This window comes from Methylobacterium persicinum (assembly GCF_022179525.1).
GTDB lineage: Bacteria > Pseudomonadota > Alphaproteobacteria > Rhizobiales > Beijerinckiaceae > Methylobacterium > Methylobacterium persicinum.
On the sequence record NZ_BPQX01000015.1, the window covers coordinates 1 to 57671 of the forward strand.

Sequence of the window (57671 nt, forward strand, 5' to 3'; positions counted from 1 at the left end):
TCCCACCTCCGTGCTCATCCTGAGGTGCCGTCGTGAAACGACGGCCTCGAAGGAGAGCTGCAGTTCGCCCACGTCATCTGGAGCCCTCCTTCGAGGCGGCTTCGCCGCGCCTCAGGATGAGGGAGTGGGTGGGAAAAGTTCGAACTCTTTGCCAAGCTTAAGCCGGGTGAAAACGCGCCGCGTCATGGCGTGCGCGATGGCCGGGTTGCGTGGGGTGCCCTCGCCTCGCACGACGGAAGGGTCTAGAGCGCGAGGCTCACGACAAAATCCGTGGCCATGACCGACTATATCAAGAAGATCCTCACCGCCCGCGTCTACGACGTGGCGATCGTGAGCCCGCTCGATCCGATGCCGCGCCTTTCGAGCCGGCTGGAGCGACCCGTGCTCCTGAAGCGCGAGGACCTGCAACCGGTCTTCTCGTTCAAGCTTCGCGGCGCCTACAACAAGATGTCCGGCCTCGCCCCCGAGCAGATCGCCAAGGGCGTCGTCTGCGCCTCGGCGGGCAACCATGCCCAGGGCGTCGCCCTGGCGGCGGCAAAGCTCGGCGCCCGGGCGGTGATCGTGATGCCGCGCACCACCCCTTCCATCAAGGTCGATGCCTGTCGGGCGCGGGGGGCGGAGGTCGTCCTGCACGGCGACGCCTTCGACGAGGCCCTGGCCGAAGCCCGCCGTCGGGAGCACGAAGACGGGCTCACCTTCCTGCATCCCTTCGACGACCCGGAGGTGATCGCCGGCCAGGGGACGATCGGCAAGGAGATCCTGCAGCAGCATACCGGGCTCATCGAGGCGATCTTCGTCCCCGTCGGCGGCGGTGGCCTCGCGGCGGGGATCGCGACCTTCGTGAAATACCTGCGGCCCGAAACAAAGGTGATCGGCGTCGAGCCCGAGGACGCGGCCTGTATGAAGGCCGCCCTCGACATGGGGGCGCTGGTCGATCTCCCCTCCGTCGGCCTGTTCGCGGACGGCGTCGCGGTGCGCCGCGCGGGCGAGGAGACCTTCCGCCTGTGCCGCGAGCACCTCGACGGCGTCATCACCGTCGACACCGACGCGATGTGCGCGGCGGTGAAGGACATCTTCGACGACACCCGGGCCGTCTCCGAGCCATCCGGTGCCCTCAGCCTCGCGGGTGCGAAGATCTATGCCGAGCGGGAGGGCGGCACCGGCACGCTTGTGGCCGTATCTTCGGGCGCGAACCTAAATTTCGACCGCCTTCGGCACATCGCCGAGCGGGCTGAGATCGGCGAGCAACGGGAAGTCCTGCTGGGGGTAACGATCCCCGAGCGGCCGGGGGCCTACCGCGCCTTCATCAACGCGCTCGGGCCCCGCGCCATCACCGAGTTCAACTACAGGCAGGCGCTGGCTTCGGATGCGCAGATCTTCGTCGGCATCAACCTGAGCGGGGGCAAGCGCGAGAAGCAGGAGCTGATCGGCTCCCTGCGCGAGGCGGGCTATCGTGTCTTGGACATGAGCGACAACGAGATGGCCAAGGTCCATGTGCGCTACATGGTTGGCGGCCGCAGCCCGGGCCTGGGGCACGAGCGGCTGTTCCGCTTCCAGTTCCCGGAACGGCCGGGCGCGCTGATGAAGTTCCTCGACGCCCTCGGGCCGGATTTCGACATCACCCTGTTCCACTATCGGAACCACGGTGCCGATTACGGTCGCGTGCTTGCCGGCATCGACGTGCCGCCCGGCGAGACGGCCCGGTTCGATGCGGCCATCGAGTCCCTCGGCTATCCTGCCACGGACGAGACCGACAACCCGGCCTACCGCCTTTTCCTCGACGGCGCGGTGTAAGGGCGGGCCAAGGACGACCACCCTTGTGCGCGCGTCAGGCGGGGCCGAGGGCGGCCTTCTCGATCTCGTAGGCGGCGCGGACCGCTGGAGCGCCATAGCGCCGCTCCAGGCGGCGGATGGTGAAATGCGCCCGGGCCGTCGTCTGGAAGTGGCTCATGAACACGGTGTTGACCGCCGCTCCGCCGACGGCTCCGAGAATCGGCACCGCCTGAGCCGCCACCTTTTCCGACACGACGATGCCGAACCGGGCCGCGACCTGTGCCGCAAAACGCATGAGGGCCGGGCCCGACTGGTCCGCCAGGGCGATGGTGCCGGCGTATTTGGCCGCCTCGGCCATCGTCTTGGCGAGGGCGGCCCTGACGGCGAAGTAGCCGCTCTCGGTCAGGGTCGAGCCGGTATCCGCCGAGGTCGCGAGCTTGCCGCCGCCCAGGGCGAAGACCTGGATGCAGGCCAGCGCTCCTTCGGGGGTGCCGATCTCCTCACCTTCCTCGCGGGCGATCTCGGCGATGGAACGGAGCATCAGCGTCGTCGAGACGGGGAGTTCGACCGCGATGGTCGCGAGGCCGAACGCCCCCCCCAGCGCACCGGAGACGGCGGCCATCGCCCGGTGCTTGCCGTCTCCGGAGCCGATCAGACGCATGAACCGGTTCTCGCCCTTCGGCTGGGTGACCGGCAGCACGCTGGGGTCACCCTCGGCGGCGCTTTCCTTCGGAAGGGTCGCGAGTGCCACGCGGATCGCCGCCCGCAGGGCGGATTCCGTGCTCTTGGCCACCACGTCCATCACCGGGGCCGGGAGGGACCGTCCGATCAATTCGATGGGCGTGCCGGCCGCCGCCGACAGGCGCGCGGCGAGGCCAGGGCGTTCGAGGGCCTGCACCGCCCTGCGAAGGGCGGCGAGATCCTCCTCGCTCAGGGTGGGAGTCGCTTGGTCAGACGCCGGAAGGATCTCGCCTGAGAGGATCACATCACTGCCGCTCATCGCACCTTCGCTCCGGATCATGTCCCTCAGGCCAGACTTTTCGCCGCCCCGGTCTCACCGGCAGGCGCCCTCGCGGGGGAAGGAAGCGGGGAGATGCTCGGGGAGTTCCCATCCGTGGCCGCCTCTTTCCGTGCGGCCGCCGCAGAGCTACGCCGCCCCACCGCGAGGCAGAGGGCCAGCACGGGCAGGCCGATGAGGGAGGTTAGCACGAAGAAGGCCGGGTAGCCGATCGCCGCCACGATGAATCCCGCCGAGCCGGCAATGAGCTTGCCCGGCAGGGCGTAGAGCGACGAGAACAGGGCATATTGCGTCGCCGCATAGGCCGGGCTCGTCAGGCTCGACATGTAGGCGATGAGCACGATGCCGGCGAAGGAGCCGCAAAAGTTCTCGATGGAGATGGCGATGGTAAGCCGCCAGAGCTCAGGCGCGCCCGCCGACAGCCACGCGAAGGCGAGGTGGGACGACGCGGCCAGGAAGGCTCCAAGCAGGAGCGTCGGGAAGAGCCCGAGCCGGGCCAGCGCCCAGCCTCCCGCGAAACCGCCCGCGATGCCGACCCAGACACCGTAGAGCTTCGTGACTGTGGCGATCTCCTTCAGGTCGAAGCCCAGGGTCCGGTAGAGGGGGCTCGCCATCACGCCCGAGAGAAAATCCGGCAGCCGGTACAACGCCACGAGCAGGAGGATGGCATAGAGGGCCGGGCCGAAGCGGGCGTGCAACTCGGTGAGGGGCTCCGCCAGGGCCCGGCGGGCCGACCAGAAGCGCGAGGCGCGGGCCGCCTCCGGCACTGCATCCCGCCGACGGTCGTAGGCCGGGGCGAAGAGCGCTGCGACGAGGCCGACGAGCATGAGCCCGCCCATGCACAGGTAGGCCACCTTCCATCCGCCAGATGCCGCGATGAACAAGGCCCCCGCGCCGGCCGTGATGAGGCCGAGGCGGTAACCAAGGTTCGACGTGGCGGCGAGGATGCCCTGCATGTCGCTTCCGGCGGCGTCGATGCGCCACCCGTCGATCACCACGTCCTGGCTCGCCGCACAGAACGCCACGAGGAAGGCGCCGAGCCCGAGGAGGGCGAGGTCCGACTTCGGGTCCGCGAAGGCCATCAGGACAAGGCAGGCCGCCGTGGCCGTTTGGGTCGCCACCATCCATGAGCGACGCCGGCCGAGGGCCCGGGAGAGCAGTGGCAGATCGAGCCGGTCGATTATCGGCGCCCAGAGGAACTTCAGCGAGTAGGGAAGCGCCACGTAGCTGAAAAGGCCGATCGTCCGGACGTCGATATCGGAAAAGGCGAGGCGCAGGGTAAAGGTCCCCAGCACCAGAAGAAGCGGAAGCCCCGAAGAAAAACCGAGGGCGAGCATCAAGACGATGCGCTTATCCTCGACGATGTCCCGAAGCCGAAACCGGCGCGGTTGCTCCTGGGCGGCGACGGCCATCGGCGGAACTCCTTGAACGGCCCGCTCTTGTCAGGCAGAAACATGGCGACCTTGCGCCGCACATGTCTCGCCGCGCGGGCCAGCCCTTCCATCATGGTCAATGCCTGCTTAATGGCCCTTTACGCCGGGCCGAAGCAAATGGTCGGCGGGGTAGATTGGATAGGGCGTTGAGTATCGGGTCCGAAGGCGGTCCTCCAGCCATAACCCTTGCGAGCGCTTTCGCGGCGACACCATCCCCGATGCTCGTCACGGACGCCCGTGCGCCCGATCACCCGATTGTCTGGGTCAACGAGGCGTTCACCCGGCAGACGGGCTACACCGCCGACGAGATGCGCGGCCGCAATTGCAGGCTGTTGCAGGGCCCGGCGACCGACCACGCGCAGGTGGCCCGCATGCGCGACGCGATCGCAGCGGGCAAGGCGACGTCGGTGGAACTGCTCAACTACCGCAAGGACGGCACATCGTACTGGAACGCGATGACGCTCACGCCCGTCCACGACGAGAATGGGCTGGCCTACTTTTTCGCAACGCAGACGGACACGACGCATATTCACCGGGCGGAGCTGACCCGGCAGATGAAGGAGGAGGTGGAGAAGCAGGTCGAGGCTCGCACCGCCACCCTGAACACCGCCCTCGACCAGAAGACGGCGCTGCTCCGGGAGATCGACCATCGGGTCAAGAATAACCTTCAGGTGATCTCTTCGCTCATGCTGCTGAAGGCCCGGCGCATGCCGGAGGTGGAGACCCGCCTCGCCCTCGAAGGCATGGCCGAGCGCATCGGGGCGATCTCCATCGCCCATAGGCTCCTCTATGCCGAGGAAGAAGGCACTCATTTCGGACTGACCGAGTTCGTGAGCGAGTTGCTGTCCGATCTCGACGCCGGCATGGCCGACGACCGGATCTGCATCGATACGGAGGTCGAGGCCATCAGGCTGCCCGCCTCCATGGCGGCGCCGCTGGCGCTGATGATTCACGAACTCGCGTCCAACGCCCTCCGCCACGCCTTCCCGGGCGGTCGAGCGGGACGGGTGGCGATCACGGCCCGGCGGACTGAGGCCGGGATGCGGATCGAGGTGAGCGACGACGGGATCGGACTTGCGAATGACACGCCGAACGAGGCGGGTTTCGGCCGCAGCCTCGTGGAGATGGTCGCCCGACAGCTCCGCGGGTCCGTCCGCTGGATCGCCGACGGGGATGGCACCCGGATCGAGATTGCGATTCCCATCCGGCCTGGGTCTTAGCGCAGTGTCGTGGATACTCGGATCAAATTGCGTCTGTCGTCTTTGCGAGCGAAGCGAAGCAATCCAGGGATTCTCCGCATCCGGTCAGGTTCCGCTGCCCTGGATTGCTTCGCTGTCGCTCGCAAAGACGGTCGAAGGGGCCATCCAGACCAAACCGAGACCGGACTAGCGGGCTGCCGACGGCCTCAGCCGGGGCCCCGTAACGCCTCCCGCTCCCGCTTCAGGCGGTAGAGGGTGTCGAGGGCCTCGCGGGGGGTCAGTGCGTCGGGATCGACGGCATCGAGGAGCGGGCCGAGGGGATCCTCCGGGGGCTCGCTCGCCGGTTCCGGCGGGGGCGGCGGGTCGAGGGTGGCGAACAGGGGCAGGTCGTCGATCCGGGCCCGGGCCGAGCGACCGCCCTGGGACTTCTCCAGGCTCTTGAGGATCGCGCCGGCCCGGGCGACCACCGGCGCCGGCAGCCCGGCGAGGCGGGCGACCTGCAGACCGTAGCTCCGTTCGGCGATGCCGGGCACGACCTCGTGCAGGAACACCACCCCGCCGCGATGTTCCGCGACCTTCAGGGTGGCGTTGTCGATCCGCGCCAGCCGATCGCCCAGGGCGGTCAGTTCGTGGAAGTGGGTGGCGAACAGGGCCCGGCAGGCATTGGACTCGTGGAGATGTTCGAGGCAGGCCCAGGCGATGGACAGTCCATCGAAGGTGGCCGTGCCGCGGCCGATCTCGTCGAGGATCACCAGGGAACGCCGGGTCGCCTGATTCAGGATCGCCGCGGTCTCGACCATCTCGACCATGAAGGTCGACTGGCCGCGGGCGAGGTCGTCCGCGGCGCCGACCCGCGAGAACAGCCGGTCCACCCGCCCGATCCGAGCCGACGCCGCCGGGACGAAGGCGCCCATCTGCGCAAGCACGACGATCAGCGCGTTCTGGCGCAGGAAGGTCGACTTGCCGCCCATGTTTGGGCCAGTGATCAGGCGGATGCGGCCCCGCCCCTCCCCCGACAGGTCGCAATCGTTGGCAATGAACGGCTCCCCCGTCCGCCGCAGGGCGGCCTCCACCACCGGGTGCCGGCCGCCGACGATCGCGAAGGCCAGGGACTCGTCCACGATGGGCCGGCGCCAATCGCATTCCACGGCCAGCGCCGCGTGGCTCGTCGCCACGTCGAGGGAGGCCAGGGCATCCGCGACGGCACCGAGGCTCGCAGATGCCGCGACGATGGCGGCGGCCAGATCATCGAACACCTCGCTCTCGAGGGCGAGGGCGCGGTCCGACGCACCGGAGATCTTCCGCTCCAGTTCGCCCAGTTCCACGCTGGTGAAGCGCATGGCATCGACCATGGTCTGCCGGTGGACGAATTCCTTCTGGAGGCCCTTCAGGCACGCTTCGCCGATCGATTGCGGCACCTCGATAAAATAGCCGAGAAGGTTGTTGTGTTTGATCCGAAGGGTCCGGCAGCCTGTCTCCTCGGCGTACCGGGCCTGGAGGGCGGCCACGACTTTCCGCGAATCCTGACCGAGCAACCGGGCTTCGTCGATCTCCGCCAGGAAGCCCGGCCGGACGAAGCCGCCGTCGCGGCGGGTCAGCGGCAGATCGTCGGCGAGGGCCGCGGTCAGGGTCGCCGCGAGGTCGGGATCGACGCCTGCCAGCGCACGGCCGATCTCCGCCAGCGCGGCCGGCAGTTCGGGCGCCGCAACCAGCGTGTCGGCGATCCGTTGCGCCGCCGCGAGGCTGTCCCGGATCGCGGCGAGGTCCCTGGGGCCGGCCCGGCCGAGACCGATCCGCGAGAGGGCGCGGGGCAGGTCCGGCGCGGAGGCAAGGGCCTCGCGGCAGCCCTCGCGGAGGGGGCCGTCCTCGGCGAGGCGCGCCACGGCGTCCTGCCGCCGGGCGATGCGCGTGAGATCGGTGAGGGGCCCGGCGAGGTGCTCCGCGAGCAGGCGGGCGCCGTTGGCCGTCACCGTTCGGTCGATGGTGGCGAGGAGGCTCCCGGTGCGTTCGCCCGCGAGAGTCCGCGTCAGTTCCAGGTTGGCGCGGGTGGCCGCGTCGATAGCCAGCGTCGCCCCGGTCTCTTCGCGGCTCGGCACGGCCAGGGGCGCCCGCGCCGCGAGTTGCGTCCGCGCGATGTAGAGGAGGCCCGTGCCGGCCGCCGCGATTTCGGCGCGGGTGAACCGGCCGAACCCGTCGAGCGTAGACACGCCATATTGCTCGCGGATCCGCCGCTCGGCGGCGGCGGGCTCGAGTTCCGCCTGAGCTAGGGGGACGACGGCCGCCCGCGTGTTGTCCTGCCACAGGCGGGCAAGGCCGGGATCGGCGTGGATCACCTCCGAGAGCACGATCTCACGGGGATCGTGCCGGGCGATGGCGCCCGACAGCTCGCCGGCCGGAACCTCGCTGAGGGAAAAGCGACCGGTGGAGATATCGATGGCCGCGAGGCCGTAGACGTACCCGCCGTCGGAGATCTTCTGCCGCCCGATGGCCAGGAGGAGATTGGCGCTCGACGGATCGAGGAGGCGGTCTTCGGTGATGGTGCCGGGGGTGACGAGCCGCACCACCTCCCGGCGCACCACGGATTTCGGCCCGCGCCGCTTCGCCTCGGCCGGATCCTCCGTCTGTTCGCAGACCGCGACCCGGTGGCCGAGGGCGATGAGACGGTTGAGGTAGTCGTCCGACCGCTCGACGGGCACGCCGCACATCGGGATTTCCGATCCCGCATGCTTGCCCCGTTTTGTCAGGACGATGCCCAACGCCCGGGATGCGATCTCCGCGTCCGCGAAGAACAGCTCGTAGAAGTCTCCCATCCGGTAGAACAGGAGACAATCGGGGTTGGCCGCCTTGATCTCGATGTACTGCGCCATCATCGGCGTGGCGCCCGCCGGATCGAGACCGTTCGTCTCCTGCGGCGCGGTGGGGGAACGAGATGAGCGGCCCATGCCGCCTCATACCAGAGCGCCGGCTGCGAATCAGTCCCGCCGCCCTGCTTGCCTGGGGACGTCGTGGCCCGGCGCCTCCGCCGGGCCACGACGTCCGGGGGCGAGCGATCAGTAGCGCGGACCGCCCGTGGTGTTGCCGAGCTGCTGCTTGTAGCCCGGCTGCTGCGGGTTGCGGGCGTTCGGATCGCCGTGACGCATGACGTTCCGCCGCCGCATCATGCGCTCATGGCGGGTGGAATGGTGGCGGTGCATCCGGTGATGACGGTAGTGATACATCGCCACGGTATCGACGAGGCCCGCCGGCCCAAGGCCTGCCTGGACCTGCACCGGAGCGGCCTGGGCCGGAGCGGACAAAAGCGCACCGAGCACGAGGCCGGCCGCCAGGGAATTACGAAGAGAGATCACGAAGGTCCTCCGCACGAAAGTGTCATGCGGCGGCGTAAGAGGTTCAGCCGTCACGAAGTTCCGGCCCGTCAGACGACAAAACAGCGGCTTTGTCCGGTAAATTCAGGGATTATCGCCGCTTCGAATACGATGATGGCCCCTTAATCAGCCTGATCGACTGTTTTCCCGGATGCGAAGAATGCCTTAAGTTCGGCGTTCACCGTGTCAGCCTCCTCATGCTGAACCCAATGGGTGGCCCTCGGGAACCATACGATCCGGCCCCGGTCGCAGAGGTTCAGGCTCGCTTCGGCGAGGCCAGACTGGAGGGCGTGATCCTTTCGGCCCCACAGGATTAGCACCGGCATCCGCACACGAGGCGGATGGCGCCGGGGGAGGCGGACCAGGGCGCGGTACCATGCCAGCATCGCGGTCATCGTCCCGGGGGCGGTCCAGTCCCGGGCGTAGGCGTCGAGTTCCGCGGGCGAAAAGGTGCCCGGTCGGCTGGTATCAGAGAGGGCACGACGCAGGGCGCGGCCGTCTCGAGCGGTCAACAACGTCTCGGCCAAGCCGTGCATCTGGAAGACGCCGACGTAGACACTGCGCAACCACTGTCCCGGATGGCGGCGCAGGTAGGAACCGACGATGCCGGGATGCGGCGCATTCAGGATCGCGAGGCGCGCGACCCTGTCGGGATGGAAGCTTGCCGTCCACCATGCGACGAGGCCGCCCCAATCGTGACCGGCGAGGTAGAAGCGTTCGGCGCCGCAGGCTTGTCCCAACGCCACGACATCCCCGGCGAGGCGGTCGAGGTGGTAGGCGGAGACCCTGTCGGGCTTGTCGCTCGCCCCGTATCCGCGCTGGTCCGGGACGATCACCCGCCAGCCCGCTTCCGCCAGGGGCGAGATCTGCCGTCGCCAGCCGGCCCAGCTCTCCGGAAAACCGTGCAGCAGGATGAGCACGGGTCCGTCGGTGGGCCCGGCCTCGGCCACATGAAGCGTGACGGAGCCAAGAGCGATCCGGCGGAAGGCGACGCCTTCGGGAGGTGGAAGAGACCCGGAGGACGAGGCGGCTGTTGGGGTCACGGGTCGCGGCGCTCCGGCTTCCCCGGCCTTGGGCCGTGGACTGGGGGACAATCCCCCGCGAGCCTTTTAGGGTCCGCCCTGCGCGCCGATTGCAACCCGCGCCTCGCCCGCACTACAGCCATTCGCAAACGAGAACCGGGAGGACGACGTGAGCGGAGCGGACAGGATTGCGATCGTGACGGGGGCCGGGACCGGCGTCGGCAAGGCGGCAGCCTGCGCCCTGGCCGGGGCCGGCTGGAAGGTCGTCCTCTCGGGTCGCCGCAGGGAACCCTTGGACGAGGTGGCCGGGAAGATCGGTGCCGAAAACGCCCTGGTCGTGCCCACCGACGTCACGGACCCGGACTCCATCCGGGCGCTCTTCGACGCCACGGTCTCGCGGTTCGGGCGGCTCGATCTGCTGTTCAACAATGCCGGGATCGGCGCACCCGCGGTGCCGCTGGAGGACCTTCCCCTGGAGACGTGGCGGCAGGTCGTGGACACCAACCTGACGGCTATCTTCCTGTGTACGCAGCACGCCTTCCGGATCATGCGCGACCAGACCCCCCGTGGGGGCCGCATCATCAACAACGGGTCGATTTCGGCCTACGCCCCGCGGCCCAATTCCATCGCCTATACGGCCACCAAACATGCGGTGACCGGAATCACGAAATCCACCTCCCTCGATGGGCGCGCCTACGACATCGCCTGCGGCCAGATCGATATCGGCAATGCCGATACGCCCATGGGCGGCCGGATGAAGGAGGGCGTGGCCCAGGCCGACGGCAGCATCCGCGCCGAAGCCGTGATGGATGCAGCCCATGTCGGTGACGCCATCCTGATGATGGCCAGCCTCCCGATCGACGCCAACGTCCAGTTCATGACCGTGATGGCGACGAAGATGCCGTATGTCGGCCGGGGGTGAGGCTCCATGGCGCCCCCTCCCCGCGGGGAGGAGGGGCCCGCGCCATACGGGTTCGCGCGGAACGCTCAGGTCTTCCGCGCGACCGTGAAACGGGCCGCGTCGCGCAGGACCCGGGCCTTCTCGCCCCATTGGGAGACGGCATCCTCGCAGACGCCCACGAGGCGGTCGCATTCGGCGCGGGCGCCGTCGAGGCCGAGGCGGTCCACCAGGGTCGCCTTCCCGGCGTCCTTGTCCTTGCCGGTGGCCTTGCCCATCGCCTCCGGTGAGGCCTCCCGGTCCAGGATGTCGTCCGCGATCTGGAACGCCTGACCCAGGGCGTGGCCGTAGCGCAGGAGCGCGGCGCGCTCCCGCTCGTTCGCCCCGCCGACGAGGGCACCGGCCTCCACGGAGAAGGCCAGGATCGCGCCGGTCTTCATGGCCTGCATCCGCAGGGTGTCGTCCACCCCCAGATCCACGGCTCCGAACCGGCCCTCGGCGGTAAGGTCGAGGAGCTGGCCTCCGACCATGCCGCCGAGGCCCGAGGCCCGGGCGAGGCCGAGCACGAGGTCGGCGCGGATCGCCGGATCGGGCTGCCACGCCGGATCGGCCACCACCTCGAACGCCAAGGTCTGCAGGGCGTCACCGACGAGGATCGCCGTCGCCTCGTCGTAGGCCTTGTGCACCGTCGGCTTGCCGCGGCGCATGTCGTCGTTGTCCATGGCCGGCAGGTCGTCGTGGACCAGGGAGTAGCAATGGACCAGCTCCACGCCGGCGCCGGCCGCCAGGGCCGCCGCCTCGGCGCCGCCGAGCATCCGCGCCGTCTCGATGGCCAGGAACGGGCGCAGGCGCTTGCCGCCGCCGAGCACCGCATGGCGCATCGCTTCCATCAGCCGGGGCGGGCGGACGATCTCGCCGGGCCCGACTTCGGCGCCGAGCCTTTCGACGAGGAAGGTCTCGACTTGGTCTGCAACCTGCGCGAGCCTGTGGGAAAAGTCGGGGGCGGAAGACTTCGCCTTGACCGGACGGCCTTCCGACTGCGTTGAGAGGTTCGAATTCATCGGGCGCTGCGTCCGGATTTGGCCGTGCGGGGTGAGTTGAGCATCGGCGTGAGGGAGGATGACATCGAAGCCGACGGGCCGCCCGACGAGGCGAAACGCCCGCGTCCGTCGGCCCGGCCGCGCCGGGCCGCCCCGTTACGCCGGGCGGTAGGGCTTGCGCTGCTCCTTCCCGCCATCATCGTCGTCCTCATGCTCACGCTCGCGCTCGTCTATAGCTCGGTGACGCCGCCGTCGACCCTGATGCTTGGCCGTTGGCTGACCTTCCAGCCGGTCGACCGGCAGGCGTTACCCCTGTCGCAAATGGCGCCCGCCCTGCCGCTGGCGGTCCTCACCTCCGAGGATCAGCGATTCTGCCTCGATCACGGCGTCGATTTCGGCGCCCTGCGGGATGTGGTGGAAGACGAGGATTCCCCGTCGCGGGGCGCCTCCACCATCGCCATGCAGACGGTGAAGAACGTGTTCCTGTGGCCGGGGCGGTCCTACATCCGCAAGGCTATCGAGATCCCCCTCGCCCTCGCCCTGGACAGCCTGTGGGGCAAGCGCCGGATGATGGAGATCTACCTCAACGTCGCCGAATGGGGGGACGGCATCTACGGCGCCCAGGCGGCGAGCCGCCGCTGGTTCCGCAAGGATGCCTCCGACCTCACCCGCTCCGAGGCGGCTTTGCTCGCCGCGGTGCTGCCGAACCCGATCCTGCGCAGCGCCGGCCACCCCTCCGCCGGCGTGCGTCGGCGGGCAGCGCGGATCCAGGGGATGATGGGGCGGACCGAAGGCCTGGCCGGTTGCCTCAAACGGTAGCCGGCGAGGCGAAACGATCGTGTCGTCCGCCGCGCCCTGACGTGCCGCCTCCGTCGGTCCCTGTCTTTCCGCCCGCGATGATGCGGCGGTGATCAGCCCTCACGCTTCTTGCGCTGGGCGAGGGTCCGCAGGCGCAGGGCGTTCAGCTTGATGAAGCCAGCCGCATCCCGGTGGTCGTAGGCCACGGCGCCCTCCTCGAAGGTCACGAGGTCCTGATCGTACAGGGAGTGCGGGCTTTCCCGGCCGATGACGTGGACGCCGCCCTTGTAGAGCTTGAGCCGCACCGTGCCGGTGACCTTCTCCTGGCTCTTGTCGATGAGCGCCTGGATCATCTCCCGCTCCGGCGAGAACCAGAAGCCGTTGTAGATCAGCTCCGCATATTGCGGCATCAGCTGGTCCTTGAGATGTGCGGCGCCGCGGTCGAGGGTGATCGACTCGATGGCCCGGTGGGCCGGCAGGAGGATGGTGCCGCCGGGCGTCTCGTACATGCCACGGCTCTTCATACCGACGAAGCGGTTCTCCACGAGGTCCAGGCGGCCGATGCCGTTGGCCCGGCCCAACTCATTGAGCTTGGCCAGCAGGGCCGCCGGGGACAGCGCCTCTCCGTCGATCGAGACCGCGTCGCCCCGCTCGAAGCCGATCGTGATGACGGTCGGTTGGTCCGGCGCCTCCTCAGGCGAGAGGGTACGCGAATAGACGTAGTCCGGCACCTCGACCGCCGGATCCTCCAGCACCTTGCCCTCGGACGACGCATGCAAAAGATTCGCATCGACGGAGAAGGGGCTCTCGCCGCGCTTGTCCTTGGCGATCGGAATCTGGTGCTGCTCGGCGAAGGCGATCAGCTGCTCGCGGGAGCGCAGGTCCCATTCCCGCCAGGGGGCGATCACCGTCACGTCGGGCTTGAGGGCGTAATAACCGAGCTCAAACCGGACCTGATCATTCCCCTTGCCGGTGGCGCCGTGGCAGACGGTGTCCGCCCCCACCCGCTCGGCGATCTCGATCTGCTTCTTGGCGATCAGCGGCCGGGCAATCGACGTGCCCAGAAGATAGACGCCCTCGTAGACGGCGTTGGCCCGGAACATCGGGAAGACGTAGTCGCGGATGAATTCCTCGCGCAGGTCCTCGATGTAGATGTTCTCGGGCTTGATGCCCAAAAGCTCCGCCTTGCGCCGCGCGGGCTCGAGTTCCTCCCCTTGGCCCAGATCGGCCGTGAATGTCACCACCTCGCAGCCATAGGTGGTCTGTAGCCACTTCAGGATGATGGAGGTGTCCAGGCCGCCGGAATAGGCGAGCACGACCTTCTTGACGGGGGGCTTGGCGGAAGCGGTCATGCGATGTCCGGAACGGGAGGGCCTGGGTTGCGGCGGCTTATCGCGGGTGACACCGGCCTGCAACACGGTCCTGCAACCGCCATGCCGTCTTGAGCGTATGCCCGACTGACGAACGGATCGAATCGGCGACCCGGACTGCTTGAGCCCTGGCGCCGGTGGCCCAACTTCGCCAAAGCGATCCCCCAGGAAGAGTACCGAGAGGCGGAACAGATGGCGCGCCAGCCCACTTTGGAGTTCTGGTACGAATTCGCGTCCACCTACTCGCACCTCGCGGCGCACCGCATCGAGGAGGCTGCGGAGAAGGCCGGGGTGAGCGTGCGGTGGCGCCCGTTTCTGGTCGGACCGCTCTTCGCATCCCAGGGCTGGACGACCTCCCCGTTCAATCTATTCCCGGCCAAGGGCCGCAACATGTGGCGGGATTTCGAGCGGATGGCGGCCTCCTACGGCCTCCCGCCGATCACCAAGCCCGATCCCTTTCCCCAGAACAGCCTCAACGCCGTGCGCGTGGCGATCTTCGGCCAGGACCAGGACTGGCTCGTTCCCTTCTCGAAGGCCGTCTTCTCGGCGAGTTTTTCGAAGGGACAATCCATCGCCGAGCCCGCCGCTGTGGTGGCCATCCTGGATTCGCTCGGCCTCGACGGCACCCAGGTGCTGCGGGCCGCGGCCTCCGATGCCAACAAGACCAAGCTGCGGGTGAGCGTGGAGGAGGCCCGATCCAGGGGAATCTTCGGCGCGCCGACCTTCCTCACCGACGACGGCGAGCTGTTCTGGGGCAACGACCGCATGGAGCAGGCCCTGGCCTGGGCGAGCGGAGAGCGTCCGCCGGGCTTAAGGTGAAGCCAACCGGCAGGCGGCCATAAATGCGCCCGCGGCCGGGGCCAGATGCCCTGCGCCCGCGCATCGCATCGCCTGACGGTTCGGACCCATGATTGTCACCCGCCGCCGCCTCCTTGCGGCCTCCGCCGGCCTCGCCCTGGCCGGCCCCGCCGCCGCGCAATCCTACGGGCAGCGCGTCTCCGTGACCGGCGACGACGGCAAGCCCGTGGCGAATTCGGTCCTGCCCGGCGAGATCACCGGGCAGATCCCGGCCCTGCGCGGCGTCACCTATGCCGGGCCGAGGGACGCGGAGACCACCCTCTACGAGTTCTTCGACTTCAACTGCCCCTGGTGCCGGAAGGCCGCGGCCGATGTCGTCGCCCTCCGCGACTCGGACCCGACCCTCCGGATCGGCCTTGTGGAAAACCCGATTCTATCGCCGGAATCGGCTCAGGCCGCCAAGGTGATGCTCGCGGTGCAGCGCAAGCTCGGCTCGGATGCGGCGTTCGGTTTCTACCGGACGTTGCTGTCCCGGCCCGGCCGCATCGACGGACCCGGAGCGCTGGCAGCGGCGGCGTCCCTCGGCCTGTCGCAGGCGGAGGTGGAGGAGATCGCTGACAGCGAGGAAGTCCGCCTCGCCCTCAAGAGCCACATGCGCATGGCGGCCGATCTCGGCCTCTACGCCACGCCGTCCTACGTCCTCGGCAACGCGGGCATCCTGGGGCATCCCGGGGCGAGGTCCATGGCGAAGATGATCGCCAGCACCCGGCGCTGCGACCGGCTGGCCTGCTGAAACGGCCGTCACCGGAGCCGTCACACTTCTGCCGCCCTGTCGCGCAGCCCGCGGCGTCGCCTTGCGCCGATCCGCTCAGCCATGCTAGGCGGTCGCCGCGCCGGTCGGGGGCGGTCACGCCCTCTTCGATCCCGGCGCGTTCCAAAAACCATTGCCCAGGGCCGAAAGGCCTTGCGCAGCGCCCGAACGAGGCCCAAAGGCTGCGACGGGTGGGCAACGAGAGAAGAGAGCGACGGGTGGCGCAGAACGGTTCCGAGGCTGGTCCCCTGGTCGCAGGCGTGGCGGGCCGGTACGCTTCCGCCCTCTTCGAGCTCGCGCGGGACGAGCGGCAGCTCGACGCGGTCGCCGAATCCCTCAATCGCTTCGACGGAATGCTGAAGGAGAGCGCGGACCTCCGCCGCCTCGTCCGCAGCCCCGTCTTCAGTGCCGAGGAGCAGGAAGCCGCCATCGGCGCCATCCTCGAGAGGTCCGGCATCACCGGGCTTGCCGCGAATTTCATCCGGCTCTCCGCCGCGAACCGCCGCCTCTTCGCCCTTCCGGGCATGATCGCCGCCTTCCGCGCCCTGGTGCAGGAATCGAAGGGCATCGTGCGGGCCGAGGTGCGGGTGGCCGAGCGGCCGTCCGATGCCCTGATCGAGGAGATCAAGGCGTCCCTGAAGGACATCGCCAGGGCCGACGTGGACATCGACCTCGTCGTCGATCCGAGCCTGATCGGCGGCCTCATCGTGAAGATGGGCTCCCGCATGGTCGACGCTTCCTTGAAGACCAAGCTCAACGGTATCCGCCTCGCGATGAGGGCGGCGCGCTGACGCGCAGCCACCGCGACCCGTAATTCGACCAGACGCAAAGCCACAGGGGCACGAGCATGGACATCCGCGCCGCCGAGATCTCCGCGATCCTCAAGGACCAGATCAAGAACTTCGGCGAAGAGGCTGAAGTTTCTGAAGTCGGTCAGGTTCTCTCCGTCGGCGACGGCATCGCCCGCGCCTACGGCCTCGACAACGTCCAGGCGGGCGAGATGGTCGAGTTCGAATCGGGCGTCCGGGGCATGGCCCTGAACCTCGAGCAGGACAACGTCGGCATTGTGATCTTCGGCTCCGACCGTGAGATCAAGGAAGGCCAGACCGTCAAGCGGACCGGCGCCATCGTGGACGTGCCGGTGGGCAAGGGTCTGCTCGGCCGCGTCGTGGACGCCCTCGGCAACCCGATCGACGGCAAGGGCCCGATCGTATCCAGCGAGCGTCGCCGGGTCGACGTGAAGGCGCCGGGCATCATCCCGCGCAAGTCGGTGCATGAGCCGATGGCCACGGGCCTGAAGGCCATCGACGCCCTGATCCCGGTGGGTCGTGGCCAGCGCGAGCTGATCATCGGTGACCGCCAGACCGGCAAGACCGCCATCGCCCTCGACACCATCCTCAACCAGAAGCCCGGCCACACCGCGGGCGGCGACGAGACGTCGAAGCTCTACTGCATCTACGTCGCCATCGGTCAGAAGCGCTCGACGGTCGCCCAGTTCGTGAAGGTCCTCGAGGACCAGGGCGCCCTGGAATACTCGATCGTCATCGCCGCCACCGCTTCCGATGCCGCGCCGATGCAGTTCATCGCGCCGTTCGCCGGCTGCGCCATGGGCGAGTACTTCCGCGACAACGGCATGCACGCCGTGATCGTGTATGACGATCTGTCCAAGCAGGCCGTCGCCTACCGTCAGATGTCCCTGCTGCTGCGCCGCCCGCCGGGCCGCGAGGCCTACCCGGGCGACGTGTTCTACCTCCACAGCCGCCTGCTCGAGCGCGCCGCCAAGATGGGCGACGCCGCCGGAAACGGCTCGCTGACCGCCCTGCCTGTCATCGAGACCCAGGCCAACGACGTGTCGGCCTATATCCCGACCAACGTGATCTCGATCACCGACGGCCAGATCTTCCTCGAGACCGACTTGTTCTACCAAGGCATCCGCCCGGCGGTGAACGTCGGCCTCTCGGTGTCGCGAGTGGGCTCCTCGGCCCAGACCAAGGCGATGAAAAAGGTCGCCGGCAAGATCAAGGGCGAGCTGGCGCAGTACCGCGAGATGGCGGCCTTCGCGCAGTTCGGCTCCGATCTCGACGCCTCGACCCAGCAGCTCCTGAACCGCGGCTCGCGGCTCACCGAGCTGCTGAAGCAGCCGCAGTTCTCGCCGCTGAAGATGGAAGAGCAGGTCGCGGTGATCTACGCCGGCGTGAACGGCTACCTCGACAAGATGCCGCTGGCGAAGGTCCGTCCCTTCGAGGAGCAGCTGCTCAGCACCCTGCGCAGCAAGCACAAGGACCTGCTCGACTCGATCGCCGCTTCGAAGGACCTGTCGGACGAGAACGCCGGCAAGCTCAAGAGCGTGGTCGAGAGCGTAGCCAAGTCGGTCGCCTGAACCGAGACCCTCTGATCCCGGGATCGCCCGGGATCAGGTTTGCGCTCGCCTGATCGGGGCGGGCACGATCCGCCTCCTCCCTCCGCGAGGGAGGAGAGGCCCCTAAGAACGGACCTGGACCTCACTCGATGGCGAGCTTGAAGGACCTGCGGAATCGCATCACCTCGGTGAAGGCGACGCAGAAGATCACCAAGGCCATGCAGATGGTCGCCGCGGCCAAGCTTCGCCGCGCTCAGATGGCGGCTGAAGCGGGCCGGCCCTTCGCCGAGAAGATGGCCGGCGTGCTCGGAAACCTCGCGAGCAACCTCGTGGGCGGCGTCGGCGCACCGAAGCTGCTGTCGGGTACTGGTTCCGAACAGGTCCACCTGCTGGTGGTCTGCACGGGTGACCGCGGCCTCTGCGGCGCGTTCAACTCGTCGATCGTTCGCCTTGCCCTGCGCGAGCATGCGACGAAGCTCCAGGCCGAGGGAAAGACGGTCAAGTTCATGACCGTCGGCAAGAAGGGCTACGACATCCTGCGCCGCCAGTACCGCGACCAGATCGTGGAGAGCATGGATATCCGCGGCAACAAGCCGGTGGACTATGCTTTCGCCTCTGAGATCGCCGGCAAGATTGTCGACCGCTTCGAGGCGGGCGAGTTCGACGTGGCGACCCTGTTCTTCGCCGAGTTCCGCTCGGTGATCTCGCAGATCCCCACCGTACAGCGCCTCATCCCCGCCGAACTGCCGGCGGGTGGCGAGGCTCCGGTCAAGGCAGGCGGCGACGCCGCCCTGGAGTTCGAGCCCTCCGAGGAAGTGATCCTGGAAACGCTGCTCCCGCAGAACCTCGCGGTGCAGGTGTACCGGGCCCTTCTGGAAAACGCCGCGTCCGAGCAGGGCGCCCGCATGAGCGCGATGGATTCTGCCACCCGCAACGCGGGCGAGATGATCAAGAAGCAGACGCTGGTCTACAACCGGACCCGTCAGGCGATGATCACCAAGGAGCTTATCGAAATCATCTCCGGCGCCGAGGCCCTCTAAGGGCATCCGCTCCGTCCGCACGAATTGAAGGGTCAGCAGACAATGGCGAACACCGCACTCCCCGGCGCCGGCTCCAACAAGGTCGGCAAGATCACCCAGGTCATCGGCCCCGTGGTCGACGTGCAGTTTGAGGGCCACCTGCCCGAGATCCTGAACGCTCTGGAGACCAAGAACAACGGCGCCCGGCTCGTCCTCGAGGTCGCGCAGCAGCTCGGCGAGAACACCGTCCGCTGCATCGCGATGGACACGTCCGAGGGCCTGACCCGCGGCCAGGAGTGCACGGATACCGGCGAGCCGATCAAGGTGCCGGTGGGCATGAACACCCTGGGCCGCATCATGAACGTCATCGGCGAGCCGATCGACGAGCTCGGCCCGGTGCAGTGCGACACCTACCGCGCCATCCACCAGCCGGCCCCGTCCTACGCCGAGCAGTCGACCGAGGCGCAGATCCTCGTCACCGGCATCAAGGTGGTGGACCTGCTGGCTCCTTACTCGAAGGGCGGCAAGGTCGGCCTGTTCGGTGGTGCCGGCGTCGGCAAGACCGTGCTGATCATGGAGCTGATCAACAACATCGCGAAGGTGCACTCCGGCTATTCGGTGTTCGCCGGCGTCGGTGAGCGGACCCGCGAGGGCAACGATCTCTACCACGAGATGATCGAGTCCAAGGTGAACGTCGATCCGAAGGAGCATGGCGGCTCGGCCGAGGGCTCCAAGTGCGCCCTGGTCTACGGCCAGATGAACGAGTCCCCCGGCGCCCGCTCCCGCGTGGCCCTCACCGGCCTGACCATCGCGGAGCAGTTCCGCGACGAGGGTCAGGACGTGCTGTTCTTCGTGGACAACATCTTCCGCTTCACGCAGGCGGGCTCCGAGGTGTCGGCGCTCCTTGGCCGCATCCCTTCGGCGGTGGGTTACCAGCCGACGCTGGCCACCGACATGGGCGCCCTGCAGGAGCGCATCACCACCACCAACAAGGGCTCGATCACCTCGGTGCAGGCCATCTACGTGCCGGCCGACGATCTGACCGACCCGGCGCCCGCCGCCTCGTTCGCCCACCTCGACGCCACGACCGTGCTGTCGCGCTCGATCGCCGAGAAGGGCATCTACCCGGCGGTGGACCCGCTGGATTCCACCTCGCGCATGCTCTCACCCGCCATCCTCGGCGAGGAGCATTATGACGTGGCCCGCCGGGTCCAGCAGACCCTGCAGCGCTACAAGGCCCTGCAGGACATCATCGCGATCCTGGGCATGGACGAGCTGTCCGAAGAGGATAAGCTCACCGTCGCCCGCGCCCGCAAGATCGAGCGCTTCTTCTCGCAGCCCTTCACGGTGGCCGAGGTGTTCACCGGCTCGCCGGGCGTGCAGGTGCCGCTCGAGGACACCATCAAGGGCTTCAAGGGCTTGGTGAACGGCGATTACGACGACCTTCCCGAGGCCGCCTTCTACATGGTCGGCACCATCGAGCAGGCCCAGGAGAAGGCCAAGAAGCTCAAGGCGGCGTAAGCCGGCTTATCCTCCCCTCCCCCCGCGGGGAGGGGCTGGGGTGGGGCGGTCCTTGGGGGAAGCGCAGGGCTTCCTCCTTCGCCACCCCTCCTCCCACTCTTTCCCACGAGGGGAAGGAGAGCTGAGGCGGATTGATCGAGACGATGGCCACCTTCCACTTCGATTTCGTCGGCCCCGAGCGGACGCTGTATTCCGGCGAAGTCAACGCCGTTCAGTTGCCCGGCATCGAGGGCGAGATGACCGTGATGGCGGGCCATGCCCCGGTCCTCACCTCCCTCCGGGTGGGCGTCATCGTCATCACCGAGAGCCAGGGTTCGGGCAAGCGGATCTACGTGCGCGGCGGGTTCGCCGACATCGGACCCACGGGCCTCACCGTCCTCGCCGAGCGCGCGGCGCCGATCGAGGAACTGAATGCGGAATCCCTCGACCGGGACATCGAGGCGGTGCAACTCCAGTACGACGCGACCGAGGATTTGCAGCGCCGCGAGGAGCTGAATGCGCAAATCGTCCAGCTTCGCGAGACCAAGGCGCTGCTGAAGCTTTAAACGAATCGTCCAGGAGTGAATATCGTACCTGTAAGCGGACGACGATTCCGTCGAGAAGGTAGCCTTCGATCTGAAAGCGTCCCCAGCCCAAGGCTCGGGGACGTTTTTCGTTCTCTGGCCGAGCTACGTGCAGGACGAGTGCGGCCATCTAAGCGCGGAGACGCGTAAGTGCCTTTTCGGGAAGCGCGGGATCGCCTCCTCTCCGCTGCCGGCTCTCCGTCTTTCCGAGCGGAGCGAAGCAATCCAGGGCGGCGGAACTTCTTAGGATGCTGCGGATCCCTGGATTGCGTCGCTTCGCTCGCAATGACTGGAGAGCGGGCGATCCAAGGATGACAGAAAACACTTCAGCCACGTCCCACCCTGGGCCGAAACATCCGCCCGAAGCGCCGCCCTCCTGCAATCAACCCGGTCAGCGCAATCCCCGCGCCGACGAGATTCAGGGCCCACTGCGCTGAGAACCGCCAGAAAGGACGGGTGGAAAGGCCCGGGATATCGAGCCGGTGGAACGCGTCGAACAGCCAGCGATTGGCTCGGCCGGAGCGATCAAGCCGGTTGAGCAATGTGCCGTCCCGCGGATCGATATGCAGCCACGTGGCGGCCGGATCGTCGAAGGTCAGGCGCAGCACCGGGAGCGGCCGATCGGACCCGTTCGGAGACCAATAGGCGTCGTACGTCGCAACCAGCTTGGCCTCGGTGAGATGTCCGCCGGGCATCCTTGCTGCCGCCTCCAGCGTCGCTGAATCCGGCCCGGGGCCGCCGCCGAGGTCCGTTGCCGCTGGCCCCCCGGCGGTCTCCCGCACCATCCACCAGCGGCCGCCGATGGGCGCGAAGTGCAGCGTCGCGAGGCTGGGGCCGGCGAGCCGATGAAGTTCGGCCACCGATACCCCGAGCGCGCCGGGGTGTCCGGCATAGGCGTTGCGCACGGCTTCAGGGGGTGTCGTCGACGAGAACCAACGGTTCGGATTCATCGAAAGCCAACCGCTCACGATGAAGCAAACCAGGCTCACGCCTCCGGCCATCCCGATGAGGTGGTGCCACAGGGCGAGGCCGCGGTAGGGGCTGACCCCTCCGCCGCGATAGCGGTTCCGCAGCCGCAGCCGCCACACCCCCACGCTGAGCCCAGTCACAGCCGTTACGCTCGCGATGGCCGAGAGCCACAGCAGCGCTTGCCGCCACGCCTCCGGCCGCGCACGCAGGGGCGTGAGATAGATCCAGTGCGTGACGGCACCAAGCCAGTTCCAGCCCCGCTGCCAGCGGGTCGTGACGAGGGCGACCTCTCCGGTGGGCACCGAAACATAGACCTCATACCCGGCCGGATCCCCCAGGGCGACTTTGATGAAGGGGCGCAGGGGATCGTAACGGGCAGTGACGGTCCACTGGTCACGCGACACGCGGCTGGCCTTGCCGCCACCCGCGATGCGCACGGCTTCTGCGGCGTCGAGGGGGCCCAGGCGCTCCCCGGTCCGGGCGGACACCGTGAGGGGAATGCCGTCCGGCCCGGCAATCCGATAGACGGGCTTATCGGCCCGCATCTCCAGCCTGAAGCCGGCCCGGACATCCGGTGAGCCGGCCGCCGCAAGGGCGGCGTCGGGGCCGATCACCACCTTGTCCCAGGCGATCGGCGCGAGGCGTTCGAGCCGCTCCGCGCGGGTGAGATGCGGGAACGGCACGTACAGCATCACCAACCCGGATCCGATCCAGAGCGCGAAGAGCAGGCCGGTGCCGATCCCAAACCAGCGATGGCCGAGGAGCAGCCACCGCTTCCCCCGCTTTCCGACGCGGCTCACCACGACACCGTGTAGGCGACCTCGAAGGATCGGGGCCGGCCGAGGAGCCAGTTGGTGCCCACCCCGTCCACGGCGTTGCCGCTGATGGCGTAGACCTTGTCGAACAGGTTGTAGACCCGAAGGGACAAGCGCGACTGTGCCGTGACCTGATGGTCGAGGACGAGGTTCACCAAAGTGTAGGCCGGGCGCCGGGCCGTGTTGCCGAAGTCACTGTAGACCTGACCGACATTCTGCAGGCCGACCCTGGCGGTCCAGTCCCGGACTGGATCCCAGCTCAGCCACAGGTTGGCGATACGTTCGGGAACGTCGAGGGGCTGGTTCCCGGCGTAGGACACGGCGACGCCATTCACGGTCTGGGTGAAGTTGTCGTACTGCGCATGCAGCAGGGCGAGGTTGCCGTCGAGGCGCCAGCCGGGCGCGATGGCCCAACCCAGGGCGAGTTCGACACCCTGCGAGGACTGGCTCCCGACCTGGACCCCGACGGCGGACGAGCCGGGCAGTCGGGAAATCAGGTTGTTCTTGACGATGCGATAGCCGGCCAGCGTCCATTCCAGCGCACCGGCAAAGGCCACCCCCTTCGCGCCCACCTCGATCTGGTCGCCGGTGGCGAGCTTGAAGCCCGCGAGTGATTGCGACAGCGTGATGAGGCTGCCCACGGGATCCGTGGCGACGCTGTACTGGGCATAGAGCGCACTGTCCGGCGTCGGGTTGTAGACGAGGCCGAAACGGTAGCCGAGGGCGTGGAACGTCCGGTCGAACTGCGCGCCCGTTTGGAGATCTTCCCGGTGCAGGGTCGGCACGTCGAACCGCACCCCCGTGAGGAAGGACAGCCGGTCCGTCAGCTGCAGCCGGTCCTCGGCGAAGACCGAAACCTGCGTCGTCCGGGTCGCGTAGGCGGGTACGGCCCGGCCGTCCTGCGGGAACAGGCCGGGATCGTAGCCGGTGAGGAGGACGCTCGTGCTCTGATCGAAGTAGAAGTTGTTGGTGTGCCGGAAATCGATCCGGTTCACATCGAATCCGGCAACGAACTGGTTGGGCCGCCCGAGGATGTCGCCGCGGAAGGTCGCGTCGAGGCGGTCTCCGATCTGTTCCTGGCTATGATAGATCTCCAGGTAATCCGACCTGTCCACCAGGCCGGTCTGACGGTTGAACGCATATTGCTCGACATCGAGCCAGTGACGGCTGGACGTCAGGCGGTAGGCCGTGTTCCGGATGGTGATGTCGGCGGTGGGCGACCATTCGGATTTCAGCTGGGTCCAATTGTCGGCCCAGGTGATCTTCGCATCGTGGACGTTGTAGTTGTTGAACCGGATCAGGTCCGGGATGCGCCCTTCCACGAGGGGCGTGCCCCAATAGCGCGCCGGCTCCTGGTAGCCCAGATCGTGGGAGAGCGTGACGGCGAAATCCGCGCTCGGCCGGAACAGCAGGGCCGCCGAGACGGCGAGATTGCGGAAGTCGCCCTCGGGCCGGACCCACCCATCGGCCCGGTTGCCGCTCACGTTCAGACGGTAGGCGAAGGTGTCGCCGAATTCGGCCTGCGCGATGCCACCGCCCGAATCGAAGGCGAGCCGGGCCACCCCGTCCGAGCCGACGACGGCCCTGGCCGTATTGATGGGTACGAAGGTCGGCTTCTTCGTCACGACGTTGATGACGCCGCCGATGGCCCCATCGCCATACAGCACCGAGGACGGGCCGCGCAGGACCTCGATGCGCTCCACATTCCACGTGTCGAAGGGGAAGGTGACGGTGCCCGCCCCGACATAGAGACGGGTGCCGTCGTAGAGCTGCTGGATGGAGTTCGGCCCGGCAAAGCCCCGGCTGGTGAAGGCGCCGTTGCCGTTGCCCGGCGCCGCAATGGTAGTGATGCCCGTGGCGTCCTGGGTCACCGCATCGGCGATCGTATCCTGCCCCCGCAGGCGGGCGGTCTCCCCCGAGACGATGTCGACGCTGGCGGGTGTCTCCAGCAGCGTCAGCCCGAGGCGACTCGCGGCCCGGTCGGGCGTTCGGAGGTTGAGGCCGGCGGGCGCCGCGCGGTCCAGACCGATACCGGCCTCCCCTTCCACGGAAAGCTGATCGAGGGTCACGGCGTCCTGTGCCTCAGCCTGGGTCATGAGGAGGGCGAGCGGGACCTGGGCGATGACGGCGGCCAAACGGCGAGTGCGGGATGATCGTATCGGGATAAGCGTCGAAGACATCGGTCGGAACTCCGGCGCGGCAGAGGCCGGCCGCCGCCTCAATGCAATATAACAACATTACACTTCCAGTCCCGTACGAGGTTGTTCACCGGACTCGGTGGCCACGCAGGGGCGCCCCGGTGCGCTCGCTGGCGCCAGGGACTGTCATGGACGAAGAGGGGTCGGCACGGGGATCGCGGGCGCGCTTTGGTGTGGCACGTCACCGCGAACGAGGCCGCGGCATCCGTCCGACAGGACGGTGCCTCGACACCCGCCAGGACACCCCGCCCAGCGCGTTTCGCGTGTGACCACGGCTGACGGCAGGTCTCCTGGCTCACGGGTCGTCGCCGTTCCACCGTCTTCCCGGGCTGACCCGCCCAGTGACATGAGGTGGTGGAAAAGCTCGCCGCTTACAGTTGCGGGGGCAGCCGCGGCTTCGGGCAAGTGCCCTCACCACGTTCCCTTTTGATCCCCGAAGGGAACCGTCACGGTCAAGCTAGGCGAGTGCGACCCCTCCGGTCAACGCGTCCGCGGCGGTTATTCCGCCCTGTCCGCAGGCTGGAGGCTTTGCCGGGTACGCCGGGCGATGCTATGCGGCGACCATCCCTTTCATTTGGCCGGCCCTCGGCTCCGGGACGGAACGCCGGCAGCATTCTCCGGTGCGCGAGACGGGCTACCGCTCATGAGTACACGACCTCCCCGCCGCGGGGGCCCTTCCGGCGGCACAGGCCGCCCCGATGGTCGGCCGGGCCGGCCATCAGCCTTCCGGGCGCCCCGCGCCGGCACCGGGCCTCGCACCAGCGCCAAGGACGCCGCCGAGCGCGCCGCCCGCGCCCGCGGCGACGATGCCGGCGAACGGTCCCCCTGGATCCCTGCCGCCGAGCCGGCCCCCAGGCCGGCGCAGGCACGACCCAAGCGCGAAGCGCCCGCGGACAGGGGCCCGGCTCGCCGAAACGAGGCCGCGGCGCGCACGGATGCGGCGCCAGCCAGATCCGGCCGTCCGCCGAAGGCCGGCGCCGAGGTGCCGGCCGCGGGTCCGACGCGGCGCGAGCAGCGGGCTGCGGCGTCCGCCACCCTCGCCTCCGGCGTGCAGACGCTGACGGTGGAGACGGACGAGGCGGGCATGCGCATCGACCGCTTTCTCACCGCGCGGTTCCCCCAGCTTCCGTTCACGCGGGTGCAGAGCATCGTCCGTAAGGGCGAGCTTCGGGTGGATGGCAAACGGGCCAAGCCCAACGACCGGCTGGAGCCGGGCATGAGCGTGAGGGTACCGCCCCTTCGCCTCGACCAGCCCACCGAGCGGCCGCGCAACGCCGCCCGTGAAGCGGATGACGCAGACTTCCTGCGCAGCCTGATCCTCTACGAGGATGCGGACATGATGGTGCTGAACAAGCCCTTCGGTCTCGCTGTGCAGGGCGGGTCGGGCACGGTGCGGCACGTCGATGGCCTCCTCGACGCCCTCACCGGACCGGACGGGCAGAAGCCGCGCCTCGTCCACCGCCTGGACAAGGACACGGCCGGCTGCCTCATCATCGCCAAGACGCGCGTGGCCGCCTCGACGCTGGCCAAGAGCTTCCGCTCCCGGGCCGCCCGGAAGATCTACTGGGCCCTGACGGCAGGCGTGCCCCGGGTGCGCCAGGGGCGGATCTCGACCTACCTTGCCAAGGACGAGCCGACGGATGCCGACGCGCGCATGCGGGTGGCCAAGCACGGCGACGAGGGGGCGAGCCATGCCCTGACCTATTACGCGACGGTCGATCAGGCGGCGCAGAAGGTCTCGTGGTTGTCGTTCAAGCCCGTGACGGGGCGGACCCATCAGCTGCGTGCCCACGCCGCCCATATCGGCCATCCGATCGTCGGGGACCCCAAATATTTCTCGATCGAGAACTGGGAGCTGCCCGGCGGCATCCAGAACCGCCTCCACCTCCTCGCCCGGCGGATCGTGATTCCCCACCCGCGGACCGGCCGCCCCGTGGACGTGAGCGCCCCCCTCCCCCCGCACATGGCGCAGAGCTGGAACCTGCTGGGCTTCGACGCCGGCCGCTACGATCCGGTGGTCGACGCACCGGAAGATTGAACGGGCGCGACGCGTCGCTCCGGGGCGGATGGCTTGGCAACGGGCGCGCCCGCCTCATATGCTGCAGCGCTTAGCTGCACCTGTGCCAGCCGCGCCCCCGACGGTCGAGATCCTGAGAATGAAGCTCGCGACTTTGGCCTGCCTCGCCGCCCTGTGCGTGACCGCGCCGCTGGCGTCTGCGGCGCCGGGCGAACCGGCACCGGCCGAGCAGACCCGCAAGGAACCCGCCGTCGCGCCGCAGAAGCCCGCTGCCGCCAAGCCGGAGCCCGCCGCCGCTCGCACCGAGCCCCGGACCGAGGCGGCCCGTACCGAGCGGCCGGGGACCGCCCCCGCCGTCACCGGCCGGGACCGGCGTCGGCGTTCCTACGCGGCGTGCAACCGCGCCTCCCATCAGCGGGGCTACCGGGGCGGCAAGCGCCGCCGTTTCCTGATCCGCTGCCGCCTCGGCTACGAGCGCACCCGCACGCCTCAGCATCAGGCCCCCGTCCCCGCGCCAGCACCGGTCCGCAAGCCGTGACACCGCGAGCCGCCGGCCCCCGCCATCGAACGGCAGGACGGGTCCGGCGATGAGGCTCGTCGTCTTCGACGTGGACGGGACCCTCGTCGACAGCCAGCATCTGATCGTCGCCGCACAGGCCGCGGCCTTCGGGGAACTCGGCCTCCCGGCGCCCGAGCGCCGGGTCGCCCTCTCCGTGGTGGGTCTGTCCCTGCCCCAGGCGTTCCGCCGCCTCGTCGGGGAGGACGGGCCTGTCGAGGAACTCTCCGAGCGCTACAAGCTGGCCTACAACCGTCTTCGGGTCGACCCGGCTTACGAGGAACCTCTGTTTCCCGGCATGGGCGAGCTTTTGGACCGGCTCCATGCCAGACCGGGCGTGGTCCTCGGGATCGCCACGGGGAAGTCCCGGCGGGGTGTCGACCGGCTTCTCGCCCATTACGGGTGGGAGGACAGGTTCGTCACCACGCAGACGGCCGACGACGCGGCGTCCAAGCCCGATCCCGAGATGCTCCACCGGGCCATGGCGGACGCGGGCACGGCGCCGGACAGCACGGTGATGATCGGCGACACGACGTTCGATATGGCCATGGCCGTGGCGGCCGGTGTCGCGCCCATCGGGGTCGGCTGGGGCTACCATGCGGCGGGAATCCTGTACCGGGCCGGGGCGGTGACGGTGGCGGACGATGCCTCGACCCTCGAAGGCATCCTGGCCGGCGGGGCCGAGCTTGAGTGAGCCCCCTCGCGCCGGGTTGGCGCAGAGATTATGTCGGTGACCATGAGCGACGTGACGCAAGATTGGCTGGGTCAACCGGGCGACAGTGAGCGGCCGGATCCCGTCCTGGCTGCCCGGACCGGAGCGAAGCCCGCCCTCCCCCGCCGTTTCTACAAGGAAGCCGGGTTCGCCCCGGCCGAGGGCGGCTTTCGCTTGACCCTCGACGGACGTCCGGCCAACACGCCCGCCCGCAACCCCCTGCTGCTTCCCACTCCCGCCCTGGCCGAGGCCGTGGCGGTGGAGTGGGGCGCCCAGGAGACGGAGATCGATCCGGCGAGGATGCCGCTGACCCGCCTCGCCAACACGGCGATCGACGGGGTTGCGTCCCGCCGGGAGGCGGTCGCCGACGATCTCTGCGCCTACGCCCAGACGGACCTTCTCGCCTACCGCGCCGCCGAACCTGACAGGCTGGTCGCAGCGCAGGCCGCCGCGTGGGATCCGGTCCTCGATTGGGCCTATGACACGTTCGGCGCGCGGCTGATCCTAAGCGAGGGCGTGATGCACGTCACCCAGCCGCCGCTCGCCGTACAAGCGCTGTCGGATGCGGTCCGGGGCGTTCACGATCCGTTCCGGCTCGCTGCCCTGCATACGCTCACGACCCTCACGGGCTCCTTGATCCTCGCCCTCGCCTTGCTGCACGGGCAGCTCAGCCCAGAACAGGCCTGGGCAGCCGCTCATGTGGATGAGACCTATCAGGCCGATGTCTGGGGCCGCGACGAGGAGGCCGAGGCGAGACTCGCCGCCCGCCGGTCGGAGTTCGAGGCCGCCGCCCGGACGATCGCCACGCTCGCGTGAGCGCTGCCCAGCCGAGATGCAAACGAGCAACATGATCGCCCGTCTTTTACCATAATCGGGCTGGCGGGACCGGGGCCCTGGCGAACCCGGTCATTATTGCTTTAGCATCGGGCTCGGCAGATTCCGGCGCTACGATGTCAGCACAAACGCTCAACGAAAACTTCGTCATGGAGGAACTTGCCGCGATCTTCCGCCGGGCGCGGGGGAACCGCGAACCGGAATCCCGTGCCGCCCTCTTCGAGTCGCTGAGGGACCTTGAACGGCGGGCCCGGTGCAGTGGGATGCCCGAGAGTATTCTCCGCCGGGTCGCCGAAAGCCGTTTCCTGGCGGGTGTGCTGCGTGAGGCGGTGTCCCCCATCCGCTACCAGAGTGTCCGGGGCACCCGCCATCTCTGGACCGCCGCCCCCGATCTTCAGGCTTCCCGCGAGGCGATCCTTCAAGGCTAGCGCATTTTCGGGAAGCTTTGGATCGCCTGCTCTCCGTTGCCGCCGTGCCGTCTTTGCGAGCGAAGCGAAGCAATTCAGGGATCCGCCACATCCGGTCAGGTTCCGCTGCCCTGGATTGCTTCGCTGTCGCTCGCAAAGACAGTTAGACGGGCGTTCCAGATGATACGAAAACAGCCTGCGCTGAGGCGACAGATCGGGTGAGGGCTTCGTCGATGTCGCCTCGCAGGGCCGCAGGTCCGACCACGGGCGCATAGCGGGCGATGGGCACACCGTCGCGGCCGACGAGGAACTTCGTGAAGTTCCACCGGATGCCGCGGGTGCCGAAGAGGGTCCGGCGGGCGCGGCTCAGATAATCGAACAGGGGATCGGCCCCCGCGCCTTTGACCTCGACCTTGGCGAGGATGGGGAAGCTCACCCCAAAGGTCCTGTCGCAGAACTGGGCGATCTCTTCGGCATCGCCGGGCTCCTGCCTTCCGAACTGGTTGCAGGGGAAACCAAGCACCGTCAGCCCGGCCTCGCGCTTGTCACGCCACAACTCTTCCAAGCCCTGGTATTGCGGAGTGAAGCCACAGCGCGACGCCGTGTTCACGATCAGCAGGACACGCCCCCTGTATTGCGAAAGCGGATGCGGGCTCCCGTCAGCGGCACGGACTGTGAAATCGTAGACAGTCGTCATCGGGGCGGGTCACATCGATTGGGTCGAGGTGTCACGTGGCCTGCGCGACCTGGCGGACCTTCTCGAACTCGAAGGTCAGACCTTGCGGCGTCATCCGCTCCCGGGTGACGATCCGCTCGTCGGGGGCGACCACGCCGAGGGCGACCTCCCGGTCCGGCAGGACGACGGTGGTGGTCTTGTTCACGTGGACGAGGACGTGTCGTTTCTGGGGAGCCGACGCCACGGCCCAGCGGCGCAACTGACCATAATACGGCTCCCGGCGCCACGCATTCGCCTGACCCGGATCGACCTGCACATTCATGTTCCGGGTCACGGGGTCGAGGCTGAGCACCATCTTTGCCTTTTCGGGCTTCCATTCCGGGCCGAGCCACCCCTCCGTCATCCAGAGGCAGTGGAAGGCGCGGCAATGGTCCGGCCTCGTCGCATGGATCGCGCAGCCCCGGCCAGAGACCGTGTGCCGGCACCATTGCCCGGCGACGCTGTCCACGGCGGGCACGTCGTAGACCTTGCAGCAGAGGGTGCAGGTGCCGCAGGCCCGGCCCGGAGCCGGCTGCGCGACGATCTGTTCGGGGCTGAGCATCGATGGATCGGACGGTCCGGCATGCGTCCCGAGTCGGAGAGGTGTGGGACGTCGGCCCTATCTGCGCATCCTTCGTGCCGGTAGTGTGGCACGGTCCAGTTCCCCCAGGAGCGCCCGCATGCTCTCGAACCTCGCGACCCGCGACGTCGAAACCCTGCTCCACCCCTATACGCACCTGTCGAACCATCGGCGCACGGGCCCCCTCGTGCTGGAGCGCGGCGAAGGCGTCCACGTCTACGACACCGAGGGAAGGCCCTACATCGAGGGCATGTCCGGGCTGTGGTGCACGGCGCTCGGCTATTCGAACGCGGAACTCGTCGAGGCCGCGCGGGTCCAGATGGGCCGCCTGCCCTTCACGCACCTGTTCTCCGGGCGCAGCCACGACCCGGCCATCGAACTTGCCGAGACGCTGAAAGAGCTGATGCCGGTTCCAACGGCGAAGATCTTCTTCTGCTCGTCCGGTTCCGAAGCGAACGACACGCAGGTGAAGCTCGCGTGGTACTACAACAACGCCCTCGGGCGCCCGCAGAAGAAGAAGATCATCGCCCGGCGCAAGGGCTATCACGGCGTCACCATCGCCAGCGCCTCCATGACCGGCCTGCCGGCCAACCACATGGATTGGGATCTTCCCCTTCCCGGCTTCCTCCATGTCTCCACGCCGCACCATTACCGCGGGGCCGAACCGGGTGAGAGCGAGGAGAGCTACTCAGCACGCCTCGCCGCCGAGCTGGAGGAGACGATCCTGCGGGAGGGCCCCGACACCGTGGCGGCCTTTATCGCCGAACCCGTCATGGGCGCAGGCGGCGCGATCCTGCCGCCGAAGGGCTACTTTCCGGCGATCCAGGCCGTCCTGTCGCGATACGACGTCCGGCTCATCGCCGACGAGGTGATCTGCGGCTTCGGCCGCCTCGGGACGTGGTTCGGCGCGCAGGCCCTCGACATGCGGCCGGATACGATCTCCTTCGCCAAGGCCGTGACATCCGGCTATGTGCCCCTCGGCGGCATCAGCATCGACCCGGCCCTCGACGAGGTTCTCATCGGACAAAGCGAGAAGCTCGGCGGCTTCGGCCACGGCACCACCTATTCCGGGCACCCCGTCGCCTGCGCCGTCGCCATCAAGGCGATCGAGATCTACCGGCGCGACCGGGTCATCGAGGGTGCCGCGGAAAAGGCGCCGCACTTCCAGCGCCGTCTCTCCGCCCTCGCGGACCACGACATCGTCGGCGAGGCGAAGGGCCTCGGCCTGATCGGCGGCCTGGAGATCGTGGCCGACAAGGCGAGCCGCCGGCAATACGAGCCCAAGGCCGGCGTCGCCGCCCGCTGCGTCGCCTTCGCCCAGGAGGAAGGGCTGATCGTCCGGTTCCTCGCGGGCGACCGTGTGGCCGTCTGCCCGCCGCTGATCATCACGCCCGACGAGATCGACAGCCTCTTCGACCGCCTGACGCGGGCCCTGGACCGGACGCGGGACTGGATCCGGTCGGAGGGGCTCAAGCCCGTCTGAGTGCACCTCTCCCCACACCGCCCCGTCATGGCGTCGCGATGCTGGCCATGACGGGGTGATCGTGGTGGAGTGATCGTGGGGCGGCTTGCGCTTACCCTCCGTGCACCACCGGCACGGCGGGTGCGCCTTCCCATTCGGTGTTGGCGGGGATCGACTCACCCTTCATCACGATGGTGAGCGGACGAAGCCGCGCGTAATCGCCGACTTTCGTGTCGTACAGCACCGTCGAGAACGCGCCGACCGAGACGCCCCGCCCGAGCACCACCCGGCCAATCTTCATGATGCGGTCCTCGTAGAGGTGGGTCTGGAGAGCCGACACCCGGTTAATCGTGCAGAAATCCCCGATCGTCACGCAGTCGAACTCGGTGATGTCGGTGGTGAGCATGCAGACACCCTGCCCCACCTTCACCCCGAACAGGCGAAGCACCCACGGCAGGAACGGCGTGCCCTGGAGATGCTCAAGCAACACCTTGCCGGCCAGCCCCCAATAGGCGACCGCAATGGCCTCGGTGCGCATGGCCCACCACGACCACATGGGCTGCATCCCGGGCTTGTACACGCCCATCAGCAGCCATTTCATCGCGATCACCGCCGTGGATTGGATCATCGCGATGATGACGCTGATCGCGATGAAGCTGAAGGCAAGACCCGTCCAGTCCCGCTCCAGGATGGCTGGGTAGAAGTACCAATCGATCGCGGTGATCGCGAGGGTGATGTAGAGCATCGGCGAGAACGAGGTCGAGAACGCCTCGAAGATACCGCGCCGCACCTTGGGCCACAGCCCGGGCTCGTAGGTCTGGGCGGCGGAGCCGAGGTCGACCCGCTGCCGGGCCGGCAGGCGGATCGGCGGCGAGCCGAACCACGTCTCGCCCGGCGCCATCGCCTCGTTGGCCGGCGGTTTCGACTTGATGCCGATCAGGACGTCGTCGGGGATCACCGCCCCCGGCGGCACCACCGCATCGTTGCCGACGAAGACCCGCTTGCCCGTCTGGACGGGTTCCAGGTGCATCCAGCCGCGACGGACCTCTTCCTCGCCGAACACCACCTCGTCGGCGATGAAGTTGCGCGCGCCGACCTCCGCGAGGTCGTAACGCCCGGCGAGGTTCGTAGAGATCTCCGCGCCCTCGCCCATGGAGGCGCCCATCAGGCGGTACCATGCCCGCATGTAGACGGTGGCGAAGAGGGAGGCCAGCGTCTCCAAGGTCACCTCGACGGCGAGCGCGAGGGACCACTTCCGCAGGTAGAATAGGGAGTGAACCGAGAAGGTCCCGTGTCGGGTCCGTGGCAGGATCAGCCAGCGGATACCCGTGATGAGCAGCACGGTGCCGGCGGTCATCAGCATGGCCGTCGGCCAAGTGAGGATCGGCAGGTAGAAATGATAGTCGATGTCGGTGATGTCGGAGAGTGAGTCCGAAATCTGATCGAAGAGGAAGAAGGCGGGGAAGATCGGCAGCAGGCCCACCGCCGGGATCGCCCCGAGCAACAGGACGTAGGCCACGGCGAAGGCCGCCCGGCGCTGGGGGCTTACCACCGGCGGCGCGGGCAGGTCGGCTGTGTCGGCCATGCCCGCCTTCCGCCCGGGGGAACCGTCCCACCTTTCCCCCGCGCCGACCCGCGTGCCGGCGGGGATGGTGGTGAGGTCGGCGATCTCGGCCTGTGCGCCGATGACCGTATCGTGCGAGATGACGCAGGAGGTGCCGACGGTGGCATCCGCGCCGATCTCCGCCGTGCCGATGACGAGTTCGTTCCCGACGATCTCCGCGTTGGCGACCACAAGGCGGCCGCCGAGGGACGCCCCGTCCCCGATCCGCAACAGGTCCGGCGCCCCGATTTCGATATCGGATATGACGGTGTCCCGGCCGACCTGGGCACCCATCAGGCGCAGGTAGACGGCGATGGCCGGCGAACCCTGGAGCCATTTCACATGGACCAGGGGCGCGAGTCGCTGCGCCAGCCACCAGCGGAAATAGTACACACCCCACAGCGGGTAGCGCCCCGGGCGTGTCCGGCCGAGGACAAGCCACTTCCCGGCGATGGCGATTGCCGCCGTGACCGCGTTGATCGCGATGTAGACGAGGAGCAGCACGCCGAGTTCGGCGAAGAAGCTCAGGCCGCCGCCGGTCAGCAGCAGGTAGGTCACGAAGATGCCGAGCCACTGCACCGTGGCGAGGGCGATCAGGAAAGGCAAAGCCACCGCCTGGGCCAGCCCGCACAGGGCCCGGCGCAGGAGCGGGGGCGCCTCGAACCCAAGGTCGCGCACGGCGGCTTCGGCACCCACGCCGCCGGAACGGGCGATCAGCGTCTCCGCCATGGCCCGGAGGGTGCGCTTGGCATAGACGTCCGGCAATGTGATGCCAGCGAGGGCAGGCGTTTCGCGCACCGCGGAGACGAAGCGGGCGGCCAAAAGGGAGTGGCCGCCGAGATCGGCGAAGAAGTCGCCCGCCAGCGGGATGGGCTGCGCGCCGAAGACCTGCTTGGCGGCGGCCAGGAGGGCGGCTTCCGTGTCGTTCTCCGGGGGCTCCTGCTCGCCGTCGGCCGAGACGACGGTCAGGGGCGCGATCTTCAGAGCCTTCCTGTCGACCTTGCCGGAGGTGAGCCGCGGCAGGGTTTCAGCGACCTCGAAATGGCCAGGCACCATGTAAGGTGGCATTTCGGCAGCGAGCCGCTTGCGCAGCACGGCCGTGTCGATCCCCTGCCCCCGCTCGGGGATGAGGAAGGCGACGAGGCGGTCCACTCCGTCGTCCGACCGCAGGACCACCGCCGCCTGATTGATCTCCGGCGCGGTGCGGATCCGCGACTCGATCTCGCCGAGTTCGACGCGGAAGCCGCGGATCTTCACTTGGTCGTCGATGCGCCCGTGGAAGAGGATCCGCCCGGCGGCATCGAGGGAGACGGCATCGCCCGACCGATAGAGCACGGGGTCCGACCCGTCCGAGTCGAAGGGGTTCTCGATGAACTTCTCCGCCGTCAGCTCGGGCCGCTGGAGGTAGCCCTGGGCGACGCCCGGACCGCCGATCAGCAGCTCGCCCTGCTCGCCGCGGCCGAGGAGACGGAGATCTTCGCTCGCCACGTAGATGGAGTAGTTCGGGATCGGGCCGCCGATCGTCACCGGCTCGCCGGCATGCATCTCGGCGGCGGTGGCCACCACCGTCGCCTCCGTGGGCCCGTAGGTGTTGAACAGGCGCCGGGTGGCCGTGGCCCACTTGGCCACCAGGGGCTCGGGCAGGGCCTCGCCGCCGAGCAGCACGAGGCGCACCCGCGGCAGGTCCCCGGTGATCATGGCGAGCAGGGTCGGCACCGTGTCCAGCACCGTGATGCCGTTGGCGGCGATGATGCCGGGCAGCGCCTCGACATCGCCCATCATCGACGGGCTCGCCACGAACAGCGTCGCCCCGACGAGGTAGGGCACCCAGATCTCTTCCATCGACAGGTCGAAGGCGACGGAGGCGCCCTGGAACACCACGTCGTCGGGTCGCATCCCGTAGAGGGCATTCCCCGATCGCAGGAAGTGGCAGATGTTGGCGTGGCTGATGACGATGCCCTTGGGCACGCCGGTCGAGCCTGAGGTATAGATCAGGTAGGCCGGGTGCCCAGGCGTGAGGCCCTTGGCCCGGGCATCGGGAACGGGCGCGTCGGCGGGGGTCGCCGTGTGGAGGTCTGCCGGCGTCAGGGCCTCGAAACCACCCGGCGCCTGGGGCTGCAGGGCCGCCGAGACCATGAGGACCTTCGCAGTGGCGTCGCCGAGGCAGACGCCGACCCGGTCGGCGGGGGCCTCCGCGTCGAAGGGCAGCCAGGCCGCCCCCGAGAGGGTGATGCCGATCTGGGTGACCAAGAGGTCCGGCCCGCGGGCCATCCACAGGCCGACGACATCGCCCGGGCCGATGCCCCGATGCGACAGCCCGGCGGCGATCCGCTCCGCCCGGGCGAGCACCTGCGCGTAGCTGAGATGTGGATGCAGTCCGCCCGCGCCGACGCTGGCTCCGTCGATCAGGCAGGGATGGTCGTGCCGCTGCTGCGCGGAGTGGCGGAAGATCTCGCCGAGCACCTCGTCGCGGATCAGATCGGACCGCCTGTCGCCGTAGAGGAACGCTCCACCGTCCGACGGCCGTGCGCCCGCTGCCGCAGATGCGGGCCGGGGCTTCTCGGCGAGGTCGCTCATGCGCTGCTCCGCTGCCGGCGTTTCCTTCCGGCACTCTCTGTCACGGCGCCCTATAGCCCGGCGATCATGCCGATAGCGAGGCGGCTTTGAACCGAGCTTGAATGGAAAATGCGGACGACCCGCGATCCGTCAGGCCCAGCGCCATCCCTGTCCGTCGATGACGAGCACCTCGCCCTGCCGGATCCCGAGGCGCGGCGCCGCGTAGATATCGAGTTGCCCGAGGGCGACTAGCATCGCGCGGGCGACGCCCCCGTGGGCGACAACGACCGTCACCGGCCCAAGGCCTGCGAAGAAGGGCGCGACACGCTCGACCAGCATCGCGTAGCTCTCGCCGCCGTTGCCCGGCGGGACATGGTGCCAGCGCGACCGGTCCCTCTGTCCTGCGCCAACGGGGTCCCGGCGGCGGATCTCCGCCCAGGTCGCCCCCTCCCAGGCACCGAACCCGATTTCCCGCAGGCGTGCATCCGTCCGATAATCCTGCGGCGGCAGGCCGAGGGCGGACCGCATGATCTCCATGGTGCGCCGGGTACGCAGGAGCGGGCTCGCCAGGAAATCCGCCCGGGCGAGGTCCGCCCCCGCGGCGGCTGCCAAACGCGCGGCGACGGCCGCCGCCTGGGTCTCGCCCACGGCGTTCAAGTCGATGTCACGGGTTCCCTGAAGGCGCCCCTCCGCATTCCAGCCGGTCTGGCCGTGGCGGATAAAATAGATCGTCCGCAAACCCTAAGTTCCTTACCAGGAACACGGCGCCCGGAACGTGCCGACCAATCGGCCGTTCCGATGCCGCTCAGCAACGCCCCCCACAGGCTTCACCGGATGTCCACGAAACACGGCAAGCACAAACACGGCCAGACCGTCAGGGGCTCGCAGGTATCAAACCGGGACCATCTCTCCCACGGTCAATCGCGGCTGCCCTCCACATCCCTGTGGGCAGATACCGGAGCCGCGATTCTGGAAGCGCAGCCGTCCGGCGCGGGGGGAGTGGCGGTCTCGCCCGCCGTTCCGGCGCCGGGCATCGTCCCGGCCCCGCCCGGGGCGAGCTTCGACCTGTCGGCCGTCGCCACCCGGGAAGATGCGGGGCTCGACAAAGATTGGGCGGAGGAGGCCCTCCGGCGGGAGCGCGCCCGGATCTCCGATTTTCAGGAACGGCTCTACGCAGAGCGCCGCCGGAGCCTGCTGCTGGTGTTCCAGGCCATCGATACAGGCGGCAAGGATGGCACCATCCGCGCCGTGCTGAAGGGCGTGAACCCGCAAGGCTGCACCGTCGCGTCGTTCAAGGTGCCGTCCTCCGAGGAGCTGGAGCACGATTTCCTCTGGCGCTACCACGCCCGTGCACCGGGCCGGGGGATGATCGGCGTCTTCAACCGCAGCCATTACGAGGACGTCCTGGTGGTGCGAGTGAAGGGGCTCGTGCCGGATGAGGTCTGGCGAAGCCGCTACCGTCTCATCAACGACTTCGAACGCCTGCTCACCGAGAGCGGGACCACCATCCTGAAATTCTTCCTCCATATCTCCCGCGACGAGCAGAAGGAGCGGCTGGAAGCGCGCCTCGCGGACCCGGCCAAGCACTGGAAGTTCGATCCGGCCGACCTCGTCGAGCGAAAGTCGTGGGATTCCTACCAAACGGCGTTCGCCGACGCGATCGGCCGCTGCTCGACACCCGCCGCGCCGTGGCTCGTTGTCCCTGCCGACCGGAAATGGTTCCGCAATTACGCCGTCGCCAAGACCGTGGCCGACACCCTGGAGGCGATGGACCCCCGCTATCCGGAGGCACCCCAACACATCGCCGACCTGAAGGTGCCGGATTAGGGGCATCACGCACCCGCCGCCGCGGGCGCGCTCAATCCACGAGGGCGGCGTAGGTGAGGACCCGTAACTCCTTCCGGATCGGCAGGGCCGAGGACGGGACGAGTTGGGTCATCAGGACCACAGCGAGATCCTCCGCCGGATCGATCCAGAAGGCGGTCGAGGCCATTCCACCCCAGGCGACCTCGCCCGGCGTGCCAAGGATCTGTGCCTTGGCTGGTTCGAGCATCACCGAGAAGCCGAGGCCGAAGCCGATCCCGGCATAGGAGGTCTCGGCGAAGCGCGGCGTACCGATGGAGGCGAGGTCGCCCGGAAGGTGGTTCGCCGTCATCAGCGCCACCGTCTTACGGCCGAGGATCCGCCGTCCGTCGAGGACGCCGCCGTCGAGGATCATCCGACAGAACCGGTGATAATCGGCCGCCGTCGAAACGAGCCCGCCGCCGCCGGAGGCGATGGCCGGGGGCCGTGCGAAGGCGGTCTCGACCGAATCGTCGAAGGGACGCAGCGTCCGCTGCCGGTCGTAGGCGTAGCAGGCGCAGAAACGCGGCAAGGCGTCGGGGCGAACGTGGAAATCGGTATCCACCATGCCGAGCGGCGCGATGATTTCATCCCGCAGGTAGTCCGCAAACGGGCGGCCCGAGACGACCGCGACGAAATGGCCGAGGACATCCGTGGCCACGCTGTAGTTCCAGGCGGTTCCGGGTTGGGCGAGAAGCGGCGCCGCGGTCGCCCGTGCGGTCATCTCCGCCAGGGTCCCTTCCCGGGCCAGGAAGTCGATGCCCTTCTCGCGATAGACGGCATCGACCAGCGTCGCCTCCATGAACCCGTAGGTCAGGCCAGCGGTGTGGGTCAGGAGGTCCCGCACAGTGATTTGCCGCCGGGCCGGCTCGGTCTCGATCTTTGCCCGGTTGCCCCCGGTGGCCACCCGCATGTGGGCGAATTCCGGCAGGTAGCGGGACACGGGATCATCGAGTTGGAACAGCCCCTGCTCGTAGAGCTGCATCACCGCGACCGAGGTCAGGGGCTTCGTCATGGAATAGATGCGGGTCACGGTGTCGAGGGTGAAGGGCGTGCCCCGGGCGATGTCCGCCTGACCGCAGGCGCGGCCGTAAACGTGCTTTCCCCGCCTCTGGATCGTCACCGACAGACCCGCGAGACGACCCTCGGCGACGAGGCGGTCCATCCACGGGGCGATCCGCGCGAGGCGCTGCGGGCAGAGGCCTACCTCGCGGGCATCCGTCTCGGTCGTCACGCCCATCCGCATCTCCCTCGGCCGTCTCCATGCGAACGCATGGCGACAAGCATGGACCCGCCCCAGCGACGCTTTACGCGGTCTGGCAGTCCGGCGCGAGACGGGCGACGGTTTCAGCGCGGCGCGACGAGGGGGGGATAGACGAGCCGGACGGCCCGGGGAGCTCCGGTGTCGTTTCGGCCTTCTCCGCGCACTTCAGGCTCGCGCAGGCGCCATAAGTCGTCGCCCCCAAGGGCGGTCCTGGGCTTCGGCGGCGGCAGCACGGCGTCCGCTGCCCTGATCGGCACAGCGGCCATCGCCGCGACGAGGGCGGCGGCGAAGGTGACGAGGCGAAGGTGCACTCTCATGGGCGTCACGCGTGGCGAACGCTGCCACCGTGAGGCGTGGCCGTAAAATTGGGATCGAACCGAATCGGGCGGGGATCCGTTGCGAACAACAATTCGGAGTTGCGGTTTATCGCTTCTCACGACTTTTGGTGAATGGAGGATTGGGCAGGATGGCGACCAAAGTTGAGGGGGTGGCCGGCACGCCCGAGCGCGCCGAGGTCGGCAGCGTCGTCGACACGGACATCGCCGGGCGTCTCGACCGCCTCCCCTGGGGCCGCTTCCATGTCCTGGTCATCGTGGCGTTGGGCATCACCTGGGTGCTCGACGGCCTCGAGGTCACCTTGGCCGGCTCCCTGGTTGGCGCCCTGCGCCAGCCGCCCATGTCCTTCTCCGAGTTCGATGTCGGCCTCGCGGCCTCGTCCTACCTCATCGGGGCGGTCACCGGTGCGGTGGGATTCGGGTGGCTGACCGACCGGATCGGCCGCAAGAAGCTCTTCTTCATCACCCTTGCGCTGTATCTCATCGCCACCGCGGCCACGGGCCTGTCATGGAACGTCGCGAGCTTCTGCATCTTCCGCTTCTTCACCGGAGCGGGCATCGGCGGCGAATACACCGCCATCAATTCGACCATCCAGGAACTCGTGCCCGCCAGCGCCCGGGGCTGGACGAACCTCATCATCAACGGCTCGTTCTGGATCGGTGCGGCGCTCGGATCGTTCATGTCGATCGTTCTGCTTCGCCCGGAGGTCATCGATCCGGCATGGGGCTGGCGCGTCGCCTTCCTGACGGGCGGCGCGATCGGCCTCGTGATCCTCTACCTGCGGCGTTGGATCCCCGAGAGTCCGCGATGGCTCGCGACGCATGGCTACGTGAAGGAGGCGGACCGGGTCGTCACCGGCATCGAGAAGCGGTTCACGGACGCGGGTGTGACGCTCCCTCCGCCCGATCCCAAGAAGCACACGAAGATCCGTGTCCGCCACCATACCCCGCTCTCGGAGGTGGCGAAGTCGATGTTCGTGTCGAGCCGCAAACAGACCGTCGTCGGCCTCTGCCTGATGGTCGGCCAAGCCTTCTTCTACAACGCCCTGTTCTTCACCTACGCATTGGTGCTGGAACGCTTCTACAAGGTCCCCGGTGAGCAGGTGGGTTGGTACTTGCTGCCTTTCGCCCTCGGCTCGTTCCTCGGGCCGGTCGCCCTCGGGCGCCTGTTCGACACGATCGGCCGGCGGCCGATGATCGCCTTCACCTACGGGATCTCCGCGGTGATGCTGGTCGGGGCGGGCTATCTGTTCCTCATCGACGCCTTCGGTGCGGTCGGGCAGACGGCGGTGTGGATGGCCGTGTTCTTCTTCGCGAGCGCTGCGGCCTCCTCCGCCTACCTGACGGTGGCCGAGACCTTCCCGCTGGAGATCCGCGCGTTGGCGATCGCGGCGTTCTACGCCATCGGTACGGGAGTCGGCGGCGTGTCCGGCCCGCTCCTGTTCGGCTCCCTCGTCGAGAGCGGATCGCGCGAATACGTCTTCTACGGCTACCTCCTCGGTGCCGTGCTTATGGCGGTGGCCAGCGTCGTCGGCGGCATCTGGGGGACCGCCGCGGAAGGGCGATCCCTGGAGGATGTCTCGAAGCCGCTCGCGGCCGCCTGACGGGAGGCGATACACCTCCCGCCGGCAAATCCGCCGTCAGCGGTTCGCAAATTCCACGCGAGTCGCGGCGGCGGAGAACGGGGACTGCGCCTTCACGGCCGGAACGGGCTGCGGCGTGACCGTCAGCTCACCGGCCGGATGGACCGTCCGGATCTCCCGGGCGTGCTCACGGCTGATCGGCGGGGTGACGCTGATCCGGTCGTCGGCAGAGGCGACGCCGGCTGCAAAAGTCGCGGCGGCGAAGGCGGACGACGCGATGAAGAGAATCGTGCGCATGTGGACTCCGATGCGACACCGGGGAATTCCGGCACGCAAAAGAAAACACAGATTTGGTGCGTTGCGGTTTGAAAATTTCGCAATGCAACAAAGCGCGGGCTCACGTTCGATCGTGCGCTATTATGCCCTTCCCCTCCGTGGCTCGGCGTCGGGCAGCCGTTCGGACCATGCGTTGGGCGCATGCCTGCGGCCGGTTCAGCCCGGAATCATGTATTCAGTGGGCGGCTTATCTTATTCCGGACGGTGCCAAACCTGTCCGTGATAGACGAACTTTCGGCCTTCGCTCGCCAGCGCCGCCAGCCCGTTGAAGGCGGGATCGTGCACGGTGATCACGCTCGTCGGGATCTGCTTCATCATCCCCACGAAGGGCGCCTTCTTCTCGAAGGCTTGGCGGAAGCCGCTCTCCTGCAGGACCTTGACGATCCGCGGGGCGATGCCGCCCCCGATATAGACCCCGCTGGTGGCGAGGAAGGTCAGGGCGAGGTCCCCGCAAACGCGCCCGAGCAGCCGCGCGAACAGGCCGAGGGCTTCGACGGCGTGGGGATCGGAGGCGGCAAGTCCCGCTTCGGTCACCGCGGCCGGGTCGATCTTGTCGTGCGGTTGGCCCGTGCGGACATGGGCGACCGCCGCGTGCAACCGTGCGAGGCCCGGTCCCGAAAGCACCGTTTCCACGGTGATGCGATCCTCGACCCGTTCGAGGGCATGCCAGACCTTCTCCTCGAACGCGTCGGCGGGGCCGATATCCGTATGCCCGGCTTCGGTGGAGATGATGGCGAGGTGGGCCGAATAGGGCACCAGTGCCGCCGCGCCGAAGCCCGTTCCGGGCCCAAGGACGACCCGGGCGCCCCCTGGGATCGGTGGGCACGGCCCGACGGAGGTGAGGTCGTGCGGCTCGATTTCCGCGGCGCCGGCGGCGACGGGGACGTAGTCATTCACAACCACGGCCGTGGTCAGGTCGAAATCCCCGGCGATCCGCTCGCCGCCCACCTTCCAGTGGGCATTCGTCAATTGCACCTCAGGGCCATCCACTCGACCGGCGATGGCGAGGATTGCCGAGCGTGGGGGTGGCGCGCGGTCACCGCCCTTCTGCAGGGACGAGCGGATCGCGCTCGACGGATCGGGATGGTCGGCGGTCGCCTCGTGCGAGAGAAGTGTCGGCTTGGCCCCCTTTTCCGCCACGATGGCGAAGCGGGCATTCGTGCCGCCGATGTCGCCGATGAGGACCGGAAACTCGAACATCGACACTCTCCCCTGCCGCGCCTTCGCCGCGGTACGTCGCCTGTGTGGCAGGTGCCGGCCCGTCCGGAAAGGGGAGACCGGCGGCCAAAGGCTGTAACGTCGTCAGGCGGGGGGCAGGGATTCGGGATCGATCGCCCCGCCCGCGGCCCAGGACGCCAGGAGCGCCCGGACGGAAGCGGGATCCGGGAGGCGCCGGGCGGCAGCCGTTTCGCCGTCCCCGACGCGGATCGCGATGCCGCCATCTTCCATGACGCTGGCGAAGGCGATCTCGTCGGTCTTGTCGTCGCCGAGGAACACCGCCCGGCGCCCGGCATAGGGCGGCTCGGCCATGAAGGCGCGGATGGCCACGGCCTTCGTCGCCCGGGCGGGCACGATCTCGCCGACGGCCTTACCGAGTTGCAGGCGGTACTCGCTGCCCAAGGCCGCCGCCGCATCCTTGACCAGGGCCTCGGCGCGCTGCGCATCGGCCGCATCCGCGAGCCGCCAGTGAACGGCGACGGAGGCCCCCTTGTCTTCGATGAGCACATACGCGAGCGGCGCCGCGTCCGCGCGAAGGCGCTTGACCTGCCGCCGCAGGTTCGGGTGATCATCCGGCCGCCCCCCCGACAGGGCGCCATCGCGACGAAGCTCGACGCCATGCAGCCCCGCCGCATCGAGAGCGGCAGGGGCCAGGAAACCGTCGATCTGCGCGATCGGCCGGCCGCTGACGATCGCCAGGGCCCCATTGAGGCGCTGCCGCAACGCTTGCAGATCACCCACGAGCCCTGGTTCGACCGTCACCGCATCGGGCCGGGGTGCGATATCGACGAGGGTCCCGTCGAAGTCGAGGAAGAGGGCGCAATCCATCGCGGCGATCCCGGAAGGCAAGGGGGTGCAAGGCAGCTCCGGCAGAGCTAGCGCACCGGGCGATGCCCGCAACCGAAAGGCCGGTCGATCCGGCCATCCCCTCAATCCACAGGGATCCACCGCCTCAGGTTACGGCATGGTAACGCGACCGTCCGACTTTGGCGTCATTCCTTCGCCGGACAGCGGACATGATGACGAGCCAGCAACTTGCCGAGGAACTGAAGCGGATCGCGACCACACAGGTCAGCGACATTACCCGGGCCGTGAAGGAAGGGCAGAAATCCATTGCCCTGAACGAGGTTCGGGACATGGCGCGCCGCATCGGCCTCCTCGCAGATGCCTTCGACCCAAAATCGGCTGCCGACACTTCCTCCGACGTCGAGGCCGCCTGAACAGGTCGGCCCTCCTCCCCCTGCAAGAAAGCTTCGCCCCACGATGCGTGCCTTCTTCAACATCCTCATCCATGGAAAGGTCGTTCCCGACCATGTGGGTCAGGACGTCGCCGACGTGGACGACATCCGCTCGGCGGCTTCCACCGTGGTCCGCGCCCTCGTCCAGCGTCATGGCGCCGAGGCGCAGCTCCTGGACGCCTCGCTGCTCGTGAGCGACCCTGAGGGCAACGAACTGCTCCGGATCTCCTTCTTCGAGGCGCTTTACCTGCCCGTCGCGCCCGTGAGCGAACCCGGTCGCCTTCGCAGCGCAGTGCGCCCCGAGCGCCCGGCAGCCTTCTTCGACGTGGCCCTCAAACCGATGCGCCGGATCGCCGGGGCGGTGAGCGCCCGCGTGCAGGCCATCGCGCAGGTTTGAGCCTGACTTCATCGAGCGGACGGTGAAGCCCCGTCTCTCGTCCAGTATGAGAGACCAAGCGGGACGATTTCCGTCCCGCTCGGTATCAGCGGTGTGCCAAAGTAGGCGGAGCGGCGCTCAGACGCTCTGCCAGACCCGATAAAACAGCCGGCATCAACTCGGGCAGGTCCTCGGCGATGAGGCCCGGGCCGTGCCGCAGGCCGGCATCGCCGTGGAGCCAGACCGCCGTGCAGGCCGCCTCGAACGGGGGCATGCCCTGGGCCAGCAAGCCCGCGATGAAGCCGCCGAGGACGTCGCCCGACCCGGCCGTGCCGAGATAGGGGCTGCCGTGGGCGTTGATTGCCGCGCGACCGTCCGGGTGCGCGATGACCGTATCCGACCCTTTGAAGACCACCACCGCTTTCATCAGCGCGGCCGCCGCCCGGGCGCGATCGACCTTGCTTCCGCCACGGAGCACTGACGTTCCATCGAACAGACGGGCGAACTCGCCGGCATGGGGGGTCAGCACCGCCTCGCCGCCGCCATCGGCCAGAAGACCCGCGAGATGCTTAGCCTCGCCCGCGAAGCTCGTGAGGGCGTCGGCGTCGAGAACGAGGCTGCGCCCGGCGGACGCCGCCACCCCGATGCGATCCCGTGTCGGCTCACCGACGCCGAGGCCCGGGCCCAGGAGGATCACGTTCAGGCGCTCGTCGGCCAGGAGGTCGTCGAGATCGTCCGGGTCTTCGCATCGGCGGAGCATGATGGCCGTGAGATGCGCGGCGTTCTCCGCAAGCGCCCCGGCCGGGGAGGCCACCGTGACCAGCCCTGCCCCGACCCTTAAGGCTCCCCGGGCCGCAAGGCGTGCCGCGCCGGTTCGGGTTGCGGGTCCCGACAGCACCACGGCATGACCACGGGTGTATTTGTGGCTCGCGCCCGTGAGCCGCGGAAAGGCGGCCCCCCACAAGTCCGGCCCATTCTTATGGAGCGGCGGGAGGGAGGCTTCGAGTCCCGCTGCGATCGCGTCCGGGCCGGCTCCGATCTGCACCACCTCGACTCGCCCGCACAATCCGCGGCCCGGTTCAAGGAGATGTGCCGGTTTCAGCCCCACGAAGGTGATCGTCTCGACGGCCGGGAGCGCCACCCCACGCACGGAACCGCTATCGCCATCGACCCCGCTCGGGACATCGACGGCAAGGACGGCCATCCGCGTCGCGGCCACCGCCTCGATCATGGCCCGGGCGTCGCCATCGATATCCCGCGAGAGGCCAGCTCCGAACAGGGCATCGATCGCCAGATCGAAGCGCGTCAGATCGGATGGGATGGTGGACAGGATCGCGCCCGTCCAGGCCTGAGCGGCCAGCGCCGCGTCACCATTCAGGGCGGAGCGCTCGCCCAGCAGCACGAGAGCGACGCGATACTCCGCCGCCGCCAGGAGCCGGGCCGCGACGAAGCCGTCTCCACCATTGTTCCCCGGCCCGCACAAGGCGAGGACGGCCCCGTTCGCCGGCAGGAGCGCTTTGGCCCGCGTCGCCACCGCAGCGCCCGCGGCCTCCATGAGCGCGATTCCAAGAATCCCACCGGCGATGGCCGCCGCGTCGAGGCACGCAACGGCACCGGTCGACAGCACCCGAGTCCCTGTGTCGATCACTGCCCTAGGCCCGACCATTCGCTGCTCACTCAATGGACAAATTCTCGCTGATCGCCTCAATGATGCGCAGAATTTGCACAAGAAATAGGCGTTTCGTGGCCTCGCGCCGGCAAAACGCCGTGGCGGCGGCGTCGCGGCGATGTTACTGTCCCGGGGCGTTTACAGACAGGCCCGAGCGGCATGAAGAAGATCGAAGCGATCATCAAGCCCTTCAAACTCGACGAAGTGAAGGAGGCCCTCCAGGAGGTCGGCCTTCAGGGAATCACGGTCATCGAAGCCAAGGGCTTCGGGCGTCAGAAGGGCCATACGGAACTCTACCGGGGCGCCGAATACGTCGTCGACTTTTTGCCGAAGGTGAAGCTTGAGATCGTCCTGTCCGACGCCCTTGTCGAGGGCGCGGTGGACGCGATCCGGAAGTCTGCGCAGACCGGCCGCATCGGCGACGGGAAAATCTTCGTCTCGACCATCGAGGAAGCGATCCGCATCCGCACCGGAGAAACCGGGCCCGACGCGATCTGAAGGCGGTAAGAGCCATCCGTAACTGGATTGGCTTTCTGCCTTGTTTTAAGACCTGCACGAATATCCGGCAAAGCGTCTTTGCCCCATGTTGCTGGGCAAGATGGCGCTTACATCCTCCCCATGAGGCGGCCTGAATGGTCGCCATTCTTTACCGGGAGGACCGACCGATGGGTGCCACGGACCCACGCGGATCCGCAAAGATCTACGATCTCGCTTCATTCCGCCGCGCTCAAGTAGTCCGACGGCCTGCGGAGGTCACCAAACCCGTGCCGACCGTGACCGGAGGCGCGTGGTACCACGAAGCCGCCATCCGCGATGATGACCGCCCCCGCGGGCGGTAGCGCCGCCACCGCACCTGCCACGGCAGGCCAATACGAACGATCGTTCTCGTATCTCGCCGGTTGAGACTAGTCGGCGTCGCCCCAAGCGATCTGGACTTGGAGCGACCCTCGAAAGCAAGAAAGCCGGACCCGAAGGCCCGGCTCTCTCATTTCGCGAAGATCATATGGTTCTCAGGCCGCAGCGGAGCTGGCTGTCTGCACCGAGGAGATCGTCTTCAGCACCTGCGAAGCAATTTGGTAGGGGTCGCCCTGAGAGTTCGGACGGCGGTCCTCAAGGTAGCCCTTGTAGCCATTATTCACGAAGGAATGCGGCACGCGGATCGAGGCGCCGCGGTCGGCCACGCCGTAGCTGAACTTGTTCCACGGCGCCGTTTCGTGCTTGCCGGTCAGGCGCATGTGGTTGTCCGGACCGTAGACGGCGATGTGGTCATCGATGTTCGTCTCGAAGGCCTTCATCAGGCTCTCAAAATACTCCTTGCCGCCGACTTCGCGCATGTAAGCGGTCGAGAAGTTGCAGTGCATGCCCGAGCCGTTCCAGTCGGTGTCGCCGAGCGGCTTGCAGTGATACTCGATATCGATGCCGTACTTCTCGCAGAGGCGCTGCAGGAGGTAGCGGGCCATCCACATCTCGTCGGCCGCCTTCTTGGAGCCTTTGCCGAAGATTTGGAATTCCCACTGGCCCTTCGCCACCTCGGCGTTGATGCCCTCGTGGTTGATGCCGGCATCGAGGCAGAGATCGAGGTGCTCTTCGACGATCTTGCGGGCGACATCGCCGACGTTCGAGTAGCCGACGCCGGTGTAGTACGGGCCCTGCGGCGCCGGGTAACCCTGCTCGGGGAAGCCCAGCGGACGACCATCCTTGTAGAAGAAGTATTCCTGCTCGAAGCCAAACCACGCGCCGGCATCGTCGAGGATGGTCGCGCGCTTGTTGGACTCGTGCGGGGTCTTGCCGTCCGGCATCATCACTTCGCAGAGCACCAGCACGCCGTTCTTGCGGGCCGGATCCGGGAAGTGGCGCACGGGCTTGAGCATGCAGTCGGAGCTGCCGCCCTCGGCCTGCTTCGTCGACGACCCGTCGAAGCCCCACATCGGGAGCTGCTCCAGGCTCGGGAAGCTGTCGAATTCCTTGATCTGCGTCTTGCCACGCAGGTTTGGCACCGGCGTGTAGCCGTCGAGCCATATATACTCGAGCTTGTATTTCGTCATTCCGGTTCTCTCGCCGATCCCTCGATCCCTTGTCGACGCGGAGCCTGGCAGATCAGGAGGCCCCTGCGAACGGCACACCACCTTGCGGCAGCGTGCCACCCCTTCGCACACATCATGCCAGCCGAGCAGGCTGAGCCGGCCGGTTCCGCCCCGCGCGATCACGGAATCGCGAGGGACGATCCGATGGGGGCGATGACCGGCCGTGCGGTTCGGCGACAGACACACGGTCTCGATGGGCCGCCATACAGCGATTCAACCGCCACCGGGTGGTGCTGAGCTGGACCGGCCTGTATGGGTCGGCCCGCCTCACTGTAAGCCAGGAGCGACGCCACGATGACCACCGCAGCCGAAGTGCTCAAGACCATCCGCGACAACGACGTCCGCTATGTCGACCTGCGCTTCACCGATCCGCGCGGCAAGTGGCAGCACGTCACCTTCGACGTCTCGATGGTCGATGATGCCTTCTTCTCCGAGGGGCAGATGTTCGACGGCTCGTCCATCGCCGGCTGGAAGGCGATCAACGAGTCAGACATGCTGCTGATGCCCGACCCCTCCACGGCGGTCATGGACCCGTTCTTCTCGGCCGCGACGCTGTCGATCGTCTGCGACGTGCTGGAGCCCGAGAGCGGCGAAGCCTACGAGCGCGACCCCCGCGGCACGGCGCTCCGCGCCGAGACCTACCTTCAGGAGACGGGCATCGCCGACACGGTCTATGTCGGGCCCGAGGCCGAGTTCTTCGTGTTCGACGACGTGAAGTTCTCCGCCGACCCGTACAAGACCGGCTTCGAGCTCGATTCGACCGAGCTGCCTACCAACGGCTTCACCGATTACGAGGGCGGCAACCTCGGCCACCGGATCCAGGCCAAGGCGGGCTACTTCCCGGTTCCGCCGCAGGATTCGGCCCAGGACATGCGCGGCGAGATGCTGGCCGCCATGGCCGCCATGGGCGCCACGGTGGAGAAGCACCACCACGAGGTCGCCAGCGCCCAGCACGAGCTCGGCCTGAAATACGACACGCTGACCACGATCGCGGACCACCTGCAGGTCTATAAGTACTGCATCCACAACGTGGCGCAGAGCTACGGCAAGACCGCAACCTTCATGCCCAAGCCCGTCTTCGGCGATAATGGCTCCGGCATGCACGTCCACCTGTCCCTCTGGAAGGACGGGAAGCCGCTCTTCGCGGGCGACAAGTATGCCGGGCTCAGCCAGGAGTGCCTGTACTTCATCGGCGGCATCATCCGGCACGCCAAGGCCCTGAACGCCTTCACCAACCCCTCGACCAACTCGTACAAGCGGCTGGTGCCGGGCTACGAGGCCCCGGTATTGCTCGCCTACTCGGCCCGCAACCGCTCGGCCTCCTGCCGCATCCCGTGGACCAAGAGCCCGAACGCCAAGCGCGTCGAGGTGCGCTTCCCCGATCCGACCGCCAACCCCTACCTCGCCTTCTCGGCTCTGCTGATGGCCGGGCTCGACGGGATCCGCAACCGGATCGACCCCGGCGCGGCCATGGACAAGGACCTCTACGATCTGCCGCCGAAGGAGCTGCGCCGCATCCCGACGGTGTGCGGCTCCCTGCGTGAGGCCCTGATGAGCCTCGACAAGGAGCGCGCCTTCCTGACCGCGGGCGGCGTCTTTTCCGAGGGCCAGATCGATTCGTTCATCGAACTGAAGATGGCCGAGGTCCTGCGCTACGAGATGACCCCGCACCCGATCGAGTTCGTGCAGTACTACTCGCTCTGATGCCAAGCGGAGGCGGCCGGGTTTAGCCGCCTCCGTCTTATCTTCACGCCAAGCTTCAAAAAGGCCGCCGGCCTCAGCAACGCTGAGCGCAACCTGCCATTCCAGCCAGCTCATTCAGACACGTTTCTTAAAATAGGCTATTTTTCTTTATTTTTTTCCTCCTGATCCTATATCTACGCACCCTCGACGGTCTCGGCTGGAGGTGCGCATGGACAGGCTTTCGGCAACTCGCCATCGGATGTACCGGCGGATTGAGGCTATGCAGATCGAAATCGCTCTGATGCGAATCGGTCTTGCATTTCGAGCATTTAATCCCAGTCAACGACGTGTTCCAGCTGGCCATCCCGATGGCGGTCAATGGACTTCCGAAAACAGTAGTGAATCCGCATTCGGCGATAACGATGGACGAGTCTTCTTTGTCAGCGACGGCAGCGACCGTAACTTAACTGTCGATCTTCGCGCGGAAGAGGGTCGTGGCGGGCACACTGTCGGAAGACATATTGGTAAAAGCGATGACGAGCTATTCGAGAAGGTTCGCCAGTCACAATGGCGCACCTTGGCGGGTCACGGCGGTTTAAGAAGAGCTGGGAGCTTTCCCTCGCTCGAGACTGCCCATGATCTAGTCAACAAAACTATCATCTTAAATCAAAGCGCAGTCGCACCTATAATTGCGGGCACTGACGATCGGGTGTTCATAAAACACACTTTTGGCTCACCAACTGGACGCGAGGCGTATAGCACAAACGATCAAGTTGTTTACACGCGAGATACTTATAGCGTGGGAGTCGAGTTAAGACGAGATCCTCGCTTAGAGCGCGTCTTTTACGTCCGCACCGCCTATCCGTTCACCGTTGTGTACTAAATGGAAGTTGCTGCAGAATTCAACGAACTAGCGGAGCAGTTCTATCAGGATATTTTGGAAGATTGCTCGGACGATAGAGAGCTAATTCTACTTGTTCTAGCGCCCTTCCGAGATCAATCTAAACGAGAGCGTCTTAAGAATTATTTAGATTACGCATTGTCAACAAAAATATCTGATGACAAGCTAGTGGAAATTTGGCTATCAACTCCAACCAATATTGTCTATAATAAAAAACGCCTTCGAGCACTGCTTACCAAGATAAGGAGCAGCCTCTGAGTGACAATAAAAGAATGGCCTGACGGACCCTCCTCGCCGGCCTGATCGGGAAGTGACCGGCGAGGAGGATCTGGCCCAATTGCTAAGCTCGGGCTCCTTCAAGCTAGCAGTATCCTCGCCGGAAACCGTCACCCCAAAACCTCACTCCCACCGCGACGCAGCATGGATAGGTAGTATCCCAGTGCCGTATGGTCGCAGTGTAGAGCTTTCGACCTCAGCTATGGGCGAAGATATCGGCCTCGTCCCATCCGAGCAGGTCAAGCCGGGCGCGTGACGGCAGGAAGCGGAAGCACGCTTCCGCCAGATCGGTGCGCCCCTCGCGCGCGAGCATCGAATCGAGCTTCGCCCGGGCCGCATGGAGATGCAGCACGTCGGAGGCGGCGTAATCGAGTTGCGCCTGGGTGAGCGTGTCCGCGCCCCAATCCGAACTCTGCTGCTGCTTCGAGAGATCGATCCCCACCGTCTCGCGCACCACGTCCTTCAGGCCGTGCCGGTCGGTGTAGGTGCGGACGAGCTTGGAGGCGATCTTGGTGCAGTAGACCGGTGTCGGCATCACCCCGAGGCGGTGGAACAGCACCGCGAGGTCGAACCGGGCGAAATGAAAGATCTTCAGCACCGATTCGTCCGCGAGCACCCGGATCAGATTCTGTGGAACCGGACCACCCGGCAGGATCTGAACGACATCCGCCGTCCCATCGCCCGTCGAGAGCTGCACCACGCAGAGACGGTCCCGATGTGGGTTGAGGCCGAGGGTCTCGGTATCCACGGCGACCGACGAGCCGGCATCGTAGGATGCGGGCAAATCCCCGCGGTGGAGGCGAACGGTGGGGCTCTGCGACACGGCTTCGGGCTTTCACGGGACGATTCGGGGCGGGTATCACCCGTCTGGAAGACCGGCAAGGCGTCGTCGCATGCTCGCCTCCCCGGGCAAGCCGGGCGATAGTGGCGGAGCGCCCGCCACACCGCGGACGATGAGGATACTCCCTTCATGAAAGACATCGCCGCCATGAGCGCTGCCGAGGTGATCGCGGCCCTCGGCCTCCAGCCTCATCCCGAAGGCGGCCATTACCGGGAAACCTTTCGCGATTCGCCCGGCGGCGACGGCCGGTCCGTGGGCACGGCGATCTACTTTCTCCTCGATGTCGGCGAGGTGTCCACATGGCACCGGGTGGACGCCGCCGAAATCTGGCACTGGTATGCCGGCGCGCCCCTCGTCATCAGCGTGAGCCCGAACGGGCACGACGCCTCGGCCCATCACCTCGGACCGGAGATTGGGCGTGGGCAGCGGCCGCAATTCGTCGTGCCCGCCGGCCACTGGCAGACAGCGACGAGCCTCGGCGCCTGGACCCTCGTCGGATGTACGGTGGCGCCGGGCTTCGATTTCGCCGGGTTCGAACTCGCACCCCCCGACTGGCGACCCACACCCCGGTCGTGACCACAGTCACTTCGTTCGGGACGCGCGCACTGCGCAGAGTGCCCCGGCCACGATCAGCAGACAGGACAAGGCCAGCGCCGGCCGGGCCGGGGCGTAGCCCGCCGCCACGAGGACGAGCGTCGAGAGCAACGGGGCGGCATAGGCGGCGACGCCGAGCAGCCTCACGTCACCCCGCTTGCAGCCTATGTCCCATAGGTAGAAGGCGGCCCCCACGGGACCGAGGCCGAGCAGAACGATCGCGGCCCAGGATGTCGGATCCTGGGGCCAGACGGTCCGCTCGAGGGCGAGATGGCAGAGGAGACTCAGCCCACCCGTGGCGAGACAGAACCCCGCCACGGCCTCCGTCGGCACCGCACCGGCCCTGGCCGAGAGAACGGAATAGCCCGCCCAAACGAACGCGGCCGCCAGGGCCGCTGCGTAGCCGGGCAGGGCCGCCGCCGCGAAGGCGATATCACGCCCCACGAAGAGCACGCCCACCCCCGCGAGGCCTAAAGCCGCCCCCAGGAGATGGCCGGGGCGTAGCCCCCGCGATCCCGGCAGCCACGCGGAGAACAGCACGATCAGCAACGGCCAGAGGTAGTTGACCAGTCCGGCTTCGGCCGGCGGCGCAAGGCGAAGGGCTGTGAAGTACAGGGCATGGTAGCCGAATAGGCCCCCAACCCCGAGGAGCCAGACGGAGAGCGGCTGCCGCAGGGCGCCTGCACGCCCTGGCCTCAGCAGGACACCGATACTTCCCGCCGCCCCGCCGATCAGGAAGGTGATCGCCGCGAGCTGAAACGGCGGGATGCCGCCGGAGGCCGACGTGAACAGGGCGAGGAGCGACCACAGCAGGATCGCCCCGAACCCGATCATCGTCGCGCGGGCGGTTCCGCCGGTCAGGGCTGACGTCGTCATCACAGACTCTACTCGGGGGGTCGGCTCGGCCTCGCACCGGGGCGGGACACATTCATGTCCCGGACGTCGCGGGTGCGAGTCGATCATCAGTCATCTGTCAGAAACTTTATCAAAGCCCACAGCGCGGATCATGCCCGAAGAGCATCGGCCACCGCATGAGGCCCGGGACAATTCGGCAAACCCTGCGAAGCTCATGCACAGGACGCAAACCTTTGCCGGCAATAGCCTTCGGCAGATGTTGCTGGTCGGCAACATCACACCGGAACGAGGTGGCGAAAGACAAATGCAAGTTGCGGTCAGAAACCTATTCGCACATTGTGACCGTGCACGGGGGCATCGCCAAAGCGACGGCCCGCTGGAGCCCGCCAATTAAGACGTGGGCCAGACAAAAATAGAACGCGGCAAGATCTGGAACACCAGGCAGTCCGCATCTTGGGTCTCGAAGCTTTGGAGATTATGATGAAGCTCTTGAAGAGCTCTCTTCTCGGGTCGGCTGCGGCTCTTGCCGCCGTCGGCGCTGCCCATGCCGCCGACCTGCCGGTGAAGAAGGCGGTCCCGATCGAGTTCGTCCGTGTCTGCTCCGCCTACGGCGCGGGCTTCTTCTACATCCCCGGCACCGATACCTGCCTCCGTCTCTCGGGCCGCGCCCGCTTCGAGTACGGCTACCAAGCGCCCCTCGGCCGCGGCCAGGGCAACGGTGACTACAGCGGCACCCGCGGTCTCGCCCGCATCAACCTCGATGCCCGCACCCAGACCGGCTACGGCACCCTGCGCGCCTTCATCCGCATCGAGGCCGCCAGCCGCACCGGCATCCCGACCGTGCACTCCGGCACGCAGATCCGGATCGGCAACGCCTTCCCGGGCACCGGCATCGACCAGTTCGGCCGCGTCGAGCAGTACTTCAACACCGACAAGGCCTTCGTGCAGTTCGCCGGCCTGACCGCCGGTCGCGCGTCCTCGTTCTTCGACTTCTATGCCCACGACTTTGAATTCGTGGCCGGCACGTCGGGCTCGGACGTCTACTCCACGAACCTCCTCGCCTACACCGCGACGGTCGGCAACGGCCTCTCCGCCACGATCTCGATGGAAGATCCGAGCTTCCGCCGCAGCCCGATCTACTCGCCGACCTCGGCGCTTGCCGCGACGGTGGGCAGCACCTCGACCGCCATTTTCGGCCAGTCGAACTCGCTGATCCCCGTGGTGCTCGGCGTCAACGCCGCTGGCGTGCCGACCGGCTTCGGCTTCACCGACGGCATCCAGCGCAACCGCATGCCCGACTTCGTCGGCGCCCTGCGCTACGATCAGCCCTGGGGCTCGGCCCAGATCTCCGCCGCCGTCCACGAGCTGAACACCGGCAACGTCATCTCCCAGGGCGGCTTCCTCGGCGTGAACAGCGCCGGCGCGGCCCTCACCGCGGTGAATGCCGTCGCCCCGCGCACGCAGAGCGAGTACGGCTGGGCCGTGCAGGGTGGTCTGAAGGTCAACGCCCCGTTCATCGCGCCGGGCGACGCTTTCTACCTCCAGGGCGCCTATGCCGAGGGCGCGCAGATGTACACCGGCAACGGCTCGTACAACGGCTCCTACGCCATCAACCCGACCTCGATCCAGGGCGCGTCGTTCAACCAGAACTTCTCCGACGCGACGATCAACCCGTTCACCAACCAGCTCCAGCTCTCCACGAGCTTCTCGGTGGTCGGCTCGTTCCTGCACTACTGGGCCCCCGAGTGGCGGTCGGCGGTGTTCGCCTCCTACGGTGAGAACACCTTCGGTGCCGGCGCCCGCGCCGCGCAGGGCGCTTACTTCGGCTTCGTGCCGGGCGCGACCGGTGCCAACCCGGGCAGCACGGCGATCTCGACGCTCGGCGTCGGCACCCCCGGCACGCGCTTCTACGCCCTCAACGGCAACCTGCGCGACACGTACATGCTCTATGCCGGCGCGAACCTGATCTGGTCGCCGGTGAAGGACCTCGATATCGGCGTCGAGGGCATCTACGCGCAGTACGGCGTGCAGAACGGCCGGGTGCTCGACACCCAGAAGTTCAACTACTCCGCTGCCTACGTGAATGCCGGCAACCCGGTGAAGACGATCTCCAGCACCGACGTCTTCCAGGCCCGCTTCCGCGTCCAGCGCGACTTCTAAGACCCGACCGACGCCGGGGGCGAAAGCCTCCGGCGCCGGAGACGGCCCCCGTGAAACGTGGCCTTCGAGGCCCGGCGGATCCGCCGGGCCCTTTTTGTTGTTCAACGTCCGGAAATGCGCGCGAAGACTGGTTCAACGTTCCACAAGCGTCTCTATTGAACGCTGGAAGCCAGCTGGCAGTCGCCTACACTGTGCCGCCGTTGTCGCGTGGGCCGCGTTGCGACCACCCTGGCGCACTGATACGCCTCGGAAGACCTCGCAGCGAAGGCCCCCCGGAACGGACGGGTGTCGGCCACCGCCTGCGAATATCGACCAGCCCGCCAGAGGCCGGACTTCGGAGGACGAGATGAGCACCGCAGCCTCCACGCCGAGCCCGGCGACCGCCGCACCGATCACGGCGCCGGCCTCCCGCCGCTTCTGGCCCGAGGGGTGGTGGCGCGTCATCGACATGAAGATCGGCATCATACCCCTGCCAGTCTACGTGATCCTGGCCGGGCTCATCGCGATCCTCGTGCAGGAAGGCGAGATCAAGCCGGACGGGCCGACGATGATCGCCGTGCTGGCGATGGGCGGCTTCACCTGCGCCGAAATCGGCAAACGGATCCCGATCCTTCGGAACATCGGCGCGGGCGCGATCTTCGCGACCTTCATCCCCTCGGCGCTCGTTTACTACAAGTTCGTGCCGCCGCAGATGGAGAAGGCGATCATCGACTTCACCAAGTTCACGAACTTCCTCTACATCTACATCGCGACGATCATCGTCGGATCCATCCTCGGCATGGACCGGGAGGTGCTGATCAAGGGCTTCCTCAAGATCTTCGCGCCGCTGGCCATTGGCTCGGTCGCTGCCGGCCTCGTCGGCACACTGGTCGGGACCCTATTGGGCATCGGCGCCTACAAGACCTTCTTCTTTATCGTGGTGCCGATCATGGCGGGCGGCGTCGGCGAGGGCGCGATTCCCCTGTCCATCGGCTACGCGGCCATCCTTGGCACGCAGCAGGGCGTGATGTTCGCGCAGGTGCTGCCGCCCGTCATGCTCGGCTCGCTCACCGCCATCGTCCTGTCGGGCACGCTGAATTACGTCGGCAAGAAGCGCCCGCACCTCACCGGCAACGGCAAGCTCCAGCCGGACGCCGACGAGATGAAGTCCAGCGATGCCCAGGCCAAGTCCGAGGCCGCGCGGGCGGGCATCGACCCGGCGACGATCGGGGCGGCGGGGCTCACCGCCATCACGCTCTACCTCCTCGGCGTGATGTGCCATCACCTCGTCGGCCTTCCGGCGCCGGTGGCGATGCTGTTCCTCGCCGTCTTCGCGAAGCTCGCCAGCGCCGTATCCCCCCGGCTCCAGGCGGGCGGTTTCGTCGTCTATAAGTTCGTCCAGGTCAGCATGACCTACCCGCTCCTCTTCGCCATCGGCGTGGCCCTGACGCCTTGGAAGGAACTGATGGCGGCGTTCACCCTGGTGAATCTCATCACCATCATCGCTACGGTCGGGACGCTGATGACGGTCGGGTTCTTCGTGGGGCGGGCTCTCAACATGTACCCGATCGAAACCGCCATCGTGAACGCCTGCCATAGCGGCCAGGGCGGAACCGGCGACGTGGCGATCCTCACCGCGGCCGACCGGATGGCGCTGATGCCGTTCGCGCAGATCGCCACCCGCATCGGCGGCGCCCTCACGGTCACGGGGACGCTCATCGTGATGAAGTGGATCAGCGGGTAGGCATGGTCCGCAGGTCCCACCCGTCTCCGTCATCATGTGGCGCGGTGTTTGGTGCCTCGTAGTGGTCTTAGGTGGGCCCTGGAGGGTGGGCCCTGGAGGGTGGGCCCTGGAGCCCTCCTTCGAGGCCCGCCGGGTGGGGGGCCACGGTGGTGGATGACAGAGATGACCGCAGCCGGCCCTTGAGGCCGGTCAGTAAAAGTGGCATCCGTACTTAATATTCAACTTGAATGCGGATCCACTGTTCTTGCGGTGTGATGCGTCTTCCGGTTTCCCCAAGGTCCG

The 57671-nt window shown here is 67.6% G+C and carries 50 protein-coding genes and 1 riboswitch; of the genes, 28 read left to right on the forward strand and 22 right to left on the reverse strand.

Annotated elements, in window-relative coordinates:
• Positions 1–276 precede the first annotated feature (276 nt).
• Positions 277–1794 carry a threonine ammonia-lyase, biosynthetic gene (ilvA, locus tag MFF22_RS05820; RefSeq protein ID WP_238248040.1) on the forward strand — a complete coding sequence of 506 codons (1518 nt, stop codon included), beginning with the start codon at positions 277–279 and terminating at the stop codon, positions 1792–1794.
• Between the two features lie 34 nt (positions 1795–1828).
• On the opposite strand, the gene MFF22_RS05825 is transcribed toward ilvA, so the two are convergent.
• Positions 1829–2773: an EcsC family protein gene (locus MFF22_RS05825; protein WP_238248041.1), complete on the reverse strand. Its 945-nt coding sequence runs from the start codon at positions 2771–2773 to the stop codon at positions 1829–1831.
• Positions 2774–2799: 26 nt separating this feature from the next.
• Positions 2800–4203 carry an AmpG family muropeptide MFS transporter gene (locus MFF22_RS05830; protein WP_238248042.1) on the reverse strand — a complete coding sequence of 468 codons (1404 nt, stop codon included), beginning with the start codon at positions 4201–4203 and terminating at the stop codon, positions 2800–2802.
• Positions 4204–4403: 200 nt separating this feature from the next.
• Between MFF22_RS05830 and MFF22_RS05835 the strand changes: the two genes are divergently transcribed.
• Positions 4404–5444: a PAS domain-containing protein gene (locus MFF22_RS05835; RefSeq protein WP_283206159.1), complete on the forward strand. Its 1041-nt coding sequence runs from the start codon at positions 4404–4406 to the stop codon at positions 5442–5444.
• Positions 5445–5629: 185 nt separating this feature from the next.
• Here MFF22_RS05835 and mutS read toward each other — a convergent pair whose 3' ends face one another.
• The 3 genes from mutS to MFF22_RS05850 form a co-directional block, all read right to left on the reverse strand.
• Positions 5630–8365 carry a DNA mismatch repair protein MutS gene (mutS, locus tag MFF22_RS05840; protein ID WP_238248044.1) on the reverse strand — a complete coding sequence of 912 codons (2736 nt, stop codon included), beginning with the start codon at positions 8363–8365 and terminating at the stop codon, positions 5630–5632.
• 108 nt (positions 8366–8473) lie between these two features.
• Positions 8474–8770 carry a hypothetical protein gene (locus MFF22_RS05845; protein WP_370877539.1) on the reverse strand — a complete coding sequence of 99 codons (297 nt, stop codon included), beginning with the start codon at positions 8768–8770 and terminating at the stop codon, positions 8474–8476.
• Positions 8771–8910: 140 nt separating this feature from the next.
• Positions 8911–9831, reverse strand: coding sequence for an alpha/beta fold hydrolase (locus tag MFF22_RS05850; RefSeq protein ID WP_238248045.1), 921 nt, complete (start codon positions 9829–9831; stop codon positions 8911–8913).
• A 148-nt stretch (positions 9832–9979) separates the two neighbouring features.
• On the opposite strand from MFF22_RS05850, the gene MFF22_RS05855 reads away from it, so the two are divergent.
• Positions 9980–10732 carry an SDR family oxidoreductase gene (locus tag MFF22_RS05855; protein ID WP_238248046.1) on the forward strand — a complete coding sequence of 251 codons (753 nt, stop codon included), beginning with the start codon at positions 9980–9982 and terminating at the stop codon, positions 10730–10732.
• A gap of 65 nt (positions 10733–10797) precedes the next feature.
• On the opposite strand, the gene MFF22_RS05860 is transcribed toward MFF22_RS05855, so the two are convergent.
• A complete protein-coding gene (locus tag MFF22_RS05860) occupies positions 10798–11769 on the reverse strand; it encodes a polyprenyl synthetase family protein (RefSeq protein ID WP_238248047.1) in 972 nt (323 codons plus the stop codon).
• A gap of 48 nt (positions 11770–11817) precedes the next feature.
• Between MFF22_RS05860 and mtgA the strand changes: the two genes are divergently transcribed.
• Positions 11818–12567 (forward strand): monofunctional biosynthetic peptidoglycan transglycosylase, encoded by a 750-nt coding sequence (gene mtgA / locus MFF22_RS05865; protein ID WP_238248048.1) that lies wholly within the window; start codon positions 11818–11820, stop codon positions 12565–12567.
• Between the two features lie 92 nt (positions 12568–12659).
• On the opposite strand, the gene MFF22_RS05870 is transcribed toward mtgA, so the two are convergent.
• Positions 12660–13898 carry an argininosuccinate synthase gene (locus MFF22_RS05870; protein ID WP_238248049.1) on the reverse strand — a complete coding sequence of 413 codons (1239 nt, stop codon included), beginning with the start codon at positions 13896–13898 and terminating at the stop codon, positions 12660–12662.
• Between the two features lie 210 nt (positions 13899–14108).
• On the opposite strand from MFF22_RS05870, the gene MFF22_RS05875 reads away from it, so the two are divergent.
• The 7 genes from MFF22_RS05875 to MFF22_RS05905 all read left to right on the forward strand — a co-directional run bounded on the left by MFF22_RS05875 (position 14109) and on the right by MFF22_RS05905 (position 20969).
• Positions 14109–14735 (forward strand): 2-hydroxychromene-2-carboxylate isomerase, encoded by a 627-nt coding sequence (locus MFF22_RS05875; RefSeq protein ID WP_238248050.1) that lies wholly within the window; start codon positions 14109–14111, stop codon positions 14733–14735.
• 88 nt (positions 14736–14823) lie between these two features.
• Positions 14824–15507, forward strand: a complete 684-nt coding sequence (locus MFF22_RS05880; RefSeq protein ID WP_238248051.1) for a DsbA family protein — start codon at positions 14824–14826, stop codon at positions 15505–15507.
• A 236-nt stretch (positions 15508–15743) separates the two neighbouring features.
• On the forward strand, positions 15744–16316 hold the full coding sequence (locus MFF22_RS05885) for a F0F1 ATP synthase subunit delta (RefSeq protein WP_238248052.1): 573 nt from the start codon (positions 15744–15746) through the stop codon (positions 16314–16316).
• 56 nt (positions 16317–16372) lie between these two features.
• Positions 16373–17905, forward strand: a complete 1533-nt coding sequence (gene atpA / locus MFF22_RS05890) for a F0F1 ATP synthase subunit alpha (RefSeq protein ID WP_238248053.1) — start codon at positions 16373–16375, stop codon at positions 17903–17905.
• Between the two features lie 128 nt (positions 17906–18033).
• Positions 18034–18924 carry a F0F1 ATP synthase subunit gamma gene (locus MFF22_RS05895; RefSeq protein ID WP_238248054.1) on the forward strand — a complete coding sequence of 297 codons (891 nt, stop codon included), beginning with the start codon at positions 18034–18036 and terminating at the stop codon, positions 18922–18924.
• A gap of 42 nt (positions 18925–18966) precedes the next feature.
• Positions 18967–20424 carry a F0F1 ATP synthase subunit beta gene (gene atpD / locus MFF22_RS05900; protein WP_238248055.1) on the forward strand — a complete coding sequence of 486 codons (1458 nt, stop codon included), beginning with the start codon at positions 18967–18969 and terminating at the stop codon, positions 20422–20424.
• Positions 20425–20567: 143 nt separating this feature from the next.
• A complete protein-coding gene (locus tag MFF22_RS05905) occupies positions 20568–20969 on the forward strand; it encodes a F0F1 ATP synthase subunit epsilon (protein WP_238248192.1) in 402 nt (133 codons plus the stop codon).
• Between the two features lie 344 nt (positions 20970–21313).
• On the opposite strand, the gene MFF22_RS05910 is transcribed toward MFF22_RS05905, so the two are convergent.
• The gene (locus tag MFF22_RS05910; protein ID WP_306424665.1) at positions 21314–22756 is read right to left on the reverse strand and encodes a PepSY domain-containing protein; all 1443 of its coding nucleotides are present in this window, start codon (positions 22754–22756) and stop codon (positions 21314–21316) included.
• Positions 22753–24867, reverse strand: coding sequence for a TonB-dependent receptor (locus MFF22_RS05915; RefSeq protein ID WP_238248193.1), 2115 nt, complete (start codon positions 24865–24867; stop codon positions 22753–22755). Before MFF22_RS05915 ends, MFF22_RS05910 begins: the two co-directional genes overlap by 4 nt.
• A gap of 365 nt (positions 24868–25232) precedes the next feature.
• Positions 25233–25432: riboswitch (cobalamin riboswitch) on the reverse strand.
• Positions 25433–25612: 180 nt separating this feature from the next.
• Here MFF22_RS05915 and MFF22_RS05920 point away from each other — a divergent pair.
• From MFF22_RS05920 to MFF22_RS05940, 5 genes are all read left to right on the forward strand, one after another.
• A complete protein-coding gene (locus MFF22_RS05920; RefSeq protein ID WP_238248057.1) occupies positions 25613–27007 on the forward strand; it encodes an RluA family pseudouridine synthase in 1395 nt (464 codons plus the stop codon).
• A gap of 118 nt (positions 27008–27125) precedes the next feature.
• A complete protein-coding gene (locus tag MFF22_RS05925; protein WP_238248058.1) occupies positions 27126–27524 on the forward strand; it encodes a hypothetical protein in 399 nt (132 codons plus the stop codon).
• 49 nt (positions 27525–27573) lie between these two features.
• Positions 27574–28236 (forward strand): HAD-IA family hydrolase, encoded by a 663-nt coding sequence (locus MFF22_RS05930; RefSeq protein ID WP_238248059.1) that lies wholly within the window; start codon positions 27574–27576, stop codon positions 28234–28236.
• Between the two features lie 42 nt (positions 28237–28278).
• On the forward strand, positions 28279–29070 hold the full coding sequence (locus tag MFF22_RS05935; RefSeq protein WP_238248060.1) for an ATP12 family chaperone protein: 792 nt from the start codon (positions 28279–28281) through the stop codon (positions 29068–29070).
• A gap of 167 nt (positions 29071–29237) precedes the next feature.
• Positions 29238–29516, forward strand: a complete 279-nt coding sequence (locus MFF22_RS05940) for a hypothetical protein (protein ID WP_238248061.1) — start codon at positions 29238–29240, stop codon at positions 29514–29516.
• Positions 29517–29658: 142 nt separating this feature from the next.
• On the opposite strand, the gene MFF22_RS05945 is transcribed toward MFF22_RS05940, so the two are convergent.
• Positions 29659–30192, reverse strand: coding sequence for a glutathione peroxidase (locus MFF22_RS05945; RefSeq protein WP_238248062.1), 534 nt, complete (start codon positions 30190–30192; stop codon positions 29659–29661).
• Between the two features lie 31 nt (positions 30193–30223).
• Positions 30224–30772: a hypothetical protein gene (locus MFF22_RS05950; RefSeq protein WP_238248063.1), complete on the reverse strand. Its 549-nt coding sequence runs from the start codon at positions 30770–30772 to the stop codon at positions 30224–30226.
• Positions 30773–30890: 118 nt separating this feature from the next.
• Between MFF22_RS05950 and MFF22_RS05955 the strand changes: the two genes are divergently transcribed.
• Positions 30891–32273 (forward strand): aminotransferase, encoded by a 1383-nt coding sequence (locus MFF22_RS05955; protein WP_238248064.1) that lies wholly within the window; start codon positions 30891–30893, stop codon positions 32271–32273.
• Between the two features lie 91 nt (positions 32274–32364).
• Here the strand turns inward: MFF22_RS05955 and MFF22_RS05960 are convergent, their stop codons facing one another.
• Positions 32365–36432 (reverse strand): Pls/PosA family non-ribosomal peptide synthetase, encoded by a 4068-nt coding sequence (locus tag MFF22_RS05960; RefSeq protein WP_238248065.1) that lies wholly within the window; start codon positions 36430–36432, stop codon positions 32365–32367.
• Positions 36433–36561: 129 nt separating this feature from the next.
• Positions 36562–37149, reverse strand: a complete 588-nt coding sequence (locus MFF22_RS05965; RefSeq protein WP_238248066.1) for a histidine phosphatase family protein — start codon at positions 37147–37149, stop codon at positions 36562–36564.
• Positions 37150–37245: 96 nt separating this feature from the next.
• Between MFF22_RS05965 and MFF22_RS05970 the strand changes: the two genes are divergently transcribed.
• Entirely contained in the window at positions 37246–38238 is a 993-nt protein-coding gene (locus MFF22_RS05970; protein WP_238248067.1) for a polyphosphate kinase 2 family protein, read from the forward strand.
• A gap of 31 nt (positions 38239–38269) precedes the next feature.
• Here MFF22_RS05970 and MFF22_RS05975 read toward each other — a convergent pair whose 3' ends face one another.
• Together MFF22_RS05975 and MFF22_RS05980 are read right to left on the reverse strand one after the other, a co-directional pair.
• Positions 38270–39493: a serine hydrolase domain-containing protein gene (locus MFF22_RS05975; RefSeq protein ID WP_238248068.1), complete on the reverse strand. Its 1224-nt coding sequence runs from the start codon at positions 39491–39493 to the stop codon at positions 38270–38272.
• Positions 39494–39600: 107 nt separating this feature from the next.
• A complete protein-coding gene (locus MFF22_RS05980; RefSeq protein ID WP_238248069.1) occupies positions 39601–39834 on the reverse strand; it encodes a hypothetical protein in 234 nt (77 codons plus the stop codon).
• Between the two features lie 149 nt (positions 39835–39983).
• On the opposite strand from MFF22_RS05980, the gene MFF22_RS05985 reads away from it, so the two are divergent.
• Complete coding sequence (locus MFF22_RS05985) at positions 39984–41456, forward strand: MFS transporter (protein WP_238248070.1); 1473 nt, start codon at positions 39984–39986, stop codon at positions 41454–41456.
• A 36-nt stretch (positions 41457–41492) separates the two neighbouring features.
• Here the strand turns inward: MFF22_RS05985 and MFF22_RS05990 are convergent, their stop codons facing one another.
• The 3 genes from MFF22_RS05990 to otsB form a co-directional block, all read right to left on the reverse strand.
• Positions 41493–41732 (reverse strand): hypothetical protein, encoded by a 240-nt coding sequence (locus tag MFF22_RS05990; protein ID WP_238248071.1) that lies wholly within the window; start codon positions 41730–41732, stop codon positions 41493–41495.
• Between the two features lie 231 nt (positions 41733–41963).
• Positions 41964–42911, reverse strand: coding sequence for a glucokinase (locus MFF22_RS05995; RefSeq protein ID WP_370877546.1), 948 nt, complete (start codon positions 42909–42911; stop codon positions 41964–41966).
• Between the two features lie 162 nt (positions 42912–43073).
• Positions 43074–43817, reverse strand: coding sequence for a trehalose-phosphatase (gene otsB / locus MFF22_RS06000; protein WP_238248073.1), 744 nt, complete (start codon positions 43815–43817; stop codon positions 43074–43076).
• 188 nt (positions 43818–44005) lie between these two features.
• On the opposite strand from otsB, the gene MFF22_RS06005 reads away from it, so the two are divergent.
• Together MFF22_RS06005 and MFF22_RS06010 are read left to right on the forward strand one after the other, a co-directional pair.
• On the forward strand, positions 44006–44209 hold the full coding sequence (locus MFF22_RS06005; protein WP_370877538.1) for a hypothetical protein: 204 nt from the start codon (positions 44006–44008) through the stop codon (positions 44207–44209).
• Positions 44210–44252: 43 nt separating this feature from the next.
• Positions 44253–44624: a DUF6894 family protein gene (locus MFF22_RS06010; protein WP_238248074.1), complete on the forward strand. Its 372-nt coding sequence runs from the start codon at positions 44253–44255 to the stop codon at positions 44622–44624.
• A gap of 85 nt (positions 44625–44709) precedes the next feature.
• Here MFF22_RS06010 and MFF22_RS06015 read toward each other — a convergent pair whose 3' ends face one another.
• Positions 44710–46269, reverse strand: coding sequence for an NAD(P)H-hydrate dehydratase (locus MFF22_RS06015; protein WP_238248075.1), 1560 nt, complete (start codon positions 46267–46269; stop codon positions 44710–44712).
• Positions 46270–46431: 162 nt separating this feature from the next.
• Here MFF22_RS06015 and MFF22_RS06020 point away from each other — a divergent pair, with 162 nt between their 5' ends.
• Positions 46432–46770, forward strand: coding sequence for a P-II family nitrogen regulator (locus MFF22_RS06020; RefSeq protein ID WP_238248076.1), 339 nt, complete (start codon positions 46432–46434; stop codon positions 46768–46770).
• Positions 46771–46937: 167 nt separating this feature from the next.
• Positions 46938–47111, forward strand: a complete 174-nt coding sequence (locus tag MFF22_RS06025; RefSeq protein WP_238248195.1) for a DUF2735 domain-containing protein — start codon at positions 46938–46940, stop codon at positions 47109–47111.
• Positions 47112–47282: 171 nt separating this feature from the next.
• Here MFF22_RS06025 and MFF22_RS06030 read toward each other — a convergent pair whose 3' ends face one another.
• Entirely contained in the window at positions 47283–48317 is a 1035-nt protein-coding gene (locus tag MFF22_RS06030; protein WP_238248196.1) for a glutamine synthetase beta-grasp domain-containing protein, read from the reverse strand.
• Positions 48318–48650: 333 nt separating this feature from the next.
• Between MFF22_RS06030 and glnA the strand changes: the two genes are divergently transcribed.
• A complete protein-coding gene (glnA, locus tag MFF22_RS06035) occupies positions 48651–50060 on the forward strand; it encodes a type I glutamate--ammonia ligase (RefSeq protein ID WP_238248077.1) in 1410 nt (469 codons plus the stop codon).
• A gap of 259 nt (positions 50061–50319) precedes the next feature.
• A complete protein-coding gene (locus tag MFF22_RS06040; protein WP_238248078.1) occupies positions 50320–50922 on the forward strand; it encodes an RNase A-like domain-containing protein in 603 nt (200 codons plus the stop codon).
• Between the two features lie 490 nt (positions 50923–51412).
• Here the strand turns inward: MFF22_RS06040 and MFF22_RS06045 are convergent, their stop codons facing one another.
• Positions 51413–52039 carry a ribonuclease D gene (locus MFF22_RS06045; RefSeq protein ID WP_238248079.1) on the reverse strand — a complete coding sequence of 209 codons (627 nt, stop codon included), beginning with the start codon at positions 52037–52039 and terminating at the stop codon, positions 51413–51415.
• Between the two features lie 165 nt (positions 52040–52204).
• Between MFF22_RS06045 and MFF22_RS06050 the strand changes: the two genes are divergently transcribed.
• On the forward strand, positions 52205–52633 hold the full coding sequence (locus MFF22_RS06050) for a cupin domain-containing protein (RefSeq protein ID WP_238248197.1): 429 nt from the start codon (positions 52205–52207) through the stop codon (positions 52631–52633).
• 6 nt (positions 52634–52639) lie between these two features.
• On the opposite strand, the gene yddG is transcribed toward MFF22_RS06050, so the two are convergent.
• On the reverse strand, positions 52640–53527 hold the full coding sequence (gene yddG, locus MFF22_RS06055) for an aromatic amino acid exporter YddG (protein ID WP_238248080.1): 888 nt from the start codon (positions 53525–53527) through the stop codon (positions 52640–52642).
• Positions 53528–53986: 459 nt separating this feature from the next.
• Here yddG and MFF22_RS06060 point away from each other — a divergent pair, with 459 nt between their 5' ends.
• Entirely contained in the window at positions 53987–55666 is a 1680-nt protein-coding gene (locus MFF22_RS06060; protein WP_238248081.1) for a porin, read from the forward strand.
• Positions 55667–56012: 346 nt separating this feature from the next.
• On the forward strand, positions 56013–57389 hold the full coding sequence (locus MFF22_RS06065) for a 2-hydroxycarboxylate transporter family protein (protein ID WP_238248082.1): 1377 nt from the start codon (positions 56013–56015) through the stop codon (positions 57387–57389).
• Positions 57390–57671: the final 282 nt, after the last annotated feature.

Excerpts from the sequence above, each read along its gene's own strand:
- ilvA (WP_238248040.1), top strand. The coding sequence starts at position 277 with ATGACCGACTATATCAAGAAGATCCTCACCGCCCGCGTCTACGACGTG.
- MFF22_RS05825 (WP_238248041.1), bottom strand. The coding sequence starts at position 2,773 with ATGAGCGGCAGTGATGTGATCCTCTCAGGCGAGATCCTTCCGGCGTCT.
- MFF22_RS05830 (WP_238248042.1), bottom strand. The coding sequence starts at position 4,203 with ATGGCCGTCGCCGCCCAGGAGCAACCGCGCCGGTTTCGGCTTCGGGAC.
- mutS (WP_238248044.1), bottom strand. The coding sequence starts at position 8,365 with ATGGGCCGCTCATCTCGTTCCCCCACCGCGCCGCAGGAGACGAACGGT.
- MFF22_RS05860 (WP_238248047.1), bottom strand. The coding sequence starts at position 11,769 with ATGAATTCGAACCTCTCAACGCAGTCGGAAGGCCGTCCGGTCAAGGCG.
- MFF22_RS05870 (WP_238248049.1), bottom strand. The coding sequence starts at position 13,898 with ATGACCGCTTCCGCCAAGCCCCCCGTCAAGAAGGTCGTGCTCGCCTAT.
- MFF22_RS05875 (WP_238248050.1), top strand. The coding sequence starts at position 14,109 with ATGGCGCGCCAGCCCACTTTGGAGTTCTGGTACGAATTCGCGTCCACC.
- MFF22_RS05880 (WP_238248051.1), top strand. The coding sequence starts at position 14,824 with ATGATTGTCACCCGCCGCCGCCTCCTTGCGGCCTCCGCCGGCCTCGCC.
- atpA (WP_238248053.1), top strand. The coding sequence starts at position 16,373 with ATGGACATCCGCGCCGCCGAGATCTCCGCGATCCTCAAGGACCAGATC.
- MFF22_RS05895 (WP_238248054.1), top strand. The coding sequence starts at position 18,034 with ATGGCGAGCTTGAAGGACCTGCGGAATCGCATCACCTCGGTGAAGGCG.
- atpD (WP_238248055.1), top strand. The coding sequence starts at position 18,967 with ATGGCGAACACCGCACTCCCCGGCGCCGGCTCCAACAAGGTCGGCAAG.
- MFF22_RS05905 (WP_238248192.1), top strand. The coding sequence starts at position 20,568 with ATGGCCACCTTCCACTTCGATTTCGTCGGCCCCGAGCGGACGCTGTAT.
- MFF22_RS05915 (WP_238248193.1), bottom strand. The coding sequence starts at position 24,867 with ATGACCCAGGCTGAGGCACAGGACGCCGTGACCCTCGATCAGCTTTCC.
- MFF22_RS05920 (WP_238248057.1), top strand. The coding sequence starts at position 25,613 with ATGAGTACACGACCTCCCCGCCGCGGGGGCCCTTCCGGCGGCACAGGC.
- MFF22_RS05925 (WP_238248058.1), top strand. The coding sequence starts at position 27,126 with ATGAAGCTCGCGACTTTGGCCTGCCTCGCCGCCCTGTGCGTGACCGCG.
- MFF22_RS05930 (WP_238248059.1), top strand. The coding sequence starts at position 27,574 with ATGAGGCTCGTCGTCTTCGACGTGGACGGGACCCTCGTCGACAGCCAG.
- MFF22_RS05935 (WP_238248060.1), top strand. The coding sequence starts at position 28,279 with ATGAGCGACGTGACGCAAGATTGGCTGGGTCAACCGGGCGACAGTGAG.
- MFF22_RS05940 (WP_238248061.1), top strand. The coding sequence starts at position 29,238 with ATGGAGGAACTTGCCGCGATCTTCCGCCGGGCGCGGGGGAACCGCGAA.
- MFF22_RS05945 (WP_238248062.1), bottom strand. The coding sequence starts at position 30,192 with ATGACGACTGTCTACGATTTCACAGTCCGTGCCGCTGACGGGAGCCCG.
- MFF22_RS05950 (WP_238248063.1), bottom strand. The coding sequence starts at position 30,772 with ATGCTCAGCCCCGAACAGATCGTCGCGCAGCCGGCTCCGGGCCGGGCC.
- MFF22_RS05955 (WP_238248064.1), top strand. The coding sequence starts at position 30,891 with ATGCTCTCGAACCTCGCGACCCGCGACGTCGAAACCCTGCTCCACCCC.
- MFF22_RS05960 (WP_238248065.1), bottom strand. The coding sequence starts at position 36,432 with ATGAGCGACCTCGCCGAGAAGCCCCGGCCCGCATCTGCGGCAGCGGGC.
- MFF22_RS05970 (WP_238248067.1), top strand. The coding sequence starts at position 37,246 with ATGTCCACGAAACACGGCAAGCACAAACACGGCCAGACCGTCAGGGGC.
- MFF22_RS05975 (WP_238248068.1), bottom strand. The coding sequence starts at position 39,493 with ATGGGCGTGACGACCGAGACGGATGCCCGCGAGGTAGGCCTCTGCCCG.
- MFF22_RS05980 (WP_238248069.1), bottom strand. The coding sequence starts at position 39,834 with ATGAGAGTGCACCTTCGCCTCGTCACCTTCGCCGCCGCCCTCGTCGCG.
- MFF22_RS05985 (WP_238248070.1), top strand. The coding sequence starts at position 39,984 with ATGGCGACCAAAGTTGAGGGGGTGGCCGGCACGCCCGAGCGCGCCGAG.
- MFF22_RS05990 (WP_238248071.1), bottom strand. The coding sequence starts at position 41,732 with ATGCGCACGATTCTCTTCATCGCGTCGTCCGCCTTCGCCGCCGCGACT.
- otsB (WP_238248073.1), bottom strand. The coding sequence starts at position 43,817 with ATGGATTGCGCCCTCTTCCTCGACTTCGACGGGACCCTCGTCGATATC.
- MFF22_RS06005 (WP_370877538.1), top strand. The coding sequence starts at position 44,006 with ATGATGACGAGCCAGCAACTTGCCGAGGAACTGAAGCGGATCGCGACC.
- MFF22_RS06010 (WP_238248074.1), top strand. The coding sequence starts at position 44,253 with ATGCGTGCCTTCTTCAACATCCTCATCCATGGAAAGGTCGTTCCCGAC.
- MFF22_RS06015 (WP_238248075.1), bottom strand. The coding sequence starts at position 46,269 with ATGGTCGGGCCTAGGGCAGTGATCGACACAGGGACTCGGGTGCTGTCG.
- MFF22_RS06020 (WP_238248076.1), top strand. The coding sequence starts at position 46,432 with ATGAAGAAGATCGAAGCGATCATCAAGCCCTTCAAACTCGACGAAGTG.
- MFF22_RS06025 (WP_238248195.1), top strand. The coding sequence starts at position 46,938 with ATGGGTGCCACGGACCCACGCGGATCCGCAAAGATCTACGATCTCGCT.
- MFF22_RS06030 (WP_238248196.1), bottom strand. The coding sequence starts at position 48,317 with ATGACGAAATACAAGCTCGAGTATATATGGCTCGACGGCTACACGCCG.
- glnA (WP_238248077.1), top strand. The coding sequence starts at position 48,651 with ATGACCACCGCAGCCGAAGTGCTCAAGACCATCCGCGACAACGACGTC.
- MFF22_RS06040 (WP_238248078.1), top strand. The coding sequence starts at position 50,320 with ATGCAGATCGAAATCGCTCTGATGCGAATCGGTCTTGCATTTCGAGCA.
- MFF22_RS06050 (WP_238248197.1), top strand. The coding sequence starts at position 52,205 with ATGAGCGCTGCCGAGGTGATCGCGGCCCTCGGCCTCCAGCCTCATCCC.
- yddG (WP_238248080.1), bottom strand. The coding sequence starts at position 53,527 with ATGACGACGTCAGCCCTGACCGGCGGAACCGCCCGCGCGACGATGATC.
- MFF22_RS06060 (WP_238248081.1), top strand. The coding sequence starts at position 53,987 with ATGAAGCTCTTGAAGAGCTCTCTTCTCGGGTCGGCTGCGGCTCTTGCC.
- MFF22_RS06065 (WP_238248082.1), top strand. The coding sequence starts at position 56,013 with ATGAGCACCGCAGCCTCCACGCCGAGCCCGGCGACCGCCGCACCGATC.